The sequence below is a fragment of the Rossellomorea sp. FS2 genome (assembly GCF_047915635.1).
Lineage (GTDB): Bacteria > Bacillota > Bacilli > Bacillales > Bacillaceae_B > Rossellomorea > Rossellomorea marisflavi_A.
Genome location: NZ_JBLRVS010000001.1, coordinates 498,647 through 554,891, shown reverse-complemented (window position 1 = coordinate 554,891; position 56,245 = coordinate 498,647). Strand labels below are relative to the sequence as shown.

Here is a 56,245-nt window from a genome sequence, read left to right as displayed (position 1 = left end):
GGGGCCAAAACTAAAAAGGGACCATTTCATGACGAACACGATCAGTATAGGTTCTTTATGTCGCTCATGATTTCCGTGCAAGACTTTGCTTTCCGCAGATAGTCCGTTAGCCTCTCCGGCAAGTCTGCGGGGCCACACATCAGCTACTCTTCTGTCAAGAGTCTTCGTCTTGCACTTCAATCAACCGGTAGACACAATGAAATAGTCATGTTCATGAAACAAATTAAAAACCCGAATTAATTAGCTTATACTAGGCAAATTAATTCGGGTTTTACTATGACTGAAACACTTTTGTCCCAGCATTTTCTCTCTTCTTACATTATATTTCTTTAAACTTCTTTCTGGTAACGTAGGACGGGCTTTCGTGCCGCCAGGGTTTCATCCATGCGTTTCACAACCGTCGTGTGAGGAGCTTCCTGGACGATTTCCGGATTCTCTTCCGCTTCCTTCGCGATCTGGATCATGGCCTCGATGAAGGAATCAAGGGTTTCCTTCGACTCGGTTTCCGTCGGTTCGATCATCATGCACTCTTCTACATTCAATGGGAAGTAGATGGTTGGCGGATGATAGCCGAAGTCGAGAAGGCGCTTCGCGATATCAAGGGTACGCACCCCGAGTTTCTTCTGACGTTTCCCGGAAATCACAAACTCATGCTTGCAATGACGGTCATACGGAAGGTCGAAGTGAGGAGCAAGCCTTCTCATCATGTAGTTGGCATTCAGTACGGCATTCTCCGTCACGGCGCGCAGACCATCCGGCCCCATCGTCCTGATATACGTATAGGCACGGACGTTGATCCCGAAGTTCCCATAGTATGGTTTCACTCTTCCGATACTTTCAGGACGGTCATAATCGAACACAAAGTCTTCTCCCTTTTTGACGAGGATCGGCTTTGGAAGGTAAGGGATCAAATCTTCCTTCACCCCGACAGGGCCGCTTCCCGGTCCGCCTCCTCCATGAGGGCCTGTGAACGTTTTATGAAGATTAAGATGGACAACGTCAAAGCCCATATCCCCCGGTCTTGCTTTAGAGAGGACCGCATTGAGGTTCGCACCGTCGTAATAGAGCTTGCCGCCGGCACCATGGATGATGGAAGCCATCTCCAGGATATTCTCTTCAAAGAGCCCGAGGGTGTTCGGGTTCGTGAGCATCAACGCAGCCGTATCGTCCCCCACCACTCGCTTCAGATCTTCGAGGTCAACGAGGCCGTCTTCATTGGACTTGACCGTAACGGTCTCGAAACCTGCAACCGTCGCGCTCGCCGGGTTGGTGCCGTGGGCAGAGTCGGGAACGATGACCTTTGTACGCTGGGTATCGCCATTCGCTTCGTGGAAGGCGCGGATCATCATAAGCCCGGTCCATTCCCCATGAGCTCCCGCAGCCGGCTGGAGGGTCACTTCATCCATCCCGGTGATTTCTTTCAGATGTTCCTGGAGGTCATACATGAGACCGAGTGCCCCTTGTACACTTTCAGGTTCCTGAAGCGGATTGATATGGGCGAATCCATTGAGGCGCGCCACATATTCGTTCACCTTCGGATTGTATTTCATCGTGCATGACCCAAGCGGGTAGAAGCCGGAGTCGACTCCGTGGTTACGCTTTGAAAGAGCCGTGTAGTGACGCATGATATCAAGCTCGGACACTTCAGGAAGGTCGGCTTCCTCTGTGCGGATGAATTCTGCCGGAATCAGATCGGATAGATCTGCTGCCGGTACATCCAGTTCAGGCAGGCTGTATCCAACGCGTCCTTCTTTTGTTAGTTCGAAGATAAGAGGCTGATCCTTCTTATGCATGATAATCCCCCAATTCTTTAGCAAATGCATCGATTTCTTCTTTGCTGCGAAGTTCCGTGACGGCAACGAGCATATGGTTGGCGAGCGTTTCGTCCGTAAGACCGAGATCATATCCCCCGATCATCCCTTTTTGGATAAGATGGAGATTGAGGTCCCTGACCGGCGCCTTCAATTTGACGACGAATTCATTGAAGGAAGGTCCTTCGAATGCCAGTTCCAATCCGGCAGACTTAAGGGCATTTTTCGCATAATGGGCTTTTTGGATATTCTGGATCGCCATCTCTTTAACCCCCTGCTTCCCGAGTGCCGTCATGGCAACGGAAGCCGCCAGGGCATTCAGCGCCTGATTCGAACAAATATTGGAGGTCGCTTTATCACGGCGGATATGCTGTTCCCTTGCCTGAAGGGTCAGGACGAATCCGCGGACACCGTCTTCATCCACCGTTTGGCCGACAAGGCGGCCCGGTACCTTCCGCATAAGCTTCTTGCTGACGGCGAAATAGCCGCAGTGCGGTCCGCCGAATGCACTCGGAATTCCGAATGGCTGCGCATCCCCGATGACGATATCGGCACCGAATTTGCCCGGTGGTGTGAGTGCGCCGAGTGCAAGGGGGTTGGAAGAGACGACAAACATCGCTTTTGACCCATGGGTGATGGCTTCAATCGCCTGAAGATCCTCGATACGTCCGAAGAAGTTCGGATATTGAACAATCACAGCTGCCACGTCGTCACCGATGAGGTTCTCGAGCGCTTCAAGATCTGTCACCCCATCCTTATGGGGAACTTCTACAACGTCGATATACTGACCTTTCGCATAAGAGCGCAGGACATCTTTGGATTCAGGATGAACCGCCGCTGATACGAGTACCTTCTTACGACGTGTCTGACCGGCTGAAAGCATGGCGGCTTCAGCAAGGGATGTACCACCGTCATACATGGAAGAGTTCGCTACATCCATTCCAGTCAGCTCGCAGATCATCGTCTGGAACTCAAAAATCGCCTGGAGTTCGCCCTGTGAAATCTCCGGTTGGTACGGCGTATAGGCCGTATAGAATTCAGAACGTGATAAAACATGATCCACGATGATCGGCATGTAATGGTCATATACTCCCGCTCCCAGGAAGCTTGCATGACTTCTGAGGTCGGCATTTTTAGCTGCCAGAGCACTCAGTTCCTTGACGAGTTCCGTCTCGGATTTCGCTTTTTTAATGTTATAGTCGCCTTTAAAGCGGACTTCTTCCGGAATATCTTCAAAAAGGGCATCGACGCTGTCGACTCCAATGCTGTCCAACATTTCTCTTTGATCCTGATCTGTCATCGGTAAATAACGATGCTTCATGAACGTCAGTCCTCCCTATTTGCCAGTTCTCTTATAAAATGGTGTTTTCACTACAACGGCTTTCAATTGTTTATTACGGATTTCCACGATCACTTCAGTACCGGGCTCGGCAAATTCCTTCTTGATAAGTGCAAGACCGATATTCTTCTTCAGTGTCGGCGACTGGGTACCGGTTGTGACCTCCCCGATCAGCTCTTCCCCTGAAAATACACTATATCCATGACGAGGGATGCCGCGGTCGATCATTTCGATCCCGACCAGTTTACGAGGTGCCCCTTCTTCCTTTTGTTTGCGAAGGACTTCCTGGCCGATGAACGGGATGTCTTTATTCACCTTCACCGCAAAACCGATTCCCGCTTCGATGGGAGTGATCGTCTTCGACAACTCCTGTCCATAGAGTGCGAGATTCGCTTCGAATCGCAAAGTGTCACGGGCACCAAGGCCGCAAGGTACGATCCCTTCCTCTTCACCCGCCTGAAGGATTTCTTTCCACAGCGCCGGTGCGGAATCCGATGCACAGTAGATTTCAAACCCGTCTTCCCCTGTGTAACCCGTTCTTGATACGAGCGCTTCGTGACCGCTGATCATGACCTCATCCTGGAACTTGAAGAACCCGATGCTGCCAAGATCTGTATCGGTGAGCTTCTGGAGGATCGTCTCCGCCAGCGGCCCCTGAATGGCAAGCTGGGCGATTTCGCCTGAACGATTCGTCAGCTCGACCCCTTCGGTTGCATGATGGATGAGCCATTCGTAATCTTTCTCGATATTGGATGCGTTGACCACAAGGAGATAATCGTGATCTCTCCGTTTATAGACGAGAAGGTCATCGACCGTTCCTCCGTCTTCGTAGCACATGGCGGTGTACTGAGCGCCTCCGTCCTTCAATTTCGACAGATCATTGGTCATCATCCGTTGAAGATACTCAAGGGCACCCTCCCCTTTTACCGTGATCTCGCCCATATGGGAGACATCGAAAAGACCTGCACGGCTCCTTACGGCTTCATGCTCGTCTTTGATCCCGGAGAATTGTACAGGCAGGGCCCATCCTCCAAAATCGATCGTCTTTCCTCCATACTCGCGGTAAAGATCGTGTAAAGGCGTTTGCTTCAGTTCTGACATGGCGATTCCCCCTTTAGTGGTTACACTGCATTCTTTTGCATGAAAAAAGGACAGAGAAGCCCCTTTTCAATAAGTGGGCTTCTCTGTCCTGGCACCTGAAAGTTTACCGATTCATACGGCTTTCCCCTTTGGTGGTCCCCATCCGGGACGCTCTCCAGAGTTGCGTCCGACAAGAGTCTTTTTGCCTGAGAGATTCACATCGTGATGCTTGCTCCTTCGGCGCTGCAGACTGCAGTCTCTCCCCTTGTCATCATTCGCCAATATTCCTTGCAATAATTGGTCATACTAAAGATATAAAAGAAATGCAGCAGATGCTAATGTTCGGATTTAGATCATTTTTGTAAGATTGTAAATCTATTTTCATCCTACCATTAATCAATTGTTCCGGGCAATCAATTTTTGCAGAAAAAAAGGAGTTGTTTTCATATGAATGTAGATATCATATTCGATGAGGGATGGGGAGAAAATCTTGAAAGCCTTATCAACAATGACGGGCCCTGGGGAAGTTTCGACCTGTACAAACTCGCTGTCGAATTCGAGCACCATCTTGCAATTCCGAACTTTGAGGGGCTTCAGGCACCGAAACATTTGGCAAATGTCACCCCTCTTCCCCATCAGCTCGAAGCTGCGAGGCAGGTGGTGGAGACCATGAACGGGAAAGCGATCCTCGCAGATGAGGTCGGGCTCGGGAAAACAATCGAAGCGGGGCTTGTCCTGAAGGAATACATGATCCGTGGACTGGTGAAGAAGGTACTCATTCTCGTGCCGGCATCCCTTGTATCGCAGTGGTGCTATGAATTGAATACAAAATTCTTCATCCCTGCCGTCCCCCAGAGGAAAAGTTACGTCTGGGACCAGTGTGATATCGTCGTATCTTCCATGGATACGGCCAAAAGGAGCCCTCACCGGGAAAAAGTGTATGAACAGGATTATGATCTCGTCATCATCGATGAAGCTCACAAACTGAAGAATCACAAAACGAAAAACTATGAATTTGTGCAGAACCTGAAGAAAAAATTCTGCCTTCTTCTGACGGCCACTCCCATCCAGAACCGGATCGAGGAAATCTTTCATCTTGTTTCCCTCCTGAAGCCGGGGCACCTCGGAAGCGAATCGGGCTTTACCGACCGGTATAAAAATGGAGATCGGTCCCTTGAGGATGACGACCATCTGAAAAACTTGATCAACAAGGTGATGATCCGGAATCGCCGCCATGACACGGGTATCGAATGGACGAAGCGCCATGTGAAAACGGTCCTTATCGACTTTTCACATGGCGAGAGGGACCTGTACGACAGCTTTGACCTTCTGCGCGGCCGCTACGATGACTGGGCGGCATCCAGCTCCTTCTCCCTCCTCACCCTGCAGCGGGAAGCATGCTCCAGTCGGGAAGCCGTGTACTTTACGTTGAAGAATATGCTGGCCAAAAAGGAAGATCCTTCAGAAGGATTCAAGCAAGTCATCGGAACGCTCATGCAAAAGGTGGAGAATGTCTCCGTCAACTCCAAGGCAAAGAAAGCCCTGGAGCTGATCCAATCCATCGACGACAAAGTGATCATCTTCACTGAATACCGGGCCACCCAGATGTATCTTCAATGGTTCCTGAAGCAGCATGGCATCACATCGGTTCCTTTCAGGGGCGGGTTCAAGCGTGGGAAAAAGGACTGGATGAGACAATTGTTCCAAAATCACGCCCAGGTCCTTATCGCGACGGAAGCCGGCGGGGAAGGGATCAACCTTCAATTCTGTCATCACGTCATCAACTTTGACCTGCCGTGGAATCCCATGAGACTGGAGCAGCGGATCGGACGGGTCCACCGTCTCGGTCAGACCGAGGATGTTCATATTTATAATTTCGCCACAAAAGGAACCGTCGAAGAACATATCCTCACCCTACTTTATGAAAAAATCAACCTGTTCGAGCGGGTGATCGGCGAACTTGATGACATCCTGACCCGACTCGATTTCAAAGAGTTTGAAGATCACATGACGGATATCTTCGCTTCCTCAAGAACCGAGGGTGAAATGAAGATCAAAATGGAAAATTTGACGAGCATGATTCAATTTGCTGAGCAGATGAAGGAGGAAAAGGCCGATGCAGCAGCACGAAATACATCGATTTCTTGAGCGGTATTTTCACGCGAACGGATGTGAACTGAAGGCAAGCGGTGATGGCTATATGACCGTCCAGCTCACGATCGAGATGGATAAAGAGCTCATGAATCGCCCATTCTACTGGCATTACCTCGAAAAGACCGGCGGGGAACCGAATCCCATGGCACTAAATCTGATCACCGATCAGGAAAAGGCTCCTGAAGGTCTCAATGGGGAAGTCATCCATTTCGGTTCACCCCGACTGCACCAGATTTTCCGCTCCACCCGGAGTCTCGCAGGGTATACCCGGCTCTATGAGAACAGGGCGGGGTTCGGCCAGCAACAGATCCCACTTCATCCGTGGCTCGGTATGAACGTCAAGATCTCCTATCAATCGAATCGCAAGAAGGATACGTTCCGGAGCATCGGCCTCAATCTGATCAACGGTATGATGAAGGAAGGATTTCACGATGAACTCCTCACCCTCAAGCTGACGCCGAAGATACCGGATCTCTGCTTCACCCTGACCCCGATCATCCGCCCCAAAAGTGGGATCGGACGCATCCAACAGCAACTGCGGGATGAAATCAGCCGGGAGTCGACGGAATGGGCAGAATCAGCCCTTGCCTCATGGAAGGAAGACCGGGAGCTGTTGGACCACTTTTATAAAGAGGTCGAAGACAAGCCCGAATCCTACTTCCTCGAACAAGCTGCCCTAAAGGATCAATACGAACCGAAGATCGAGATCGAGATCATCAATGGGGGGATCTTTTACCTTCAGCAGTGACAACAAACAAAAAAGCGGGAGCTTGTGTAGCTCCCGCTTTTTTCAATGATTCCGCTTTTTTTTAAAAAACAGCCCGACCGCATAAGGGATGATGCCGAACCACCGATACAGGAATGGTTCCTTGCGGGTCTTGCGCTGCTTCTTGATCGTTTTCCGTTCCTGGGGTGATTTGTTATAATGCTGAACCACGGTTTGGGTCAAGAATTTGACGTAGTCATTCACAGACATCCTGTCACCACCTTCACCCATCCAGTATGCCCAGCTCCTCTAGTTTTAATTCTCCCCAAGGAGGGAGAGGATCTCTCGTGTGACTGCCTTTTCATCTTTCCCGCCGGTGTCCACCTCATGGGTCCTCGCTTCCTCATATAGAGGAATGCGACGACTGAACAGACTCTCCACTTCATGACGGGGATTCTGTGCAAGGGGTCTGTCGGGATCTCCTTCAAGCCGCTCCCACAGGCTCTCGAACGGAGCGGACAAATGGATCACACACCCGTTTTCGCCAAGCAGGGTGCGGTTCTCCTTCCTCTCGACGATCCCTCCTCCCGTCGTGATGATGCACGCTTCCTTCAAGAGCTTCGCCAGGACGGCCGTTTCGAGATCACGGAAATATCCTTCGCCGAAACGCTCGAAAATCTCGCGGACAGGCATCCCCTCCTGCTCGACAATGTATTCGTCCATGTCCACGACATGAAGGCCGACCTTCTCCGAGAGAATATGTCCGATTGTCGTTTTTCCTACTCCCATAAATCCGATTAGCACAATTGATTCCATAATCTAATCTACTTCCAATCCACTATCTTTTTTGTGTCCTTATTATACACGACTGCGACCGGAAGAAAAACCTCCAGGCTGATTCAATCTCACTTCGATTTGCTGGAGGTCACCAGACCCCTCCAGGTAGTCCACGCTCATCGTGCCGAAACTTCCCTTACGGAGTCCATCGACACCGCTGCCAGCTTCCATTTCATAAAGTACGGTCTGGTATAAGCTGATTTTTCTCTCGTACACGTTTTGCATATTGGTCAGGTAGCGGTATTTACTCACGTATAGATCTTTTGAAGCGACAGCCACGGTCAAGATGACAGACAGGAACATCAACGTGAAGGGCAGGATGAACCCTTTCTCATTCCCCATAGTAAAAAAACTCTCCTTCAAGCTTCTTCCCATCAAGGAATACCCCCTCTATCCTGACTCCACCGTCTATTGCGTGGAAACTGACCAAGGAAAGCTTCTGAAGGACCACTTCATGCCCCTTATCATTCACACGTCTCCTGATGGAATCCTGATATTTTTCATACGTGACCTTCTCCCCATTCAGGATAAATGAAAACCCCGAATTCGTTACGGTCATCCCTCTGGATTTCCACGTTTCTTGCCTGACACTCTCATTGAATAAGGTCCACTGGTAATACGGCGGTGGGATCATTTCCTCCCGAACGAGGGAGAATCCTTTAATCACCAACGGGATGGAAAATGAAATAAGGCAGACGATAAAGAAGGAAAACAGGGCTTCAAGGAGGGTGAATCCACGCTCATTCCACAGAGCTGCATATTTTCCTGATGTCACGGCCCCTCTGCATTTCCACGCAGATCGATGATGCCCCTCGGGTTTACTTGAGAGTTGCAATAAACCAAATCACAGCGCAATTCCCAACGAAAATCACAACATTTTCACATCAAAAAAGCTTAGAGTTTTTTCCTCTAAGCTTTTTTCTATATTTCAATGTTTCAATAAAGTCCCCCTGTAATAAATAAGCCTCACTCTTTTATTCAGTATTTTTTTACTATCTAAAAGAACTAATTAGTCAATAGTTATACATTTCCGAAAAAGGAGTAAAATACAATTATCTTACTCGCTTAGAGAAAAATCCTTTTTAATTTGTTCAATTCCTTTATTTGTTATTTCTTCAATGTATTTTATTAAATCAACAATTTCTTGTTTATTGTTTAGTTTCTTGAATGTTTCAACAACACCCTCAAAACCTTGAAAATATTCACTGTGATAGTTAGGGTTGTTATAAATTTTAATAAATTCAAGATAATCTTTTGTATCCATTTTATCTTTAATTTGAATAAGAATATCATTCCAATTTTTGATTCTCTTTTTATGTATAGGCTTTTTTACTCCGAGTTCCCTATTTTCTTCATTTTTTATCTGTTGAGTAAATTTTTCTACTTCAAGTATATATTGAAAGAGTTCGTTTCTGTTTTTACTATCCAATTCCATTAGAATTTTTTTATAATGATTATAACGCACTTTCCTATGATGAAATTTTTCTTCTGTTTTGCCCGTCTCTTTATTGCCGATATTTTCCTTTATAACCTTTCCTGCAGCACTCAAACCAGTTATCGCTCCAATAATTTCTTTGCGGTTTTTTATAATTAATTTTCCTGCTTTTTTCCCGTTTTCGATAATTGGTCCAATTCTCCCCATATGCCCCACCTTTTAGAAAAAATTAGTTATTGTGTAATTAAATTCGACGAGGGATAGAGAGTCTCCTTCTTACTTGAAAATTCTTTACATTCACCATAACAAGGAGTACAAAACCAAATTCACACACCTTCCAATAATTATTTCCACCGCTAGAACCGGTATGTAATTTATAGTAGTGTTTGATACATATGCTCACTTGGTAGTTGATATAACAATAAAAAACGCACTGTGAATTTCAATGTGAAATACAGTGCGTTTTGCATTGATATTTGTTTGTTTGTACCTCAAAACGGACACCGTTAAGAAACTAGTACTCCTTTTTAGGTGTGGTTATTTACTTGAACTTTATTAATGGAGGCGTTTTGACCCAATTGAACAACGAAGTGATTAATAAAATTTCCATCTATATATTTTTCGACAGCTACGATACCTAATAATTAGTATTACATTCTGCCCTTTTTAATGAGGAACTGATGCGCATTGGACAAAATACCGTTTTTCAGTAAATCAGAATGACTACTGTAAAAGTGACTTGCTTCTTTTATGATAAAATCATTTACATCTTTCAAAGCTTTGAAGGATGAGTTATTGAATCTAGTTCCATCAAACTCAGCTTCCACAAACCGATTTGATGTATGACCGTTGGACAAAAGCAAATCGAACACCACTTTCCCTTTGAAAAGTGGCTTCAGTTCTTCTTCAATGTCATCTATGTCCTCTATGGGATTCACATATGACGTTGAAAAAATGACATAGGAATATTCATGATAATCCATCTTTTGTATTTCATAATGTTTCATAATTTATCACCTTTTCTTTAAAAAAGGACTTTTACCTGGAAAGTGAAACTTTTGCAAGTTCATCGTGGGCTCTTTCCATTAAATCAATAATCCTTGTAATGATGCGGTCAGCTTCCTGTTTAGACTCGATAAGCCGAGTGAAAGCATCCATATCAGCCACATGGAAGAGGTTATGCCTTTGTTTTACATAATAATTATATAATGTCTCCATCCAGGTTTTGGTGACCTCATCCTTCAGTTCTTTCCCGTTTTTGGATAAATATACATGGTGGTCTTTAATACCGTTATACCCAAATAATTCCCCTAGAGTCTCTTTTTTCGATAGTCTGAGACCGTTGGATAGGAGAATTTGCTTCATAAACCCTTCAAGAGTCTTTAAAGCTGGAAAGACAAAGGAAGAATAATCTTCAAGAGAGATATCAATTTTTTGAAGCGCTAAAGAGCCCGAAAGTATTTTCCTTAGGTTCTCTCCAAGATAATTATACGCGGAAGGCAATAATTCCTGCATTTCTCCCCTAATTTCTTCCGGTTTAATTTCTATGCTGAAAAATTCCGATTGATTCTTAATTACTTCTTCAAAAGGAAAATGTCTAGCTAGCAAACAGGTAACCTCTTGATATAGGTACATGGGTTTCCCTTGAATCTGGAGTCTTCTGGTTGTTTTATAATACTTTAACGTAATTTTGTCTGCAATGCTACTTTGGAATTGATATAATACGTACTTTTGTGCTTCGTTATCGGACTCAGCAATCTTTTTTACATCCTCAAGTCCCTCTTGAAGATATTCTATAATAAAGTCAAATTCCTCCTCCTCCAATGGACACACAGAATAATCACCTGTTCTATCCGTTGCCGCAAACTGAATTTTCCCCTTTATATGCGCCGCTAGCTCTGTGCTGATATCCACATGTTGTCCTGAAGGACGAATGGTGGTCTTCCCATTCTCTAAATAATAGAAGTCAAGCAAGATAGTTTTAAAGTCTGCCTGAATGGTACATCTGTGAAGTGTTCCGTTTACATGCTCAATATCGGATATTTGAGAGGACGAGAATCGTTTTTGAACAAATTCTTGTATTATTTCAGGAAGTTTCTTTCTATCTAAGTTTAAAGACTTGAAGATATTTTTCTGTGACATTGCAATTCACCTCATTGTTTTGCTTTTACATTGTAGACTATCAATTTTTAATCAGAAGAAATGTTCACTGCTTTCCACGATTCCTTCTGCTTCTTTTTGTCATAAGATTGGATGGCATCAAATTTCACAGACATACCATTTGTAACAGGGACAGGCAAATCAGAAACTAAACAATAGAACGATTCTTTATTGCAATGGATAAAACAATAAGGAGCTCCCTCTTTAGCCAGTTTAACCACCCCAGATAAACTTGTTCTCTTATTCTTTTTTTCCACTCTTCTACTCGGCTCCGTTGAATTAGCCCTCCAGTAAGAGCGGCATTTTTTCAACGCTTCATGGAAGGTTACTGAAGAATTTGAATCATACTGAGTCGATAATTCCTGGAGTTCTTTTATGACTTCCTCTTGAATGCTCCAACCATTTTTTTCACGAATCAGCTTGAACAACTGGAAATGGTAAAAGGATTCTTCCATCCTCCTCAATTCCTTAGACAGTTTGGCAGTATCCAAAATAAGACCTAAGATGCCTTCTAGTCTTTTCTCTGAACTAGCGGCTTTGTACATATAGTCAAGAGCTATCGTCTTTTCACCTTTTTCATTCATCAGCATCGCATAGTCATACAAAAGCCACCACTCCACTCTTCTTGCCTTGCATAAAGATTGAAGGATAGCTTCTGCTTCGTTGATATTTCCTTGCTTCAATAGAGCAGTAGCTTTTAATCTCTTAAAATACTTTTCTTTTTTATTTAGGTTATGAAGGACAAAATCCACCTTATCAATCGCATCTTTTAATGAATTTTGATGAATGAGGCAACGAATTTTATGCAAATACCATATGGTTTGGTAGTTCCAACCTGTGTCGCCACGTTCAGTCTTTATAGGTGTACTGTCAATGTTTTCAGGAGTAATCTTATCAACCCAATTACACGCAATGTCCCTCTTCTTTAACTGCTTTGCCTTTTTCAAAACAGCAAAAACCACCTTCTGCAAGGCTAGTTCATCTGGTTGCAAGGTAAGGATATGATTCGCAATATTAAGCGTTTTACCCATTGTATCCTTTTCGGTCAATTGGTTCAGATACCCGCCAATGTAGGTCCAAATGATTTCCCTGCGACACCAGTCAAACCCAATATGTTGTTTCTCAAGTTCCTTAGCTAAAGGAAGGGCTTCTTCAAATCTTCTAAGCTTTCTTAAACAATGTAAAAGTCCAGCACCATTGAACTTGTCTTGGGCACTTTCCCACAATGTTTGATACAAAGGAAGGGCTTCTTCTAGACGACCGCTTTTTCTCAGCTCATTAGCCTGTTCCTTCTGTTGGTATAAAGAATTCATTACATCACCATTTATCCAAGGATTTGTTGAGTGGTCTTAAAGTGGAACTTTGCTACATTTGATAGTTCATCCTTGCCATATTGCTTTAGAAACTCTTTTGCGCTATTCTGTGTGGCTGTGGATGCCCCTTTCGGTAGTTTCACCTTATAATGCCTCTCCATTTGACTTAACCGAGTCACGTATTCATTCCTGGCTAATACACTTGCAGCAGCAACAGCAATATTCTGCTCGGCTTTTGGCATTTGGTAGAGCTTAATGTTATTACCTTTTTCTAATAATGCCTTCTGTATCAATGTTTCATCCCCAAATTGGTCGGATAACACCGTTTGGCAATCATGAGTTGAAAGAATGTTTTCGATTACCCTTGCATGTCCCCATGCTAATAGTCGATTAAGATTTTGAATTTTATTATAAAGTTCGTTGTATTTCTGATTACCGATAGGCACAATTGCATATGGACACAGTTCTTTTATTCTGGGGGCAATTTCAAAAATTGTCTTATCACTCATTTTCTTGCTATCTGTAATCCCTAACTCTTTTAGTATGGCAGCGGAAGACTTTGAAACCAAAACACCAGCTATCACAAGAGGTCCAAAGTAATCACCCTTACCTGATTCATCCGTACCGATGAGTTCATCAGGTAACCTGCTTAAAGTATTGTTCTGGGTTTTTGTTTTTTCATTTCTCTTCCCACCTACTTGGGGTGCGATATGTAAATGATGTTCAAGCATATTCAGCAATTCAGAATTTTTCACTTGCGAGAAATCATGCCTAACCCCTTTTTTGCTTTCATAGATTCTAACCAGCCCACTTAGTTGGTCCTTTTTAAGAGTAAATTGTATCCCGTAATTTATTTCCTTTATATCAGTAATAGTAAATCCTTTGGGTAAAAGTAACCCCTTAAAGTTCTCTAAATACTCATACTTCGTTTTGGCATTCATAATGTATCTCCTCAATTAACGAAGAATTCAAACTATCCTTATTCTAACATATATTTCTATCACCTGACATATTTATACAATGTATTTATCGATAAATCCATGTATTTGTTAATGCAATCAAACTTGGTTATGCTTCTTGAAGGTTTATGTGAACCAATCAAGCACAACCAATTTAAATGCAATGATGATTACAAATATCAAAAATAAAAACTTTCTTAGGTGTATTAACTAAAAGATTTGAGGGGAAATCTGTTAACCTTCAAGGTGGAGGGTTTTTAAGCAGTATTATCATTACCGGTTTTAATGGAAATCCAGAAGTGTTAATCTTTACAGCAAGACATCAAGGCTCCTTTTTTGAAAGGATATTACGTAGAACTCTACAGAAGATTCACGGTGTTCCGCTTTATGTAATGGAAACTATAGGAACAGTTTTAAATGCTTGATGCTAGAAATACCTTACTAAAAGCAGATAGCAGCGGAAAGCCCCTCGGAACAGCACGCATTCAGGACCGCGAGAAAAAAAGGAGGACTTTCGCTATCAAGATAAACCTCATTCTAATTGGTGCGGGACAAAAAGTATTCTCAATTGACGAAACACGAAAAGAAGATGTCATCAAAACTTTTGCACTTATTTAATTCTTTTATAATTTTTGGTTCTAGTAATCTGGTCACCATCTCTTTTAATACGTTTTTAGGCATCTGACTCTGGTGCGAATCTCTTTTTAAATCAGGAAAATAACCCCATACAGCATCTCTAATTAATTCTTCTAGTGACTTTGTCCGTTTTATAAAATCACTCAACTTCCATTCCTCATATCCAGCATAATTCTTTTTATAAAGAGTAACTAATTCCGAAAGAGTTTTCATTTCCGACCTCCACCAATTTAGAGTAATAGTAATATATTTCCCTTGGTTATTTTTATTACTTTACTACTAATATTTATGTTTATATTTTTGTGAAGGTAAACAAGGAGATAATTTTCTCTTATAAGTTCTTCTCCCTATATTGGTTCTGGAAAAACCTTTCCACTTCTTTTAACTTTCCACTTATTATCTACAATGAAAGCATATGCTAAGGGATTACTTAAGAAATCATTTTCGTTTTTGCCAATTTTCTTCATTGTATTATATAAAGTACCAACAATAGAAAGAGAAGCAGTCCCAATTGCTAAGTTTGTTCCATTTTGAAAAGCATTTGTAATAGTTCCAGCATTCACAGTTAATTGGATAAATGTAGCAGTATCAAACACATGCCACTTTTCTTTCATTTTACTAGCGATTGATTGTTTTTCCTCCTCGATATCTGTGATTAAATAATTTATTCTTTCTTGTCTCAAATGGTCTGGTGAAGAATCAATATATAGCAATTCTCGCTCGATGTATTTTCTGAAATCTTTAAGGTGGTCTCCATTTTTTTGCTTAAAATCATATAACTGTTTAACATTTTCAATCTCCATAGGAGTTGGAAATGCTTTGTTTAAAATAGTTCTTCTCCAATTTTCGCGATTGATAAAATTCTTTTGTTCTTGATTTGCAACAGAGATTTTTGTTTTTAATTGAACTGGGTTGTCAGTAATAGGCTGACTATTTCGTATACTGCCAATGAGACTTGCCAAATAAAACATAAAATCATTTGCCACTGACTGATGCATTAAAAACCATCTACCACTTTGATATGCCAATTCTCTTTCCACTAATTCATAACCTATCTCATCCATTTTTTCTAAATGAATTCTTGAAACGTTAACTAATTTCCCATCTTTTTTTTTGTATAAGTGCTTATTATGAAGATAGTTATTGTCTACATAACTTAAAAAGTCATCCTTAAAATTTGGAATTTCATAGATATAATTTGTAGGAATGACTGGTCTAACTAATTCTGATTCCAGAAGCTCACTCATATACGTTCCTTCAAAAAAACTAGGTCTTCTGAGAAATTGTATTGGTGTAATGGTGTCTATTTTATCCCAATACAATAATGACTTGTATAGCCACGGCGTCTTAGGTATTGAAATGTATGGAAAGTATAAAAGGTTGTCCATATTTTCACCTTCAATAATTTATTTAATTTTCACTTTTCTAGAATTACATAACTATGAAAAGAATAAGCCTTGAGTCTCCAAGCCTTTTAATCGAATCAGTTTCGGAACCTAACTATTAAATATTTTACTCGATATGTTCGGAGCTCTTTTTTGGTTCCGCTTCATCTATGATTTCTACCATTTTATCAATTGTTATAACTAACTCTTTTAAAAGCGAAACTTTTAATGTAATTTCTTTTTTGTGTATAAACGAATTAATTTTTGATTTCAGGTCTAATAGAGGCTGTTTTTCAAGGAATAACTTGTACGTCTTAATATCCTCTTTATAGGAGTACCTTTTTTCCAGGAGAAGAAAGAATGTATAAGTATTTGTGTTGGAAAGGGAAATGATTTTTTGCGCTAATTCATCTACACTGTATTGACTGAAAACAGGAACATAATAAAACCTCTCTCTAATTTCATGTGTGAATTTTTGAAAATCTGTTTCAAGATATGTCATAAGTTCCTGTATTTGTTCTTCCTCTAATTTCTCTTTTAGAGTTTTGTTAATAGAAATGATTTTATCTTTAAATTCCAACAAATCTGTGTCCGTCGGTTCTATGTTTGCCCCAATAAAGTAAGTGTCCATATTAGGGTAATGTTCGGATTTCTCTCCAGCAATGTTTAACCCTTGTAATAATACTGTTTTTACCTTTTTGATATCTTCTTGAAACAGTCCTTTTTCAACGAAAAAACGAAAATGATTAAATGCACTAAAATATAAAACAAAAGATACTTCACCTTTTGATAGTTTTTCATATGCATCTGAAACAGCTTTAGCAAACTCTTCATCCGTAAAGTAAAAATGTCCATCCCTAAGCAATCTCAGGTGAAGTGGAGTTTCTTGTCCCATTTTCTCTTGTATTGTCTGCATTTCCCCAGCAAATTGCTCCAAATCGAATATCCCTCTTCTTACCAATCGCTCCACAAATGGAAAGAAAACTATTCGTTGCACATTCGTCATCGGAGGAGTTGTAAGTGAATACTTTCTAATAAACCGTTCTAAGTATGATTCTTTGTGATTATGGTTCATTTTACTAAAACTAATAAGATAGAGCGAATTAGCAGTTGCCTTTTCGAGGGCAGTATTTCCTTCCTGACCTGTTTTGATTTCAAAGGACACAGCTAGAGTATAAATTAAGATAGATGTGAGAATGTCTTCTCCTAGCTCACGATAATCCTCGTTGTATTTCGTATAAATCATCTCAAAATCATCAAAAGCTTGCTTTAGAATACGAACATTATCAGTACGACTGTCCTTGAAAACACCTATTATTCCTTGGAGGTTTTTGTTTAAAAACTCATTTAATTCTTGATTGGTTATTTGGCTAACAATACTAGAAATTAGTGCAGAATCATCAGATTGCAAAGTTAATGTTTTACCAATCAATTTTTCCTTAATCCGCTTATATTCATTGCTTCTGTGAAACAAAGTATTCATTTTATTAGTAATTAATTCGCTAGAGGTGAAACTCTCCTCTGATGAGTTCGCCGTTTTTGTGGATTTGGTATATCCTTCTTCATTATTTAGCACTATTGAAGAAACTAGCATTTTCATTTCTATATTACGATGAATCATCTTATCAGCTATCTCATCTTCATATCCGATAATAATCACTTTTGCGCTGTCATGTTCAACAAAATTATTAATATAGCCAAGGATATCTGCAATATCTATATTTGCTCTTTCAAGGTCATCAAAACATAAAACTGTATCTGTAAAATCTAAAAGATTTTCATAATTTACACTTGTTTCCAACACTTCCTTTAAAACTGGTATATCAAGACTTTTCACCATTCCTATTCCCATTTTGGCTAACTCAGTAATTTTCCCTCCCCACTTACTGTCAGCCAAATCCTGAACTTTCTTGTTCTTTGTAATTAGTTTGTCCAGTACAATCCTTTTATTAATTTCATCGAGACTTGAAACACCGTAAAGAGAAACATAAATGGTTTTTTGTTGAACACCGTTTATCTCAATACTCTCTATTGCTGGTTTTATTTCATTTTCCCAGAAATATGTCTTACCACTTCCCCATTTTCCATTTATAAGGATGGCATAATTTGTTTGAACTTTATTTATGTAATTTAAAATACTATCAACTATATATTGCATTTTCCATTCACCTCTATTAGCACTAAACATCCCTCTTTACTCTTTCCCATAATTCATTTTCTTCTTTGGTTATCTGGTGATAATCTCTTTTATATATTTTAATATCTTACCTGCCTCTTTATATTTTTTGTCCTGCTGAAAAATCACTTCTATCCTTCTTCATAGTGATTTCTATATATTGCATATCGACTAGAGTTTCTTTACTTATGAATCACAATTCACAATATTCAATCTACCTGGATTTTTTCCCTTTGTCTATACAACCTATACAATCTTTTGTTAGCAGGAGTTCATTTTTTTCTCAATGTACTTTATTATAAGTTCTGCTGAGGTGAGTAATTTTTCTACCTCCGGAGGACTTAAGAAGTGGCTATGTGCGATTTTATTCCTTAATGGGTAAATAGTATGGAGAGATTGTAAAAATAGCGGTGGAAGGAATTTAAAAGCTTCTGGATAACTTTGCAAGTAATGCCGTTCAAGTTCATGCAAGTTTAGTTTATCAAAATCTTTTTTTGCCCCTCTTTTCAGCACTAACCTGGGAGCAAGATGAAACCAGTTCGGACCATAAACCAGTTCCATCTTTCTGATTATGTAGCTCCTTAATGTATTTTCCAATAAGTATAATTTGCCGTATGCACATTTCATTGTATCTACCTCAGATTTATTAACCTCTACCATACACTCTTTAACCCCTTCTCTAAAAATTTCATTTTATATTCAGAAAAAATAAATCGAGCCTTCTAATAAGACTTGTCAAAAGGAATGATAACCATAGCTAGTTAGGATAAATGTTTGCTGAAAAGGTTTCACGGCGTTTGTTGGTCTGAAGCTTTAATTGTTTGTCTTATCTCATTTATTCTAAAAAAGCACACCCTATCTCAACCTTTGTGAATATAGGGGTTGATTGTATCAAGGTTTTACCTTTGTTGTTTGTGTCTCAGCCTTTGTGGTGTCGTCTCAAACCTTATGGCAGTATCTCAACCTTGGTGAAGGATTACAAGCCGGTAGATGGCACCCTTCGCATCCCGCGTATGGACAGATGAGAGGACGAGATGTCCAGTGAGGGCTGCCCTGACGGCAATCTCAGCGGTTTCTTTATCCCGGATCTCCCCGACCATGATGATATCGGGATCATGGCGGAGAATAGCTTTAAGACCGGTCAAATACGTGATGCCTGCCTTTTCGTTCACCTGGATTTGGACCATTTCTTCGTGGGCCTTCTCAACAGGATCTTCCAGGGTGATGACGTTGCGGTTGAGGGAAACGGCACAATGGTGGACAAGGGAGTAAAGGGTGGTCGTCTTCCCGCTGCCTGTCGGTCCGGTAAATAGAATAAGAACATGGGAGTGCATGGGCAGGGCGACGAGTTTTTTAGCTGATGACGGGTAGAGGGACATGTGCTCGATGGGGATTTGTTTGGGTAGGATCCGGATGACGAGGCTTTCTTTGAGATGGGTGGTCGGAAGGGTGGATACCCGCAGTGCAAGGGGGATCCGTGAGATGAAATGGGTGTAGGAGCCGCTTTGGGGCTTTCGCTTCTCTGCGATATCCATGGAGGCCATGAACTTCAGATGGGCGATGAGGCGCTCGGCCTGATCTTCGTCGATCGTCTTGAAGGGGACGAGTGTTCCGAGCTTTCTGAACTGGATGAGGTAATCGTGCTTGCGAGGGACGAGATGGACATCTGTTGCATGACTGCGAAATGCTTCCGAAATCATCCGTTCGGAGAAGGTTTCGACAGAGTGGATGATGAATCACACCACCTTTCAGTAGTCTTGAAGATATATATACGACAAAAAACCTGAAAATCCTGCAACGCTCTCCCATTTTTTTTGTTTACTTTGATCAATTCGAAAGGCCCCGTCCAATTGGACGGGGCCGATGGGTCAGGCTGCTTTCTTCACTTCGTCGTTCTTTTTCTCTTTCTTCTTTTTCCCCTTCAGGGACTTCACTACACCCGCCAATCCTTTCGGGAAGCCCAAGAGGACGACGATATAGAGGAAGCCGAGGAAGATCGTCCAGCGCTCGAAGATCGGGTAGACCGATGCTAGTTCCGATAGGTAGTGACGCAGGAACTCGATGATGCCGGCCCCGATGATGGGACCGATCAGCGTCCCGAGACCGCCGATCATGGTCATGAGCAGGGCATCGAGGGTCACTTCGATGGAGAATACGCTCACATTGATGAACCGTAGCGAAACCGCATACAGGGCCCCGCTCAATGCGGCCACCATGCCGGACGTGACACTCGCCATGAGCTTGTAATGAAGCGTCTTGAACCCAAGCGCTTCCGTCCTGTACTCATTCTGGGAAATGGCCTTCAGGACCTTCCCCGTCGACGAGGAGGTGAATAACTTCAACAGTATGAAGATGGATGCCATGACGATCAAGGTTACATAATAGAAGCTCATGCGATCTTTGAATACATCCGGCACAGAGAATGTAAAGCCGTCCCCTCCCATGGTCAGCCCCCTCCACTTCTCGGCAAGAACCAAGAACAGCTGAGAAACGGCCAGGGTGAGCATGGCGTAGAAGTGACTCTTTAGGCGAAGGGACAGTAGTCCGATCACATAGCTCACCACGGCTGAAAGGGCGATGCCGATCAGGAGCCCGATGATGAAGTTCCCCAGTGTGGCCTCATGATTATTGAACATGAGGGCCACGCTGTAGGCACCCAGGCCGAAGAACATGCAGTGACCGAAGGAAACGATCCCTGTATACCCAAGAAGGATATCGAAACTCATGGCGAAGATGGCGAAAATGAAGATCTGCGTGAACATGATGAGCATGCTCCTTGAATCATTGACAAAAGGAAACAGCATCAAGGCCACCAAGCCTGCCATCCCCCCGTAAAGAGGGATGCGATTCGTCATGCTTTTCATACGGCTCCCCCCTTTTCCCCCATGAGTCCGGTCGGCTTCACCAATAAGACGAAGGCGAGGAGCAGCATATTAAGGGCAAGGGAAAGGTCTGGAATGTAATAGGCCATAAACGCGCCCAGGACCCCGACGATCAAGGAGGCGAGGGCCGACCCCTGAAGGCTTCCCATCCCGCCTATGATCACCACGATGAAAGCAAGGACCGCATACTGCATCCCCATCTCTGCAAATACGACACCAGAATACGGGGCAAGGAGGGCACCGCCCATTGCCGCCATGGCAGAACCGAGCAGGAACACAAACGTAAAGATGGCTTTGACGTTGATCCCCATGGCCTGCACCATTTCCTTATCGATGACCCCGGCCCTGATCATAAGTCCGATACGCGTCTTACTCAATAGAAGCCAGAGTGCGGCGTACATGATGACTCCCACTACGATCACAAACAACCTGTATTTGATGAGGATCACTCCCCCATCCAGCTGAAAACTGCCCTGCAGCCACTCCGGAAGATTGACCCTGATGGGATTCGGTCCCCATAAGATCTTGATGCTCTCTGTCAGGACGAGCATGCCTCCCAGTGTGATGAGGAGCTGCCTGACATGGTTTCCATAGACCGGTCGGATCAAAAATCGTTCCAATACGAGGCCGAGCACCATTCCGATCAGGATTGCTGCCGCTACCGACAGGAGAAAATTCCCTGTCTCATTGAATACCCATGCCCCCATGAATGCCCCCCATACAAAGAGCCCCCCATGGGCAAAATTCAAAACGTCCATCAAGCCGAAGATCAGCGTCAGACCCGCTGCGAGGAGGAAAATCAGCAGTCCCGTCGAGATGCCGTTCACCAATAGATTAATGATTACGTCCATACTTGATCCACTCCCTAAACACCTATGCTATCCCAAGATACTTCCGGCACATCTCACGGTCTTCCACCAGTTCGTTCATCCGGCCGTCGTGGACGATCTTCCCGTCATCCATGATATAAAAATAATCCCCGATCCTGCTTGCCATCATGAAGTTCTGTTCTACAAGGAGAATTGTTGTCCTTTCTTTCATCTTCAGGATCGATTCCATCAGCTTTTCCACCATGATCGGGGAAAGCCCCTTACTCGGTTCATCGATCAGCAGGAGGCCATCCCCATTGATGTATGCCCTGGAGATGGCGAGCATCTGCTTCTGTCCTCCTGATAGTAGACCGCTCTTCTTGTGCCAGTATGTCTTCAGGTCCGGAAACAGGTCCAGCATCCATTCTGCCTTTTCCTCAGCCGCTTGGTCCCCTTTCACTTTTGCAAGACTCAAGGTCTCTTCCACCGTCAAGCTGCCGAATATCCCCTGATTCTCAGGAACATAACCGATCCCTTTCTTCGAAATCTGATGGGTCGGGGCGCCTCTCAAGGATTCGTCCTTATAGCGGATCGACCCCGTGCTCTTCGGATTGAATCCCATGATCGAGCGGAGCGTGGTCGTTTTCCCTGCCCCGTTCCGACCGAACAGGACCGTGATGCTCCCTTCTTTGACCCCGAGGGACACACCCTGCAGAATATGGTACTGTCCGAGATAGGTTTGAAGATCATCCACTTTTAATAGATTCATTATGCATCCCTCCAAGATACGCCGTCTGTACGCGCTCATCCTTGATGATCGTCCGTGGATCCCCGCTTGCGAGCAGCTCTCCGTTGAAAAGGACGACAAGACGATCAGACAGATGCATCACCATGTCCATCTTGTGTTCGATGAGGACAATGGTATGATCACCGCCTGCCTTGATCCTGTTGATCACTTCGAGGATTGCCGGGATGTCTTCGATGGAGATCCCGGCAGTCGGCTCATCAAGGAGAAGCAGTTCCGTTTTGAGGGCGAGAAGCATGGCAAGCTCAAGCTTCCGTTTCTCACCGTGTGCCAGGTCGATGGCAAAGGCATCACCCTTTTCCTTCAGCATGCAAGTCTCCATCAGCTCTCTTGCTTCCTCTTCCTGCCGTCTTTTCAACCCTGGTTTCGGGAAGATGGAATAGTAATCCTTCCCTGCCGATTGAACACTGAGGCGGATATTTTCAAGTACGGTCAATTCAGGGAAGATGTTGGTGAGCTGAAAGGACCTGCCAATGCCGGCACGCGCTCTCATGGGGATTGATAATCCCGTAACATTCCGGTCTTTGAAGAAGATTTCCCCTTTCGTCGGGGTGATCTGCCCGCTGATCAGATTGAACAGGGTCGTCTTGCCGGCACCATTCGGACCGATGATCGATACAAGCTTCCCCCGCTCAATCTCCAAATCGACCTCTTTGATTACGTCATGTTCCCCGAACGAGACGGATAGACCGGCCGTGCGTAATATCGTGTTCATTCCGGTACCTCCTTTATGGATAGCATTCAGGGAGTTAAACTCCCTGAATATTCTGATTTCATTACTTATTACGTACCGGTGGCTCCGTTTCGTTCATATCCAATTCCCTGATGAAGACGGGTACCGGGTGGTCGACCCCTTCTTCTTCTTCAAGCGTGATGGCATAGAGGGATTGAAGCGCCTGGTGGTCTTCCGGACGGAACTTCATCGTTCCTTTTGGCGTTTCAAACTCCATTCCTTCCATGGCTTTGATCAATGTCTCTGCTTCGGTATCACCATCGGTTTTTTTGATGGCTTCCACAATGGAGATGGCCGCGCTCATTCCGCCTGCAGTGAACAGATCCGGCACCTCGCCATCATATTTTTCCTTGTGTTTCTCAACGAGCCAGTCATTGACTTCATTATCCGGCAGCGTGTAATAATAGATGGAATATCCGCTCATCCCCATGAGGGAGTCCATCGTCTTGAGGGAATTGATATCCTGAGCGGCCGTGGAGATCTTGATGCCCTGCTCTTCTACTTTCATATCCTTGAGCTGTTTCCAGGGCGCATTGGATCCGGCCCATACAATGAAGAGGTAGTCCGGCTTATCCTTGATGATGTTTTGGATATTGGCAGTGAAGTCAGTCGAATTCGGATCTGCATACTGTTCGTTGATAATGTCTGCACCGAGCTTCTCTGCACCTTCTTTAAAGGCTTCAATCCCTTCTCGTCCATAGGCATTATCCTGTGCAAGCGTGGCGATCTTCACGTCCTTTTCGGCGATGGATGCAGCACCTGCGACCGCATCCTGAGAGGAATTCCGTCCGGTACGGAAGATGTATTTATTCCAGTTTTCGCCCGTGATGCTATCAGCCACGGCAGGTTCCACCACCATGATTTTCTCGTATTCTTCAGCCAGTGGAAGGACAGCGAGGGTATCTCCCGAACTCGAAGACCCCACCAGGAAATCGACCTCATCTTCTTCAAGGAGCTTCGTCGCTTTTTTTACTGCAACGTCAGGCTTTGTTTCTGTATCTTCCACGATGAATTCAATTTTCTTCCCATCCACTTCATTCGTACCGTCCGTTGCATATTCAAGGCCGAGTTCAAAGCCTTGGATCGTTTGTTTTCCGTACGTTTCAAGCGCTCCGGTCTGGGAGGCGAGTACACCCACTTTGATTGTATCGTCACTGGAACCTGAACTTTTCCCGGAACAACCCGCCATCAACATGACCGAACACGCCGCTAGGAAGCTTGCTTTGACCCACTTAGATTTCTTCATCTTCTTATTCCCCCATTATTCATCTTTTTTAAAGAACTGAAGCTTGTGAAGAAGACCGTCTGCAATGGTGATTTTTCCTGTTGAATCGATATCGAGTCCTTGAGGTGAGAAAAAGTTCCCATCTTCTCCCCCGAATGAGCCGAACTGCTCGAGGAACGCACCCTTATCACTGTACACATTCATTCGATTGTTGGAGGTATCCGTCACATAGACCTTATCATTCTGGTCGATGGCGATACCCGTCGGCAGGAAGAGGTCACCAGGTTCCTCTCCCCAGTTTTCAAGGGGATCCAGATTCCCCGATCCTCCTGCCGTCCCCCATTTGGCGAGGAAGGTTCCATTATTGTCGAACTTCTGGACGCGGTTATTGATGCGATCGACCACATACACGTTATCCTTTGAGTCTATGGCAAGCTGCATGGGCTGTGAAAATTCACCGTTCCCCGTCCCTTTTCTCCCCCATTCCTTTTGGTATACAAAGAAGGAGTTGAACTTCTGGATCCGGTTATTCTCTGAATCTGAGACGAAGATATTCCCTTTGCTGTCAACGGCAATGCCACTCGGAAGTCGGAAGAATCCGCTCAGTGTGCCCAATGAGCCGTATGCCGCAAGGAATGTTCCATTGTTGGAGAACTTCTGGATGCGGTTGTTGACGGAATCGGCTACGTATACGTTATCGTATTTGTCGACGGCCATCTGCCTCGGCACGTAGAATTGGCCAGCCAGGCTTCCGTATGCAATCGGACCGCCCGTTCCCAGTAGACTCCCCCACTTACCTGTTACCTTACCGGTGGAGTCATACTTTAAGATTCTGTGATTGAAAGAATCGGAGACGAATGTATTGCCTTTTGAATCACTTTCGACATCGAACGGCCCTGCATACGTCTTATCCCCATAGCGGCCGTCACCGATTGCCATCTTGAATGAGACCGTCAGCCCGACTTCCTTGAAGACCATCAACCGGTTGTTTCCCGTATCGGTGACGTATAGATCCCCTGTCCCATCGGAAATGATCTGGTTCGGGAAGGCAAGCGTCGGAAACGCACCTGTCGTATAGAGGAAACGGTCACTGGAATCGAACTTCATGATGCGGTTATTGTACGTATCAGCCACATAGAGGGCACCGGACCTCGCATCGAAATTCAACCCCCTCGGGTGATAGAATTGGTAGGGTCCCACACCCTGTGTTCCACCGATCTTACGCTTGAAGGCCCCATCTTTAGAAAATACCTGGATCCGATTGTTATAGGTGTCGGCTACGTAAACTTCGTTTTGGTCATTGATGGCAATTCCCTGTGGAAGGGCGAGCTTGCCGTCCGTTCGTCCGTAGGAGCCGATCGTCTTTTCATACGTTCCTTCACTGCTGAATCTTTGGATCCGGTGATTGAATTCATCTGTGACATAGTAACGATTATCCTTGTCGACGGCAATTTCCCTCGGGAATCCGAACTCCTCAGGACCGTCTCCTTTTGTTCCCCAGCTCTTCAGGAAGTTGAAGTTCCGGTCGAATTTTTGGATCCGGTAGTTCCCTGTGTCCGCTACAAGGAAATTCCCTTCACGATCGACTGCAATACCGAAGGGCATATTGAATTTCCCAGGGGAGCTGCCAAGGGAGCCGATCGTCTTCACGACCTTTCCCCCGGCATCCATCTTGACGATGCGGCTGTTCCCCATATCCACCATGTAAATGAATCCGTTTTCATCTTTCGCCATTGCAACAGGAGTCCGGAATAGGTTACCGGGATCCACTCCGCTGCCGAACGCTCCCTTGAAGGAATAGACAGCCCCGGCTTGTGTTGGCGCCAAAAGGGTCAAGAGCAGCACAACCACCACGGCGGCTCTTTTAAGCATGAGATGGACCGTTCCAGCGAATGACGGTTGCCGCCCATGTATATCCTGTTCCTGCACTGACCGCAACAGCGATATCACCCGGCTCGAGGAGACCTCTTTCCTGGGCGAAATGGAGGCCGATGCAGGGATCAAGGGACGACATGTGACCATGATGATCTAGGTACACCGCATTTTCTTCCTTGATCTCCAGCGTATCGAGGAGCTCCCGAAACATGGAGCGCTTCGTATGAAGCGGAAGCAGTGCCTTGACGTCTTCCGTTTTATAGCCGCTTTTTGCAAGGGCATCCTTCACCACTTTGGCAAAGTTCGGAATCGAAACCGGATCCAATCGTTCTTTCATCGACATGGGGTCCTTGACGTCGATATAGTGTTGATTGGCATCTACCGATTCATGACTTGCATATTGCTTGGAGCCTCCCGCGGGGATCCTTACGTCATCATGGAAGGAACCGTCGGTGATGATCGCACTCTCGAGGATCTCACTCTGGGTGGCCTCACGGGAAACCAAGGCTGCCGCCCCACCGTCAGCGAAGTTGAACATGAAGCGCGCCCTCGGGTTTCCATGATCAAGGATCTGTGATTCCTTGCATCCTCCGACAAGCAGGATATGGTTGATCGATTCATCCGACCTGATCATATCCCTCGCCACTTTGAGGGCGATGGGAAAACATGAGCTCACATTCATGATTTCAAACGCATACGCATTCTTGGCCCCCAGCTCGTGCTGAATCTTCGGTGCACTGGACCAGACATGATAATCCTTGTGGGGACTGCCGAAGTAGATGACCACGTCGAGATCGGCAGGATCCATCGCCCCCAGCGCCTCTTTCCCGGCGGCAATCGCCAGGTCCGATGCATGCATGGTGTCATCCGACACATGCTTCTCATACAATCCGAATTTTTCGATGATGATGTTTTCCGGAATACCTGTCTTGATCGCCAGGTCTGCAGCAGTCTCTACCGCAGGGGAAAAGAAGGTTCCCGTCGATTGAATGCCGATTGCCATCACACCGTTCCTCCTTCACTTGGGACCATCATCTTGGCGGTCCCGGTCAACACCACTTTTTCATTTTGATTGAAGCACTCGGTCAGGAGGGTCAGGACATGTTTCTCTTCATTGAACTCCTGTACCGTTGCCTTTGCCGTGATGGTATCCCCGATATAGACTGGTGACTTGAATCGGATCGATTGCTCCATATAGATGGACCCTTTCCCAGGGAGATGGACACCGAGAAGCTGTGATAAGAGACTGCTCGTCAGCATGCCATGGGCGATCCGCTCCTTGAACCTTGTTGTCTGGGCATACTCCTTATCAATATGGACGGGGTTGAAATCACCGCTCAATCCGGCAAACATGACAATATCCGATTCCGTGATGGTTTTACTGCATGCGGCTTGCTGTCCGACTGTATACGTACTCATTTACGATCCGCTCCTTACCAGCTGAGTTTTTTGAATTTTTCCCGTTGCATTTTTCGGCAGTTCCTCGAGGAATGTGATCACCTTCGGCAGCTTGTATCGTGCAAGCTGACTGGTGCAGTGACCGAGGACCCCCTCTTCACTGAGGGAGCTTCCCTTCTTCTTCACGATGAAGGCAACAGGCACTTCCCCCCACCGTGGGTCGGCTGCACCGACGACGGCCACTTCCTCCACATCCTCGATCTGATTGATCACCTGCTCCACCTCGAGAGGATAAATGTTCTCCCCTCCGGAAATGATCATTTCCTTCTTGCGCCCGACGATATACACAAAGCCTTCTTCGTCCACACGGGCAAGGTCACCTGTATGAAGCCACCCATCCACGATCGTTTCCTTCGTGGCGTCCGGCCGGTTCCAATACTCTTTCATGACGTTTGCCCCTCGCACGGTGAGCTCACCCACTTCACCCGGACGGCACGTCTGCCCATCCGCTCCCATCAATTTAAAATCATTGAACATGACGGGTTTTCCGATCGAACCGATTTTCCTTCGGGCATCTTCTTTCATGAGCATGAAGACGGTCGGCGAGGTTTCCGTCATACCGAATCCTTGACCGAACAGGAATCCCCGCTCAATGAACGCAGTGATCAGCTCATGTGGACACGGAGCTCCTCCGTTGTAAAACCAGCGCACGGATGATAGGTCCGTCCCATCAAAGGATGGTGAATGGAGGAGCGCCTGGTGGATCGTCGGTACCCCCATGACGATGGTGACCCTGTGTTCCTCGATCATCTCAAGCGTCTTTTCCGGATCGAATTTCCCCGGAATCACAATCGTTCCACCGGCAAAGAGAGTCGGAAGGGCAAACAACCCGATGCCCCCGATGTGGAAAAGGGGCAGTAACACAACCGACCGATCATCAGACGTGAGCTCTACGGCAAGTGTATTATTCACTGCATTCCAGAACATATTTTCCTGGGTGAGGACCGCTCCTTTCGGCTTACCCGTCGTCCCAGATGTATAGCAGATAATAAAGGGAGCGCTTACATTTTTCTCTTCATGTAAAGATAATAGGGGGCCATCCAGCAACTCATCCAAAGGTAGGATCGTTTCTGCTTTCGTATCCCTCAGTAGCCCCTTGGCAAGCGGGACATGCTCTTCATCCGCTGCAATGACCTTCGTGCCACTATCCATGAGCTGAAACACCAGCTCACTCGCACTCAACCGGATATTAAGCGGAACTGCAACCGCCCCTATCTTCGCTGTGGCGAATAACAGGATGATATATTCCATCCGGTTCTGCGACAGGATGGCTACCCGTTCCCCTGTGCCGACCTTCAACTCCTGTTGAAGCTTACCGGCGGCGCGATTGATCCTCTCATTCAATTCTTTGTAGGTGATGGACTCCTGATCGGTTATGATGGCGGTCTTCTCACCACGCAGATACGCCCATTTCCCGATCCAATATGATATTCCTTCCATGATTCCTCCCCCTTTAATTTTTCAACCCTTCGAATATCAGGCTCATAGCTGATTCAAATGCCTCATCCGGGACGTCAGAGCGTTCCCAGTACACCCATCTCATTCCGAGGAACTGACCGATAGACATCAGACAATAGGCGACGGTTTCCTGGTCCAGCACCTTGAATTCACCGGACTCCATCCCTTCGGACAAACTTTTCAAGAACCCATTGGCAAGCTTCCCGTAATACCATTTGTATAAGTCGCGGTCCACCACGACCGCCTGCTGGACGATGCTGTACAAATTCGGATGATTCTTGACCCAGGTGAAGAAGGAGTAGAATCCCTTTCGCTGTGCTTCCTCGTATGTAGAAGCAGCAGTCATACCTTCCTTGATGGCCAACCTCAGATCACGGCTGTAATTCCGGATCAGCTCGTCATAGATATCCTTTTTAGAAGGGAAGTAGTTATAGAAGGTCCCCTGAGCCACTTTGGCTTCCTGAGAAATATTCACGATGGATGTTTCATAAAAGCCTTTCGTCCCGAATATCTCTTCTGCTGCCTTCAGCAGTTTTTCCCTAGTTTCAATCCCTTTCGGTGTCAGCTGTTTCTCTTCGATCATGATTTTTTCTGACATATGAATCACCTCTCAGTTTTTATTATATTTAATATTCTAAAAATTACAATACAAAATTAGGATTTTTTTACTTTCCTAGGAAACAGTAAAAAAGCTCCCTTTAAGAGGGAGCCTATTGAATCCTCATCTTGAAAAGGAGTCCATCAATTCTTTCAATTTATTCGACGTGGCGGTGAGACTCTCGATTTCTGTCATGAACTCCGTTACAAGTTTGGCTTCTTCACTGGTGGACTGCGCAATTTCCTTAAAGTCTTCCTGCATCCTGCTCATGGACATCTTGATGGAAGACAATGTCTCTTCGATGGACAGAGTGGCATTCTTGGCATCCAGCGCGAGTTTCCTTACTTCTGTCGCCACGACTCCGAACCCTGCCCCTGCACTTCCCACCCTAGCTGCTTCGATGGCGGCATTCAGTCCGAGTAAGTTTGTTTGATCACTGATTCCTTTTATCGTGGTGGCCACGTCGGTGATTTTCGTTGACTGCTCCACTGTATTCTTCGTATTCTCTGAAATCTGTTCCGTAGTGGCGGACAGCTCTTCTGAGTGGGCAGCGATATGTTGCACCTTACCGAGAATCGACTCAGAGATCATGTCAATATTCTCGACAATCTGGTGGAACATTTCTTGTCTCTTCCTTGAAACGGCTGCATTGACTGCACCCACCACTTGGCCCGCTCCGTCCTTGATTGGAAATGAGATGCTGTCAAACGGGATCCCGAACTCTTCCTCGGGAACCTTCACGACCGTCGTTCCGGTCCGATTGACCATCTTATAGTTCAGATAGGCTTCAGGTAAAGGATCACCCGGTTCGTGTCCGAAATTCAGCTCTGAACTCGGGGAATAAAAGAGGTATTTTTCATGATCGAAAACGGTGATCATCGTTTCTTCCCTCAGTATTTCTTTAATGTATTGTACGGAATGTATGAATGCTTGAACTGAATCCATGGCCTTGACTCCTTTATATTCTTTTTCATGAAAATATATCGACATAATTTCATCAATTTGAAGCATTATGATTTCTTTTTCCTAGGATAAAGGTCATAATAGAACAGAAAGGAGAGTTTTACCATGACAAATATTGAAAATAAAGTAGCAATCGTAACCGGTGCCGGAAGCGGCATTGGCCGGGAAACAAGCATCCAGCTCGCAGCAAAAGGTGTCCGTGTTGCAGTGGTGGACCTTTCCGTGGAAGGCGGGAACGAAACCGTGAGGCTGATCAAGGAGGCAGGCTTTGAAGCATTCTTCATCCAGGCGGATGTAGGGTCAAGAGAAGACGTGAAACATTATGTTGAAAAAACAGTAGATACATACGGAACAATTGATATGTTCTTCAACAATGCAGGGATCGAAGGGGCCGTTTCCCCACTGGCTGAATATCCAGAAGATATCTTCGAGAAAGTGATCGATATCAATCTGAAGGGGGCTTTCTACGGGATGAAATATGTCCTGCAGGTGATGCTCGAGAATGGTGGCGGCTCCATCGTGAATACAGCATCCAACGCGGGGCTCGTCGGTTCTCCGGGAGTCAGCCCTTATGCAGCTACAAAGCATGGTGTCATCGGTTTGACCAAAACAGCAACCGGTGAGTACGCGTCCCAGGGCATCCGTGTGAATGCCATTGCCCCAGGTCCTACAGCGACCGGAATGATGGATCGCTTCACTCAAGGATCAGAAGAAGCGAAAAAAGCCGTAGAATCTGGCATCCCTGCCGGAAGGTACGGTACCGCCAAGGAAGTGGCAAGCCTGGTCGTCTTCCTATTAGGCGACGAAGCAAACATCATTAACGGTGCCGTGTATCCGATCGATGGTGGCCTTACTTCGTTATAAGTGTTGCAGTATCGACCCGTTTCGACACACGAAGCGGGTTTTTTGTCATTTATGCCCATAAGAATGAAATTTGTCAAAAAACTATTAAAACCCCATATATTTACACCTTCCGCCCCAACCACCCCTAATTACCCATTTATTCTAAACTTTTACATAATTTGATTTTTATTTACACTAAACAAGCAAGAATCATGAATTGAGGAGAGATGTATATGAAAAAAATAGGTAAAGTCGTCGTTGCTTCCGCTCTTTCTCTCGGTCTGTTAACAGGTGTAGGAGGGTTCCATGCTCCATCAGCAGAAGCCGCAACCAATGGAACGACCAAATGTGAGTATGCCAAAATCTATCACTATGTAAAATCAGGTGACACCCTCTCCGGCATCGCAGCCAAGCACGGTGTATCTGTTAACACCATCATGAAGAACAACAACATTTCGAATCCAGACAAAATTTATGTCGGACAGAAGCTTTTCATTAAGTACAGCAACGTTCAAATATGTGACTCTTGATCAAAAGGAGCAGATCTTTTCAGATTTGCTCCCTTTTCATGTATAAATTCTCCCGTTCCCTCCATACTAATCTTTGTACAAGCAAACCTTGGGCTATAGCCAAGCGGTAAGGCATCGCACTTTGACTGCGACATGCGTTGGTTCGAATCCAGCTAGCCCAGTTAGAAAAGCGGAGGCGGGTTGCCCTGAGGCGACAAGCATAAGACGAAGACCCCGGAAAGGCGTTCTGTGCCTTTTGGGGGTCTTTGGCTTATGACCTCGAGCCTCAACCCGCCGGAGCTAGATGTCAAGAAAAGCTTCGACTGGACCCATGCCCTCCTCCCTCTTCATTCACACCTGTTTTTCAAAGCCAAATACAACATAAAAAAGCAGGCACTCCCTCGGGTGTCTGCTTGGCTATTCATATTGAATTTTCTTCATGCCATGTACCTCTAGCTGCTCTTTTTCAGTGCTCTCTTCTTTGACGCAAGTCCCTGGAGCCCCTCTGGATTGTAGCCGACAACCAATTTCTTACCATCTGTGAGAAGGGGTCTTCTTAGAAGCTTAGGCTCTTTGACAATCAATTGAATGACTTCGGAAAGTGGAAGGTCGTTGACGTCCTTGCCGAGGTCCTTGAAAGTCTGGCTTCTGGTTGCGAGAATCTCATCCAGTCCTTCTGTTGTGAGGGCAAGGAGATTCATGAGTTCTTCCGGGCTGGGGGTTTCCCTGAATAGGTGCCTTTCATTGAAATCGACGGCATTGGCGGTCAACCATTTTTTCGCTTTCCTGCATGATGTACAGCTTGGATACGTATAGAATGTTAAGTGATCCATTGTTTCATCCTCCTTGAAATCGTTTGTTCAAGCTTTGTTAAACATATTGTATATTACTTGTACAACATATGTACAGTATTATCCCTCGAAATTTGTGAACATTTTTTTAACAGGCTCACGATCTTCTTTGAACGGAAAAAGAAAGGGCTTGCGCATTTCCAATTCCAATACGTTTGAAATCCCTTTCAAAGTGGAACGATATGTACTATACTTCTTGTTGAGAGGCATGAATATCACTTTTCCGTCACAAAGTCCCAATAAACTGATATTTACTTTTATGGTAGATTTCATTTATAATTACTTACGACGGACAGAGGGTAAAGGAGGGTTTACATATGGATCGAATGTTCAGAGTTTTAGGATTTTGGACGGGTATCTTTGCAGTATTTTTTTACCTTGGCGACATGCCAAAGACATCATTACTATTCTTAGGGCAAACTGGGTTCTTCATTATGCTTAGTTATTTAAAGCTATCCGAACGTATGTATATTTATGTTTTCGGTGCCTACCTTACCGTGTTTTTCGCCGGCTTCACATATTGGACCACCTTTATGATGACCCCAGGCGCAGGAGGCCACTAAAAAAAAGCCTTTAGCTCAAATGCTAAAGGCTTTTTTTTAATATCCATTGAGAAAGGGATTCCCATCCATTTCATGACCGATGCTCGTTTCCGGTCCGTGGCCAGGCAGGACGATCGTTTCTTCAGGCAATGTCAGCAGATGGTCGTGGATGCTGGCTAGGAGCTGTTGAGGGTCCCCGCCGGGTAGATCTGACCTCCCGATGCTTCCCATGAAGAGAGTGTCACCTGCCACCACGATTTGCGCATCCCTCATATAGTAGGAGATGCTTCCCGGAGAATGTCCCGGCGTGTGGAACAGGTTCAAATGAAAGGAGCCGATCACCAAGCTCTGCTCATCAGTCAATATGTAATCCGCTGCTCTCGCGCTTATCTTGTCTTCCATCATGAACAGGACCGATCCATTCAAGGAAGGGTCGATCAACCACTGTGCTTCCTTTTCGTGTACATAGACCGGTATGCCGAAGCGATCACGCACATCATCCACTGCCCCGATATGATCGAAATGGGCATGAGTCAGTAAGATGGCCACCGGAGTGAGGCCCTCTTTTTCCAACCAGCGGATCAGGGTATCGGCGTTCCCTCCCGTATCGAAGATCAAGCAGTCTTTTTCATCGTTCCAAAAAACATAGCAGTTTGTTTGAAGCGGGCCGAGCGGAATTTGTTTCCATTCCATATGTCATCACCTCCTTCTACGTCGTATGCTTCATTGTATCAGAAGCACTCCCGTCATAGAAAGATTCTGTCGAATCAAAAAAGTCAATTTTTTGACCTCGACAAACGAAGCAAAAAAATATAAAATGTAAATGCGTGCATATTTGTACATATTTTGTGGTATTATGAAAGCGTTAAACCGAACGGAAAGGGGTAGGATTAATGGGTCTTGTCATCATCACAGCATTGGTTACACTTTTGGCATTATTCGCCGTCGTTAGTACGTTTAAGAATAAAAACGCCCTTGGGATCTTCTTTTCCCTTGCCACATTAGGGGTATTTGGGTGGTTCACGGTCATGACCGTCCTTCACTCCGGTTATCCTGGAGGACATTGATCTAAGGAAAAAGCCTCGTTCAGCTGAACGAGGCTTTTTTTGATCATGAGTCCAACTTTTTCTGGACGGCAGAAAGCTTGCCTTCCATGGTCGAGACCTTATCGCGCCGGTCATCAATGCGTATATTCGTTGCAACACGTTGAATCCCCTGTTGAAACGGTGATTCATGGATATCCTGGATCACTTGGAACAGGACAGGGAGCTCTCCCTCAATGATGGTATTCATCGGGGTCAGCTGATAACGGATTTTACCCTCCGCTTCATATTGCTTCAAGATTCTCTGAAGGTCTGCCACATAGGAACTGACGCTTGGCGATTCAGTACCGATGGGGATGACCGTGACGTCTACGATGGCCATTATAGTTGTGCTCCTTTCACACTGAGTAGATGGATGATATTGCGATTAACCAGGGAGATGACTTTCTCCAGCTGGTTCCCGTACAAGCAGGCATTCCCCTTCGGAGCGCAGGTCAGTGGCTCAAGAGGGAGATCGGTGAACAATACCTTCTCCTTACCACTGAAAACATCCCACTCCTTCAACGAGAAGCCGTCTGTATCTGTATCTGCGGCCCCCTTCCCGTTCGCAGCGAACGTAAGAAAGCGACCTTTCCCTTCTATCATATCATAGTATGGGACCAGCCAGTCGGAATAGCGACTCAGAAGCGATTGGGTAAAGGTCGATTGCTCGTCCCCTTCTGTAGAAAGGAAACGGTACTGAAAGATTCCTTTTTCATCTGTCGCCTTGATCGTCATGAGGGAATCGGAAAATTGATTGAAATGGATCAGATCCTCTGCAATCATCGTCCGCTTTCCATCGAGCAAGGATTTCTCCACCAGGGGAGCGGCGAGGGCGATGTCTTCTTTTGGCCAATCCTGGAAGATGACGGAATCATCCGATTTCCACTGCACGAAAGGTTGATCCGTATCAAGGGTGCTCACATTCTTACTGTTGATATCCACCAGGGAGACCTCGAAGCTCCAATCCTCGGCAAAGCTTGTGAGGAGCATTTCCCCAGGAGAGAATTCATTCCATGCGAAAGAGATATCATAGGATGGGATATCCTGCTCGAATATAGAGTGTCCATCAGGATCGATATAGGTGACCGTTGCTAGATAAGAACCAGGAGAGGTCTGGACATAAATGCTTTTTTTATCAGGAGAGATACTGGAAGTGACATACGATGAGCCGGTCTCGAAAATCGTCTTTTGAGAACCGGTATAGATGTTATATTTATATAAGCGGGTGGTTTCATCCTTCGTGGCCACCGTCAGGATTTCGGAATCCGTGAGCCATCCGACGTTTTCCACAAATCCTTCTTCTTCAAGGTTTTCTGCTATGATGCTTTTTTCAGGCTCCTTATGAGGGGCTTTCACCCCTTCGGAAGAAGTGCATGCCGATAGAATCGCCATGATCCCGATGATGCCACCTGCAATTGCGGCTTTATTCCACACTGACCCCTCTCCCTTCAACTGCTTTCTCTATTAGTACGTCCCACATTGGGAAACGTTTCAAAAAAATAAAAAAAAGATGGCTCAGGAGGCCATCTATAAAACGCCGATCAACGTTCCTATTCTTATCATACTCCATTTTTCTCCTATAGCGAAGGGGGTCACCACCATTTATATAGCATAATGAGATAGATCCCAAGCGTATCCCTGTATATGGTATCGAATTGAGAGAGAGGGAGTGGATTGATCCCCTTGCCAAGCTCCAATGTGATACCTGTTTGCTGGAATTCTTGGATGTACCAATCCTTGAAACCTGCATAGCTGTCTACATAGCGGATCGATGCATATCCACTTGCCCTATTTATTTCTCCAGCGAGTCGCTCGGACTCTTTTGACTCTAGCCCTTCATATCCCCAGTAGAACTCCTTACCCTGGGTATGGACGGAGATCAGCCTTTGAAACCGTTCCTTTCTGGCGAGCTGTTCCATGGCCTTGGACTCCGGCTCGGATATAGGCAGGTGTCCTGTAAAATCACGGGGACCCGGTACGTTCACTTCCATGCGCCGCTTCTCGAATTCCCAGCGCGCAGGAAACTGTTTATTCAAATCGATCCCCCGGATGTTCGCTTTCCATCCGGTAAATTCGACCCGACCTCCATTCAATTCGATCAATTCCTCAGCCATCCCATCAGGTGGACCATTCAGTACAAGATCAACCCCATCCGGATTGACCATCGGAACCAGGGAGAGGGACACCGTCCGATATAGGGGCAGGATGGGGATTCCCCTCAAATCTTTGGAATTCGTCAAGGAAAGGAGATAGTCGTTCAGGAAGGTCATTAGAACTGCACTTGTAATCCATTCGTTCCCGTGGAAAGAACCGTTCATGTGGACCTTCCTCGCACCGCGCCCGATCTTGCATTCCATCAGATCTTTTCCGAGTACACTTTTCCCGATTGCGGTCACCCTGATAAATGGATAAATCTCCTGTAAGATGGTCATATCTTTCTGAAAGCTCACGGAATCGTAAGGCTGCTTCCCATTCACAATGGGCGTGACCACGCGCCTCGGGAGGAATAGCTCTACACCAGGCACGACTTCATTGGGATCGCTGTTCTCATTGATCAGTAACAAGGCATCTACACCGATATTGCGGTCACCCGCCAGCCCCCAAAGGGTGTCCTCCTCCCGGACCATGCAGGCCTCCTTGATGAAACCAGGCACCTCCACCATCTCGTCTGAATCAAGATGATCGGGGGCGAGTTCGGGATTTGAATCAACGAGCAGTTCGATAGGAATATGAAACAGGCTTGCATAGTACGACAGGGAATCACCTTTCCTTGCCTTTACTTTCATGAGACTCCTCCCATTTTATGCCTTTCTATACTCATATGATGTGGAGGGAGGTTCTATTCACCTGGTTCAAGTACACCATTTATTTCTGTAAAAGGGAGGGTCTGATCTGTGATGATCTTTTCAAGAGAAAGGATTCTAGGTTCACACTTGGCACCGATACTAATAGTAGCGGTTAGCTCCTTAGGAGAGTACACTACAGAATGCAGAGTACCAAAGAAGTGGTTGTAATCTTTGAAAAACAAAGGTGAGGTTGGTTGATTGAAATGCTGAAACATTTCGCGAGGTTTAAGGAAAGGCTCCAAGAGTTGATTAGCATAATGCCACCGATTCATTGAGCCTATAATGTTTTGTCGGTTCCATCCTCGCATCACTTCTGATCTAAAATGATTTGTACACGCAAGGGGTGATTCCTTTATGGCATTGCACCCTTGAGGGCTAGTTTCGACTATGATGGATTTCCCTGAAGCATCTGTCATGGAATAGTTGTAACAGTATTTATGAGGCAGAACCTGAAGAAATTCGCATGCTTCATCCAGATTCGAACACAAATCCAATAACATCCGTACTATGATGGGTGCCACAAAACCTATTCCTCCACGCTCGCTGTTTACAAAATGAAGTCCCACCACTAAACCCTTTTCATTCATGCCATCCAATCTACCTAGCCGGTGCTGACTGAATCCAATCGATGTATAATGATCTTCAGAATGATTGATAAAAATCCTGCCATCATAAAGCTTATGGTGAAAATCGTAGTTCCTATAGTATTTTCCTGAATGGTCTACCAGGGCTGTACACCCCATTGGCGGCAGTTCAATATCAAAACCGCTGAATGATTTAAGTACCGATTCCAGTTCCCAATCCATTCCTTCCCCAAAGCCCGCCATTTCCTCCAAAAGGTGTGGAACAAATTCACTCAGTGCTGACCTAGCCTTTTCTGCATCAACACCGTTACCAAATGCCTTTATAGCTTCAATTTCGGTGCAAGTTGATGTCTTCTTAAACTCCCTCCCCATTTGCCTACCCTTTTGAAAATCAGTTCCGACTATGTTGAGGACACTTACTTTTAAAACCTCTTCACCCCTCATTTTCTCCCCTCCAATTAACGACTGGCAAAAGCAAATCATGCTGTGAAAAACTTGGTCCTCTATACCACTCTATGATTGGCCCTGCAGGATACCATTGGTTTTGCGATGCGTACTCCAAAAGTTGATTATAATGCTGTTTGATTTGCTCTTCAGCAATACTCACTGGTAACGCGATACATAGGCCCCCTTGCATGGTTTCCACATTTACATTATGTGGAATATCAATTCCTGTACATGCTTGTATACCGAATCCAATGTGGGCATGGACAAGGCTTTCTCCTGATATATATTTCAAGTACAGTGCATGAACAGGAACATCCAACTTTTGAAATTCTCTCAATCTTTCTCGAAATAGCGGGCCGAATTTACCAACATTTGCTGTTTCTTTATACCAAAGGATCGTATCTGGTGCCTTTTCAATTAATGAAACGTCTTGAAAATCCCCTTTAAGAAACCGAATACTATTTTCAAGGATTTTCACCCTTTTTTGTATAGTTTGAAGAAGGCTGTCGAGATAGTCCTCCCTTCTACTCGGCTCCTGGATTCCCTGCCACTGTTTGATATTTTCCAGTGGTACTTCAGCCAGCCTCAAGTTTGCGATCATACGAGCCTCTTTTACTTGTTCTTGACAATAAAAACGGTATCCCTTTGCATTTTTCTTCATTGGTGTGAGGAGCTCTTTTGTCTCATAAAAGCGAAGAGCACTCTTTGAGATACCCGTTCTTTGTGAAAATTCTTTTATCCCCATTAAAGACATCCCGTCACCCCTTCCAATTCATATGATACAGCTTCATGTAGGTTGAAGGTCAATTCTTTTTATTTACCTTTTTTCACAAAAGAATGAGATCCCCATGTAAGTGATCTGGTACTGTATTAAAAAAACATCCGACCAGACGGCCGGATGTTCAAGTTCTTAATGTAGGGCGTTTTTGACAAGCCAGGCGGCCCCGATCACCCCTGCATCATTTTCAAGTGTTGCAATATCGATGTCAGTAGACGTTCGCACCTTCGGGAAAGCAAACCGTTTGAAATAATTCATTACGGGATCCAGAAGGGTTTTTCCCGCTTTTGAAACGCCACCACCGATGACAATCTTCTCCGGATTGACGGCGTTTCCGAGATTCGCCAAACTCAAACCTAAATAATAGGCAAGCTGATCTACGATCTTCAGAGCAAGGCTGTCCCCTTCTCTTGCGGCATCGAAAATCTGCTTTGATCCTAGGGACTCCAGGTCACGTAGCACAGAGGATTCTGTGGATGACTGGAGTTTCTCATGGGCGACCCTGACGACACCTGTTGCGGATGCGACGGTTTCAAGACAACCGGTCTTGCCACAGTTACATGAATAGCCGTCTTTCGGAACAACGGTGATATGGCCGATTTCCCCGCCTGCACCCCTGACACCGTGAACAATCTCCCCGTTGGTGATGACACCTCCGCCGACTCCGGTACCGAGTGTGATACACACAAGATCTTTGGCTCCGTGTCCGGCACCTTTCCACATTTCGCCTAGTGCCGCGCAGTTGGCATCATTGTCGATGACCGCCGGCAGTCCTGTTTCCATTTCAATCAGGTCCTTGAGAGGTGTATGTTCACCCCATCCGAGATTGATGGCTTCATAGATGATTCCCCTTGTCTTTTCAACCGGCCCCGGTGCACCCATGCCGATCCCAACAAGCTTTTCCTTTGTGACATCGAGTTGTTTGAGCTTTACATCGATGCTTTTCGCGATATTGCCGATAATATGTTTACCGCTTTCCGATTTATCCGTGGGAATTTCCCACTTATGCTGGATCTCTCCGCATTCATTCAGGAACGCGATCTTCGTCGTCGTCCCTCCAAGGTCGACTCCTGCAAGCCATTTATCTACCATATTGAATCACCTGTCCTGTTTATCTTTTTCCCGTTCCATTTCACTGCGGAGCAGCAGCAGGGCCGTTTGGAATTCCTTCTGTTCGATGAGGTTGGAAACATAAAGCTCCCTTAGTTCCCCCTCCATCAGCTCGAGGTCTGAAAGACGATCCCCTACATAGATGATGGTACCGAACCGTTTCAATAATTGCTGGATATCATAGATTGTTTTCATGACCACACCCCGATTCAAATGTTCACTTTTAGAAGTATAAATGAAAATCTGCCTCTTCTCAATAAAATAGAAGGGGCTGGGCCAAAAGTGTTTTACTCATAGTAAAACCCGAATGGATTTGCCTACATCCAGACAAATTCATTCGGGTTTTTAGCGGTTGATTGGAGTACAAGACGAAGACTCCTGCGGGAAGAGCAGCTGATGTGAGACGGCTCACGGGCTACCCGCAGAAAGCGTAGTCTTGAACGGAAATCATGAGCGGTATTAAGAACCTACACTGATATTATTCGTCATGAAAGGGTCCCTTTTTAGTTTTGGCCCAGCCTCAACGGTCCGGGTCCTTAGGGTGAAGGAAACGCGGCCTCCGATTCTTAAGAGGCATGGGAGAACGGAGGAACACATCCCTGAAGGCCCTGAAGTTGAAGGGGATGAACGGCCACATATAGGGAATGTCGAAGGACTTCATCCTGGACAGCATCATCAGCCATAGGAAGACCCCGATGATGAAGCCGTAGACTCCCCACAGGGAGGTCATGATCAGCAGGAAGATCCTCACCAGGCGATTGGCAAGACTCATCTCATAACTTGGAGTCGAGAACGTGCCGATGGCTGCAATGGCAAGATAAAGGATGACTTCATTCACCAACAGACCGACTTCCACGGCTACCTGACCGATCATCAGTGCAGCAACGAGACCAAGTGCCGTCGCAAGGGAAGAAGGCGTATGGATCGCTGCCATCCTCAGGATGTCGATTCCTACCTCGATCATGAGGAACTGAAGGAATAACGGGACTTCCCCGGACTCATTCACCCCTATATACGAGAGAGAATCGGGCAGGAGAGCAGGATTGATCGTGAACAGGTAATACAGCGGCAATAAGAAAATGGAACACCAAACTGCAATGAACCTGACGAATCGTAAATATGCCCCCACGGACGGTTTATTGCGGTATTCTTCCGCGTGCTGGAGATGATGCCAGAACGTTGTGGGAGTGATCATGACGCTCGGTGATCCATCCACCATGATGATGATATGGCCTTCATATAAATGAGCGGCCGCCGTATCGGGACGCTCTGTATAGCGCACCATGGGATACGGATTCCAGTGACGGCCGGATATGAATTCTTCCAGTGTCTTCTCACCCATGGGCAGCCCGTCAGTGTCGATCTTGGAGAGGGCATCCTTGATGCGATGGACAAGTTCAGGATCTGCTATGTCTTCGATGTAACTGACCACGATGTCGGTTTTGCTCCTTCTCCCTACCTGCATGTACTCCATCCTCAGGGATGGGTCCCTGACCCTTCTCCTGGTCAATGCCGTATTGAAGACGATCGTTTCCACGTACCCGTCGCGTGAACCACGGACCACCCGTTCAATATCAGGTTCCTGCGGTCCCCTTACAGGGTAGGTCCTGGCATCGATCATAATGACTTTATCGACCCCATCCACCACGAGTGCCGTCGGTCCGGCCAGTACAAGATCCACCACTTGATTCAAATCATCGACCTGTTCGATTTCGATATAGGGGATATAGGTCTTCAAAAGCTTCTGGAGGGCATCTTCCTGGAGCTGTTCCGGGTCCAGGCCCGAAAGGAGCTTCATCAGATAGTGCATGATGTCATCTTTTACAAAGCCGTCCACCATGAACAGGCCCATTTTCCTTTCGGCGTACTCCACATCGAGCTGGATGACATCGAAACTCTTATCGACAGCAAGGACTTCCCTTAAATAACTTGTATTTTCTTCAATTACAGATGAAACAGGTTTCTTTTCCTGCATGGCCATAGCGTTCACTTCCCATTTTTCACATTATCCTCACCATCTTTGACACATTCCCCTTCCGTCATACCTCTCATAATCCAGACTCCCTCTTCATAGATTGGATGGAAGGGACAAACTTATGGAGTGGATGATCATGAAAAACCGGATAAAAGACGTTTGGCCGTTCCTCATCATCTTGGCATCTGCCATTCTATTGATTCAATTGCTATACAAGCCCGAGACAAGGGAGAGCATCATCTTCTTCCCTATTGACCAGAACGCCTCCTTCCTCTCAGCCTCGACCTCCCTTAGCCTCACTCAACAGAAAGATCAGGTGGTGGACTGGACTGTAGCCTCTGAACTTGACACCCCGGCCTATCTCAGGCAGGATGTGGGACTTCTGTTCAGCAACGGGAAGCTGAAAGGCGTATTGAACAAATGGAAGCCGAACACCACCAGCCTGTACCAGAAAATGAAAGTAGAGGATGATGAGAGCAACCTCCTTCAGGCAGTGGCTTATCACTATGCTGAGATCCATGAAGGGGAAGACACCTTCAAAAGTGCACAAACCATGTCCAGTGAGCAGCTTTATATCATCGATTCCTCTTTCAGTCCCTTGGGCTCATTCAAAACGCCGACGACGGATGTGCAGGCCGAATGGAAGAAAAGCCTCGACCGATTGGTCACAAAGACCGTTGACACTTCATGGGCCAAGGGAATGAAAGAGCTGCAGATCAATGCGGGGGACTATAACGCCCTTCCCTTGACAGAACTCCCCGCTTATTCAAGCCGCCCCTATCCCGGATTCACCCCTGCCCAGTGGGCAAAAGTAACGGGAAATCTATGGGAGGGCCTCTATAAGAATTATGCAATAGGCATAAAAAAAGAGGATGGAGCCATCCTGAATCCAGTGGACAGCACCATCCCCCTCATCCTTCTAAAAAAAGACCGCAAGGAAGTCCTTGTATTGATCATCGACAAGAAAGGTGAGGCTTCGCTCCTTCGCCAGGCGATTTCCTATTAATATTCTTGTTTCAGGTAGTCGTAAAGCTCTTTAAATTTCTCATTGGAATCCGACAGTTCGTAGGCCCTCTCGGCATGTTTGAGGGCTTCTTCCCTTTTCCCCTCTTCACTTTGTAAGATGTAGGCAAGATTATAATGGGCTTCCGGAAGGGATTCATCTTCCTGGATGGCCTTTTTGAGGTGTTCCTCTGCCTGATCCATTTTGTTCAGTTGGATTTCTGCGTAGGAAAGTTGAAAATACACAATGGCATCGGGATCGCCTTTTTCTGCCACCGGTCTCAAAAGCGCTTCCGCTTCCTCCCATTTCTCTAAGGCAAGCTTTTCCGCAGCCATGGCATTGACATGGTCCACACTCATTTTAAGTGGATCGTCGTTCCATCCCCTATTGATGGACAGGGAAAGGATGATGATCATGACGGCAAGGAACAGCAGCTGCCTGATCTTCTTACCAGACTTCGGCACACCTACAATACCTGCCATGATGAAGCCTCCCACCACACCACCGAGGTGCCCGGCGTTATCGATTCCCGGGAGAATGAATCCGATGACGAGATTGAGAGCGAATACGACGATGATATTATTGCCCATCGTACGGAAAAAGATCGTTGGATGAACGGTGCCGAAATACAATAGGGCTCCGAAACATCCGAAGATCGCCCCGCTCGCACCTGCCGAAACCGTATCGGTGAACAGGAAGCTCCCGAGTGATCCCATGATACCTGCGACGACGTAGACCAGGATAAACCTGAATCTCCCGTAAATCCGCTCGACTGCTCCCCCCAGATAGAACAGGGCGACGCTGTTGAAAAGGAGATGAATCATGCCGATATGCAGAAAGACCGGGGTGATCAGACGCCACCATTCCCCTTCAAGCATGAGCGGTTTGTACTTGGCTCCGAAGCGGATGAGGGTTTCAGTATTGTGACTTCCCCCGTTCAGTTCCAAAATCCCGAACATAACCACCTGGATAGCGATGAATAGGTATGTAAAAAAGGGTTTCCCCGATTGGAAAAGACTTTGCTCTTCCTGGATCCGCCTCCTGGCAGAGGTGAGGGCAAGCCCTCTCATCCATTCCACATCACGGTCCCCGATATCCTGAGGCAGATCCCAGTCCCCCCCGCCGAGCACAGGATCGTTTCTCAGCGTTTCCTTATAGCGGGCGGACTCGACAATCAAGGGGGTGACCGTCACATTCCCCCTGCTAACAGTGTCCATTCCATCATCCACAGGAGGATAAGTGGATACATAAATCGTTTGGATGTTGAGCTTACGCTTACGGAGTGATTTACGCAGGTTCTCTCCGTTCTGAAGGACTAGTTCCATATCCCGCTCCATCCAACGGAAGAAATCCAGATCCTTCAACCGGACGCGGACGATGCCGGCTTGTTTCATCCCCGTATTTTCAAGCCACACTTCCCCGTGTTCATCGGATTGATGGATAAGTCTGTACTGTTTCCTTTCCACCAGATGATGAACGATTTTCCAAAACAGATAGTGATTCGTCAGATCCACTCGTCTTCACTACTTTCATTGAGTATAGATGTTACCCATACTATACCGGACAGTCGAAAATAAAGAAATGAAAAAGCCCGTATCCATTGGATACGGGCCATGCATTACCGGAATGTACTCTGTATGAACTTTGAGCGTATTGCCGGAATCCCCATCGTCCACCTGACCGCCCATTTCCTCAGGAAGCTGCTTCCGAGGATGAGGTTAAGCAATCTGTAGCGATTGGGAACGAGCATGAATAAGACGAGTCCTGCTATCAACCATTTCATCCATCCGTTCATCTTGATCCCTCCTGATGATAGTTTGGATGAATACGGTGGAACTTATGCCAGAACTTTTCTTTTTCACCAGAAAAATAAAACCGGTAAAATGCCGGCAAGGAGACAGGAAAGGAAATTCACCAATTCATTGGTCATCCAGGGGATTCCCCCTGTGTGCACCGTAGCCATGCCGCAGTGCGCATGGGATTCCGTTTCCAGTCCGCATTCAGGGCACACCGAGCGGGATTGGATCGTCCCTCCGATCACCGTATCGAAAACACTCCCCAAAAATCCAGCTGCTGCAATCACTCCCGCTCCCCCCAGGGAGGTGCCTGGAAGAAGGAGAAGAGAAGCTCCAGCGATCAGTAAGGCTCCCCCGGCTGATGCACCGGTTCCGAGGATGGAAACCCCGCCTGAGGTTCCCCGTTCCACCTTCCTGAAGGTGAGGAAGTGACGGGGTGCCTCTTTCCACAGGGGGCCGATTTCAGAAGCCCATGTATCGGAATTGGCCGAGGCGATGGCAGCAGCGAATCCCATGGTCCACACATCGTCACCGGTCCAAAGGGCCAGGATGGCAAAGATTGCCGGGACCCCACCGTTTGCCGCTACCTGCTCCCAATCCCTGGTTGACGACTTGGCCAGCTTTTCTTCCACTCCCGCCTTCTCCTCTTTCCTGAATGCAGAAAACAAGGAAGAAGTGATGAAGAAGAGGAATAGGAGCATCAGGCCTTGAATCCCGCTTCCGAGCACAATCAAAGAACCAACCAAGAAGGCCATTCTAGCACCCGAAGCAGTGAGGAATTTCAACTTCCATCCCGCCGCTGCTCCCCCCACGATTCCTATGAATGAGAAGATGAATTCAATCCCCACAGTGGATGATCCCGGATTCTGTGACGATCTTTTGGACAGGGAGATCAAATGACTCAACCGGGACTTCCGCAACCAGCTGTTCGTCTGCAGCCAGTGAGATGGTCGTCCCTTTGTATCCCGTCAGGATCCGGTCGTAATAGCCCCCGCCAAAACCGAGGCGATATCCATCGGTAGTGAAGGCAAGTCCCGGAACGATCATCAGGTCGATCTCATCCAAAGCAATCGGTTCAGCCTCTTTCGTCCTCGGTTCGTAGAGTCCGTAATAGACTTGTTCAAGTTCTCCGAAGTCGTTCAGGGCATAGAAATCCATCCCCCTCGTCTTAGGCAGGCACCTTGGCACGACCATGATCTTTCCTTCTTCCCATCCCCGTTTCACGATCCCCCATGTATCGATCTCCGGTGGTTTGGATACGGTGACGGCAATCACCCTGCTGCCGGTCCAATCGCCGGAAGTAAACAGGTTCTGTTCGATCCTATACCCTTTTTGTTTCCCCGTGGCGAATGGGATGTTCGCAAGCTTCTCAAGCTGCCTTTCCCTCATGATTTGCTTCATGGTCCCACTCCTTCCTGTATGTTGTACCTTCATTATATAGAATCTTGTTGTGAAGAACACCCGTCTCATGCAAGGTACCCATTGGTTCAGGTAAAAAAAGAGACCGCATCCTTTTGGGATCCGGTCTCTTTCCTTACATTATTTTGTTTCACGGTGCAATGTAACACGCTTCAATTTCGGGCAGTATTTTTTTAGCTCAAGACGGTCTGGATTGTTACGCTTGTTCTTCGTTGTAATATAGTTACGCTCACCAGTTTCTGTGCAAGCTAAAGTAATGTTTACACGCATTATAATTTCCCTCCAAACATTAACATGTTCTTCTCATCATACGACTTTTCTATAATATCACTTTTCTGAGGGAAATGCTAGTCTGTTTTTCATTCTCTCATCCAAATTTATTACCTCTTCCTTCAATGCTCCTTCGATGCCGTAAACGCTCCCGCTCTTCCGTTCGAATGGCTCCAGTGAAAAGTCCAGCATGTAGACCATCATATTCTGGCCATTGGTGATGGGATAGTAGTACAAACTGCCCTCCTTCAAGGATTTCCTCCATAATTGAAGGCCCTTCAGGTTCAATGGATAAATCGTCTTTTTAACTGAATCTGCTGTCGATACGATATTCGTTGCAGCGAGATTCCTTCCTCCATAATTCCAGAAGATGTCTTTCCCGAAGGATACGATACCAATAGTATCTTCTTTGCAGGAGAGCCATTCCACCAAGAAAAACACCTTCAGCTTCCTGGACTTATCCGTTGTATTCTGAAGGCGGAACGAAAGGGATTCTCCCCATTCCTCGCCATTCCCTTCCACCGACACACTGATCCCATTCACGACACATTCCTTTCCCCTGTCAAGGGTACGGTTCTTTCCGGAGTCCCATGCGATCCCCTGTATATGAAATGTCCGATTATACTCATTCATATGCTTCGACACCTTTAGCCATATTTTTTATTTTCTCTCCATAGTATTCGGCCAGTTTCTTCGATTGTTGTTTTCGCTGGGCTTTCGAGTAAATGATGAACCCTCGTTCCGGGTCATTTATGATTTTAGTCCTGCCCCCGCCTTGATCCCTGAATACCATTTCCCCGCTGCTCCAAAAGGCAGGGACCGTTTCCATCAATTTCGCAAACACGATCGGTTTTTTCCGTTTCGGGCAGGAAACGCGGATTCTGGTCATGTACGGCTCTCCCTTCATGGACAGGTCACTGAGAAAAGGGGCGGCAATCGTACCTGCCATGACGTCTTCCCTGGCATGCTTATATTGATCGGGACTTCCGATATCCCTCCAATATGCGTTGGTCCTGTAAGCAAACACCCGCTCATTGGAAGAAAGGAGATCCGGAATCAAGTCACTGCTGAAATCGACTTTCCCTTCCCGGTGATACTCATCCAGGAGGATCGGATCCAAGACATAGATGCCGGTATTGACTTCATCACCGATCCAGTTTTCAGGTTTTTCCCTGAATTCAATCAGTCTTCCCATGCTGTCCGTGTGGCACACCCCGTAACCGGCTGGATTGCTGACCTCCTTGGTGACCAGGGTCATGCGGGCCTTTTTCCGGAAATGATACGAGATGACATCCTGAAGCTTGAGGTCAGTGAAAGCATCACCGCTCATGACCAGGATGGGTTCCTTGAACCGCACCCGGGCACGGAAGAGACCTCCCGCAGTCCCAAGGGGGAACGGTTCCTCCAGGTACGATATGCTTACACCATGTCTGCTCCCATCTTTGAAGTGGGAGCGGATCGTATCCGCTTTGTAGCAGGTTGTGATCACGATATCCCTGATCCCTTGGGACTTCAGGAGATCGATCGTGTACTCCAGCAGCGGCTTATTCAAGATAGGGACCATCGGTTTTGGTACGGTAAGGGTATAGGGGCGCAGCCTGCGCCCTTCCCCGCCTGCAAGAATGACAGCCTTCATTGGGCACCACCCGCCACTTTCGCTTCCAATCTCACGTCCTCATAGATCTGCCAGGTCAATTCGGCGATGCGCTCCCAGCTGAACAAGCTCTCTGCCAGCTTGTGGCCGTTTCGTCCCCACTCTGCTGCCTGTTGACGATTTTCCATCACCCTCCGGATTTGACCATACAGATCATCGGCATCCTCCGGCTGGAATAAAAGTCCCGTCTGTTCATGCTTCACGATTGTTTTCAATCCCCCGGTATTCGAGGCGATGACCGTTTTTTTATACGCCATGGCCTCAAGGGCTACGATTCCAAAAGGTTCATAGAGACTTGGAAAGAGAACGGCCTGGCACCCTCTCAAGTAGCGGTTTCGCTCTTCGTCCGAGATGAATCCGACGAAGTTGATCATGCCCGACAGTCCGCCTTCCCTTACACGCATTCTGTAGTCATCTAGCAACGGGCCTTTGCCCGCAATCACCACGGAGAAGTCACGCTCTTCCTTCTTCATCCGCTCGGCTGTTTGGATGATCGTTTCAAACCCCTTCTCGCTGACCATTCTCCCGATGGCGAAGAAGTAGCCGCCATCATTGGATGGTTCTATTTCCGTCCCCTTACCGAGCTCTACTCCGTTCGGTATGACCGTGCATGCTTTCGCTGCCGGAAAGAGGGTCCTTACTTCATCCTTCATATGATCGCTGCAGACAATGACATGATCTGAATCCCTGGTCAGCCTCTCTTCTTCCTCATGGATTTTCCGTTGAAGATCCGTATGGATGCCGTGATTCCTCCCGTGTTCCGTCGCATGGATCGTTGTGATCAATGGGAGTGATCGGGTCGCTTTCAGGTGGCGTGCGGAGGTTCCGACGATCCAATCATGTGCATGGAGGAGGGTGATATTCTCATGGATCATCAACTCCCCGGCATAGCGGATGAATGCCTGATTCAGGTCAAGCACCCATTTGAAGAAGTCGTCTTCATAAGGATGGAGAGGATGGACCCGGTGGACTTCCACCCCTTCGACCTTCTCATAAGGAGCCACTCCCGGAGTGCGGGCAGTCAATACGTGCACGCTCCTCCCCTTTTTGGCAAATGCGGTGGCAAGATCATGCACATGCCTTGAAAGCCCACCTACCACATTGGGCGGGTATTCCCAGGAAAGGATCAGGACCGAGCCCTGCTTCTCCTCATTGACACGACCGACTGGCAGTGTACCTGCGATATCTTCTGCGCGTGGATAGGGGATGAGGATCTCTCTTTGCTTGAAGAATGGGTGTCTTTCCACTTGCGTTTCGATCAATCGACGGCACATCTCAAACTGGTCAGATTCGGCATTCCCTCCCTGCATCACCCTGTCGATGGCAGCCATCCACTCTCTCACAAGATGAATGAGATGAAGATCTTCCCCATACCCGCTCACATGGGATTCAATGGCAGCTTCCATTCGATGTAAGGACGGCAGTTGCCTGATGGCCTCGTCAGGTAGAATCAGCTCGTTCAGCTCCGCCCCCCTGTAGCCGAATTCCACCCTCGCAAGGACGGATTCCGAGGACTCATAAAAGGATGGCGTTTGTCTCATTTGCAGAGCATCATCCCTTTCTTCCACGGGGATGAGGTTCAATCCACGCGGGGTCCGGATCTTATCTCCCGATCCTTCTTTTTCACTATGATCGAATGATCGTCCTGATATGAACGAGGTGTGGATATGGTTTTGGACCAAGTACGCATCGATTCCGGGAATATACGCTGCCTGAGGCATCCAGAACCAGGTTGCTTGATGGTCGAGGTATCGCTTCATCAGATTCACACTCAATCGGATCTGAAACTCGATCGCCGTGGAGGTCCTGTAATGTGTAAGGGGCAGGGAATTGACCGTGGTGGGAACAACAGTCAGTCCGTCCTCCATGACGAGTTCTCTCCATACTTTGACAAGATCCCCATCATACATGCTCCACATCGTGAAGATCTGCTGCCATTTTCCATTTTCCCCTTGTCCGAGAAGCTTTTTCTGGATCAGGCTATGGGCTTCTGCCTGGAAATCATCGCTTGAACAGATCGGGAAGACCATGGGGTTCACGACGACAAGGCTGTGATCTCTTGATGACACGAGTGATCCCGTTTCCATCAGGATGGAGGTCAGGCATGCCTCCCTGCCTTGAGGAGTGTTCCAGTCTGATAGGATGGATTCATTGAATGCTGGATAGGTGATCTGCTTCATGCCTTGACCTCCTTCACATAGTATGAATAGGTGCTCACATGTTCAACCCAGTTGGGGGTATGGATCCTGCCTGCTTCAAAATCGTGCAGGTCCTGCAAGCGATGCTGTTCCTGTGTTTCTTCCGTCCTTGGCGCATGGATCACATTGGATCTTGTGAATGCCAGAAACGTCCCGTCTTCCAGCTTCCAGCCGATATCCATACAATAGCTTCTATTTTCCTTCAGGCCCGACACGAACCACCCATTTTCTTTGGCCGGTACATATGTATCCATATGAGAATGGTGGTTATGACCGTCAAAGGCAATGGAAGTGACATCATATAGCCTCAAGATGAAAGGACGGCCCTCTCCAAGCAATGATAATTGTTCCCTGGTACGCTGTAGCCAGGTGTCCGGTATATCCCAATAACAATAAATCCGAGTGAAGCTAGAGAAAGTGAGGATCAATTCTACGGGAGGATGGGCCTTCAATGCAGGGCGCTGCTTCGTCGCCCTTACTCTCCCCACCCTTTTGGCCGGTCCACTGCTTTGATCCAATCCTGTATCAGGCTGTCCAACTGTGAGGGTCTTTTGATATTTGACCCACTGATATTGTACTTTGCCTACTGTCATATCAAGTTCCTTGGCGATTTTCCTGAATGAAACTCCCTGCTCTCTCAATTTGATGATTTCTTCCAGCATATAATTCCCTCCTCAAGAAAGACGATCTACATCTGTATGAACGTATCGAAATATTATGACAATTGTATAGAAATATCGTACCACTCAACTCAAATTCCTACAATAAACGCATTTTGTCGTATCCTAGCCGTTTCAGTCACAGTAGTGCTTCCCCTACGAAAATTTATTGAAAAATCACCAAGTCGTTTGGTTTCCACACTGGATCTCTTCTCCCTGAATCGTTTTCTTGACATAATATTGGAGATTTCTACAAATAGAACCAAATGATGATAGAGTTAGGAAGAAAACTATGCTATAACTAGAGAGAGTTACGCATAAGAGGTGATGAATATGTTGTATGTTTTACTTGGTATATGGGGTGTATCCCTTCTACTCTTCCTCGCTTCCTTCCTACAAAAGGATCCTTTGAACGCTGTCGAAAAGAGTGTCGAAGAACTCTCGATCAATATGTATCAGGAACAATTAAAATTAAAAAAGAGAATCAAAGTGCTGGAAGAAGAGTTGATGATGGGAAGCCCGGTACCACGTCCTAAAAAAGCCATTAATGAAATTATTCGCAACCAGGTCATATCCCTTTATAAACAGGGGGTGCCCCCTGAGAAGATCGGCTCTCTTTCCGACCTGTCAAAAGAAGATGTCCGTTCCATCATACAAGGGATTTCCTGATTAAAAAGGGGAGACCGGGCCTAATGTCCCGTCTCCCCTTTCGATTCACACCTGAAAACGGTCCACAAGCCTCTGGAGGAACACCGCCTCCTCGTTCACCCGGTCCGATTGATCATACATGGTATCGATCAGATTATGCTGCACCTGTATGGAAGAGTGGGTGTCTCTCGCACCTTCATCGAATGTATGGCAGAGTTCTGAAAGCATGGACACAGATATGGCCATCTCATCCCTGTATTCATTCAACAGTTTCATCCCCGCAGAGATTTCCCCAATTCCCGCCCCCATTTCGGTTACAAGTGCCGTGACCCTCTCAGCATCCTGACCCACTTGCTCGGTCAGGTTTTTTGCAATGCCCACTTCTTCAAAGCCTCCATCTAAACTTGCCGATACATGATGCGTGATGTGACGGACGCCCTTGATATCCCTATCCATCTCTGACAACGATTCATGTATGTGATGAGAGAGCTGACGTATTTCTACCGCTACTACTTGGAACCCCCGTCCTGACTCACCCACCCTCGCTGCTTCTATGGACGCGTTTAAAGAAAGGATGTCCGTCTGGGTGGCTATTTCCTTTATAAAGTGAGTGAGACGGCTGATCGAGTCCATCCGTAACTGCAGTTCTTTCATCAGGTCCGTTGTCTCGCCTATTTTCACATACACTTTTTCCATCTGTTCAGCATTTTTCATCATGGAGTGGCCAGACTTGCCCGTTATCGTTTGAATCGTCAAGGATTTAGTCTTCAACGAGTTGAATTCTTCTGCCACCTGTACCATTCTGCTGCTGAATGTCCGGTAATGACTGGAAAGATCGGATGTCGAAGCGGCTTGTTGGGTTGATCCGGCCGTCAGTCCTTTCATGTGGACAGACACCCCCATGCTAGATTCCTTGAGGCTATCAGCCAGGCCCACCATCTTTTGACTATTTTTCTGGACATTCCCCGCTCCCCGTTCGATTCCTTGCACAAGCCCCTTCAATTCCTGTACCATCTTGCTGATTGAATCACCGAGAAGGTGGATTTCATCCCTGCCTTTAGAAGAGGACAGGTTTTTCGTAAGATTTCCTGCTGCCACCGATCGGGTGATATCCAATAGTTCATCGATGTCACGCTTCATTCTCGATCCGGTTCTATGTATGATCCAATAGCTCAATACGGTTGTGAGGATGATCATTCCCACCGTCAGTGTCTGGCTAAGGGCAATGGAGCGCTCTGCCTTTTTCACGATCACTTCCTGTTCACTGGAAGTCTGATTTCTTAACGTTTCAAGGATCAGGTTGTTTTCTTGCCTCAGCCCCGATATCCTTTCTCTCGCGTCGGTATAAATACCCTCATCCAGCCGGACGACGGCCGGGGCAATTTCTTTTGAAAACGTCTCATCGATCGCCTTATTATTTTCAATGAACGTTTCCATGGCTTTTTTTGTCTCTTCATCAACCGATGCCAGGTTCCATTCCGTAGTCTGCGTTTGAAGTTGATTCCGTAACCTGCGATACTCCTTGAGGTCTTCCTCCTTCATGAAGGTGATATAATCCGCAATCCGAATATCTTTCTCGTTCACCATTCTGGAGAGATCCGTCACTTCGACAGAACGCTGTCCCTTCTCTTTTACAAAAAGGAGGTCTCCATGGATTTTATGGATGGTCACGAGACTGCCTCCCACACACAGCAGGAATAATAGGGTGTTTGCCAACAAGGCGATGAAAAGCTTGCGCATGATTGAATGTTTCGGTTTCATAACGGTCATCTGGTTATCTGGTCCTCCTTCTTTTCTGGTCCCCCCCCTTCCACTATGGGTCAAATATCCCATTAATGCCATAGCTTTGAAGCAAAGTTAACTTTATCTTTACGCTTGCTTTACAAAAAAAAATCCAGACCTTTCAGTCCGGATTTCTCATCAATTATTGAGGTCAAAACGCTCCCCGGTTACGAGGAAAATGACATTTTCACAAATATTCGTCACATGGTCCCCCACCCGTTCAATATAACGGCAGGTGAAGGCCAGCTGAGTGATCTGGCTGATCTCATTTGGGTAATTTGGAATATACGTCATGAGCTCGGCTACAAGCTTTCCATACATCTCATCCACCTGATCATCTCGGTCAGCCACTTTTTTCGCCAATGCTGCATCTTCTTCACGGAACGCTTCGAGCGCCCCTTCCAGCATTTCTTCCGCGATTCCAAGCATTTTCGGGATTTCCTCTATAGGTTTGATCAATTTTTGATCACCGATATGGAGGGTCGATTTGGCAATATTCGTAGCCAAGTCACCGATGCGTTCAATCTCAGATGAAATCCTCAGTGCAGAGATGATTTTCCTCAGATCAGTTGCCACCGGTGACTCTTTGGCAATCAGGAGGATGGCTTGCTGATTGATGCTGTTATCCATGCGGTTGATTTCTTTATCGTGCGCGATGATTTCCTTGGCCTTTTCGATATCCTGCGTTTTCAATGCTTCGATTGACGCATGAAGGGACTGGCTTGCCTCAGCAGCCATGGCGAATAATTTATCCTTTAATTCCTTAAGATTCAAATCGAAATTGCTTCTGCTTACCATCTACGGAACACCTCTTTAGTCAGATTGATATCACGCTTATCCAAATCGCCCTGAAACATAATCCTCGGTACGTTTATCTTCGGGATTGGAGAATATCTTATCCGTCTCATCGAGTTCAATGAGGTCTCCAAGAAGGAAGAACGCTGTCTTATCAGACACCCTGGCAGCCTGTTGCATGTTGTGGGTGACGATGACAATGGTGTATTTCTTCTTGAGTTCGGATATGAGCTCCTCGATCTTGACAGTGGAAATGGGATCGAGGGCCGACGTCGGTTCATCCATGAGCAGGATCTCAGGTTTTGTCGCAAGCGCCCTTGCGATGCAGAGCCTTTGCTGTTGACCACCCGATAGCCCCATGGCCGGAGCATCCAACCGATCCTTTACTTCATCCCAGAGTGCGACACTTTTCAACGTCGTTTCCACAATTTCATCAAGCTCCGCTTTCTTTTTCACACCGTGGACCTTAGGGCCGAAGGTGATGTTGTTATAGATGCTTTGAGGAAATGGATTCCCTTTCTGGAAGACCATCCCCACCTTTTTGCGAAGGTCGACAAGGTCGACTTTGTCTGACAGGATGTTCACACCGTCGTAATTGATCTCCCCAGACATCTTAATGCCCGGGACCGACTGATTCATCAGATTCAACGTTTTAATGAACGTCGATTTCCCACACCCCGACGGTCCGATGATCGCTGTTACATCATTATCATAAATCGGGAAGGTGATATTTTTCAGTGCGTGATTCTTCCCGTACCACAGGTTCAGATCGTTGATGTCAAATGCCGTCTTGGCAGCTGTTGCTAAAGCCATATGAAACCCCTCCATCCAGTTTAATTCTTTTGGATCTCTCGTCCCTTAACTGAAACGACCGGAAATGTATTCTTCCGTCCTTTTCTCTGAAGGATTGGTGAAAATCTTCTCGGTTTGATCGAATTCGATCAGGTCTCCATTGTAGAAGAATGCTGTTTTGTCCGACACACGTGACGCCTGCCCCATGTTATGGGTGACGATTACGATGGAATAATCCTTCTTCAAGTCGGCAATCAATTCTTCGATCTTGGCGTTTGAGATCGGATCAAGGGCCGAGCATGGTTCATCTAAAAGCATGACAGTCGGTTTCATGGCGATGGTCCTCGCGATACAGAGACGTTGTTGCTGTCCTCCCGAAAGAGCGTGTGCCGATGTATGAAGGCGGTCCTTTACTTCATCCCAGAGAGCGGCTTTGGTCAAGCTTTCCTCTACGATTTCCTCCAGTACAGCTTTTTTCTTGATGCCTGAGAAAGTCAGGCCGTGGGTAATGTTTTCATAAATCGATTTATTGAATGGATTCGGCTTCTGGAATACCATACCGATTTCTTTGCGAAGGGCTACGACATCAATATTCTTATCAAGCAGGTTGACATCTTCATACATGATTTTGCCTTCCGCCCTTGCAATCGGGACAAGATCGTTCATTCTGTTGATGGTGCGCAAAAATGTCGATTTCCCGCATCCAGAAGGTCCAATCAGTGCCGTGACAGCGTTTTTCTCGATTTTCATGTTGATGTCCTTGACGGCATGGTTGTCACCGTAGAAAAAGTCAAGATTTTGCACGTCCAGGATCGTATCATTTCCAGGGTTGAAGGTTTTTTCAACGGGTCTAGTTTGCATT

General features: G+C 46.2%; 58 protein-coding genes, 1 tRNA gene, 1 pseudogene and 1 riboswitch (1 of these 61 only partly in view). Of the genes and pseudogenes, 9 read left to right on the top strand and 51 right to left on the bottom strand.

The window, feature by feature from the left end:
* Nucleotides 1-329: 329 nt before the first annotated feature.
* From gcvPB to gcvT, 3 genes are read right to left on the bottom strand one after another with little or no spacing between them, the layout of a single operon-like run.
* Nucleotides 330-1,793 (bottom strand): aminomethyl-transferring glycine dehydrogenase subunit GcvPB, encoded by a 1,464-nt coding sequence (gcvPB, locus tag ACNA6I_RS02955; protein ID WP_048006054.1) that lies wholly within the window; start codon nt 1,791-1,793, stop codon nt 330-332.
* Entirely contained in the window at nt 1,786-3,132 is a 1,347-nt protein-coding gene (gene gcvPA, locus ACNA6I_RS02950) for an aminomethyl-transferring glycine dehydrogenase subunit GcvPA (RefSeq protein WP_048006055.1), read from the bottom strand. The genes gcvPB and gcvPA overlap by 8 nt, the downstream gene beginning before the upstream one ends.
* A 15-nt stretch (nt 3,133-3,147) precedes the next feature.
* On the bottom strand, nt 3,148-4,251 hold the full coding sequence (gene gcvT, locus ACNA6I_RS02945) for a glycine cleavage system aminomethyltransferase GcvT (protein ID WP_367257726.1): 1,104 nt from the start codon (nt 4,249-4,251) through the stop codon (nt 3,148-3,150).
* Nucleotides 4,252-4,414: 163 nt separating this feature from the next.
* Nucleotides 4,415-4,505, bottom strand: a riboswitch (glycine riboswitch).
* Nucleotides 4,506-4,677: 172 nt separating this feature from the next.
* Between gcvT and ACNA6I_RS02940 the strand changes: the two genes are divergently transcribed.
* Both ACNA6I_RS02940 and ACNA6I_RS02935 read left to right on the top strand, forming a co-directional pair.
* Complete coding sequence (locus ACNA6I_RS02940) at nt 4,678-6,378, top strand: DEAD/DEAH box helicase (RefSeq protein ID WP_416312943.1); 1,701 nt, start codon at nt 4,678-4,680, stop codon at nt 6,376-6,378.
* On the top strand, nt 6,347-7,132 hold the full coding sequence (locus ACNA6I_RS02935) for a YqhG family protein (RefSeq protein ID WP_416312942.1): 786 nt from the start codon (nt 6,347-6,349) through the stop codon (nt 7,130-7,132). The genes ACNA6I_RS02940 and ACNA6I_RS02935 overlap by 32 nt, the downstream gene beginning before the upstream one ends.
* A 42-nt stretch (nt 7,133-7,174) precedes the next feature.
* Here ACNA6I_RS02935 and ACNA6I_RS02930 read toward each other — a convergent pair whose 3' ends face one another.
* The 25 genes and pseudogenes from ACNA6I_RS02930 to ACNA6I_RS02810 all read right to left on the bottom strand — a co-directional run bounded on the left by ACNA6I_RS02930 (nt 7,175) and on the right by ACNA6I_RS02810 (nt 30,779).
* A complete protein-coding gene (locus ACNA6I_RS02930) occupies nt 7,175-7,360 on the bottom strand; it encodes a YqzE family protein (protein ID WP_142128664.1) in 186 nt (61 codons plus the stop codon).
* A 45-nt stretch (nt 7,361-7,405) separates the two neighbouring features.
* The gene (locus ACNA6I_RS02925; protein ID WP_416312941.1) at nt 7,406-7,906 is read right to left on the bottom strand and encodes a shikimate kinase; all 501 of its coding nucleotides are present in this window, start codon (nt 7,904-7,906) and stop codon (nt 7,406-7,408) included.
* A gap of 42 nt (nt 7,907-7,948) precedes the next feature.
* Nucleotides 7,949-8,269 carry a hypothetical protein gene (locus ACNA6I_RS02920; protein ID WP_416312940.1) on the bottom strand — a complete coding sequence of 107 codons (321 nt, stop codon included), beginning with the start codon at nt 8,267-8,269 and terminating at the stop codon, nt 7,949-7,951.
* Nucleotides 8,259-8,702, bottom strand: a complete 444-nt coding sequence (gene comGF / locus ACNA6I_RS02915; RefSeq protein WP_179125833.1) for a competence type IV pilus minor pilin ComGF — start codon at nt 8,700-8,702, stop codon at nt 8,259-8,261. Before comGF ends, ACNA6I_RS02920 begins: the two co-directional genes overlap by 11 nt.
* A gap of 282 nt (nt 8,703-8,984) precedes the next feature.
* Complete coding sequence (locus ACNA6I_RS02910) at nt 8,985-9,569, bottom strand: hypothetical protein (protein ID WP_416312939.1); 585 nt, start codon at nt 9,567-9,569, stop codon at nt 8,985-8,987.
* A 443-nt stretch (nt 9,570-10,012) separates the two neighbouring features.
* On the bottom strand, nt 10,013-10,345 hold the full coding sequence (locus ACNA6I_RS02905) for a type II toxin-antitoxin system RnlB family antitoxin (protein WP_416312938.1): 333 nt from the start codon (nt 10,343-10,345) through the stop codon (nt 10,013-10,015).
* Nucleotides 10,346-10,400: 55 nt separating this feature from the next.
* The gene (locus ACNA6I_RS02900) at nt 10,401-11,504 is read right to left on the bottom strand and encodes a type II toxin-antitoxin system RnlA family toxin (protein ID WP_416312937.1); all 1,104 of its coding nucleotides are present in this window, start codon (nt 11,502-11,504) and stop codon (nt 10,401-10,403) included.
* A gap of 47 nt (nt 11,505-11,551) precedes the next feature.
* Nucleotides 11,552-12,835 carry a hypothetical protein gene (locus tag ACNA6I_RS02895; protein ID WP_416312936.1) on the bottom strand — a complete coding sequence of 428 codons (1,284 nt, stop codon included), beginning with the start codon at nt 12,833-12,835 and terminating at the stop codon, nt 11,552-11,554.
* Between the two features lie 11 nt (nt 12,836-12,846).
* On the bottom strand, nt 12,847-13,776 hold the full coding sequence (rnhC, locus tag ACNA6I_RS02890) for a ribonuclease HIII (RefSeq protein WP_416312935.1): 930 nt from the start codon (nt 13,774-13,776) through the stop codon (nt 12,847-12,849).
* A gap of 582 nt (nt 13,777-14,358) precedes the next feature.
* Nucleotides 14,359-14,643, bottom strand: a complete 285-nt coding sequence (locus ACNA6I_RS02885) for a hypothetical protein (protein ID WP_416312934.1) — start codon at nt 14,641-14,643, stop codon at nt 14,359-14,361.
* A 134-nt stretch (nt 14,644-14,777) separates the two neighbouring features.
* Nucleotides 14,778-15,677: a hypothetical protein gene (locus ACNA6I_RS02880; protein WP_416312933.1), complete on the bottom strand. Its 900-nt coding sequence runs from the start codon at nt 15,675-15,677 to the stop codon at nt 14,778-14,780.
* A 265-nt stretch (nt 15,678-15,942) separates the two neighbouring features.
* Complete coding sequence (locus ACNA6I_RS02875; protein ID WP_416312932.1) at nt 15,943-18,003, bottom strand: P-loop NTPase fold protein; 2,061 nt, start codon at nt 18,001-18,003, stop codon at nt 15,943-15,945.
* A gap of 249 nt (nt 18,004-18,252) precedes the next feature.
* Nucleotides 18,253-18,651 carry a Swt1 family HEPN domain-containing protein gene (locus ACNA6I_RS02870; protein WP_416312931.1) on the bottom strand — a complete coding sequence of 133 codons (399 nt, stop codon included), beginning with the start codon at nt 18,649-18,651 and terminating at the stop codon, nt 18,253-18,255.
* Between the two features lie 317 nt (nt 18,652-18,968).
* Nucleotides 18,969-19,691, bottom strand: a pseudogene (gene comGA, locus ACNA6I_RS02865) (competence type IV pilus ATPase ComGA); the annotation flags it as partial.
* Nucleotides 19,692-19,859: 168 nt separating this feature from the next.
* Nucleotides 19,860-20,855, bottom strand: coding sequence for a branched-chain amino acid ABC transporter permease (locus tag ACNA6I_RS02860; protein ID WP_048012599.1), 996 nt, complete (start codon nt 20,853-20,855; stop codon nt 19,860-19,862).
* On the bottom strand, nt 20,852-21,724 hold the full coding sequence (locus ACNA6I_RS02855; protein ID WP_048012600.1) for a branched-chain amino acid ABC transporter permease: 873 nt from the start codon (nt 21,722-21,724) through the stop codon (nt 20,852-20,854). Before ACNA6I_RS02855 ends, ACNA6I_RS02860 begins: the two co-directional genes overlap by 4 nt.
* A 22-nt stretch (nt 21,725-21,746) precedes the next feature.
* Nucleotides 21,747-22,451 carry an ABC transporter ATP-binding protein gene (locus ACNA6I_RS02850; protein ID WP_048006069.1) on the bottom strand — a complete coding sequence of 235 codons (705 nt, stop codon included), beginning with the start codon at nt 22,449-22,451 and terminating at the stop codon, nt 21,747-21,749.
* Nucleotides 22,429-23,202 carry an ABC transporter ATP-binding protein gene (locus ACNA6I_RS02845; RefSeq protein WP_063191682.1) on the bottom strand — a complete coding sequence of 258 codons (774 nt, stop codon included), beginning with the start codon at nt 23,200-23,202 and terminating at the stop codon, nt 22,429-22,431. Before ACNA6I_RS02845 ends, ACNA6I_RS02850 begins: the two co-directional genes overlap by 23 nt.
* 61 nt (nt 23,203-23,263) lie before the next feature.
* Complete coding sequence (locus tag ACNA6I_RS02840; protein WP_048006071.1) at nt 23,264-24,466, bottom strand: substrate-binding domain-containing protein; 1,203 nt, start codon at nt 24,464-24,466, stop codon at nt 23,264-23,266.
* A 15-nt stretch (nt 24,467-24,481) separates the two neighbouring features.
* Nucleotides 24,482-26,317 (bottom strand): 6-bladed beta-propeller, encoded by a 1,836-nt coding sequence (locus ACNA6I_RS02835; protein ID WP_082139666.1) that lies wholly within the window; start codon nt 26,315-26,317, stop codon nt 24,482-24,484.
* A complete protein-coding gene (locus ACNA6I_RS02830; protein ID WP_367257719.1) occupies nt 26,310-27,323 on the bottom strand; it encodes a 3-oxoacyl-ACP synthase in 1,014 nt (337 codons plus the stop codon). Before ACNA6I_RS02830 ends, ACNA6I_RS02835 begins: the two co-directional genes overlap by 8 nt.
* Entirely contained in the window at nt 27,323-27,739 is a 417-nt protein-coding gene (locus ACNA6I_RS02825; RefSeq protein ID WP_048012604.1) for a MaoC family dehydratase, read from the bottom strand. The genes ACNA6I_RS02830 and ACNA6I_RS02825 overlap by 1 nt, the downstream gene beginning before the upstream one ends.
* On the bottom strand, nt 27,740-29,218 hold the full coding sequence (locus ACNA6I_RS02820) for an o-succinylbenzoate--CoA ligase (RefSeq protein WP_048006074.1): 1,479 nt from the start codon (nt 29,216-29,218) through the stop codon (nt 27,740-27,742). It lies immediately after the preceding gene.
* A 13-nt stretch (nt 29,219-29,231) separates the two neighbouring features.
* A complete protein-coding gene (locus ACNA6I_RS02815) occupies nt 29,232-29,834 on the bottom strand; it encodes a TetR/AcrR family transcriptional regulator (protein WP_048006075.1) in 603 nt (200 codons plus the stop codon).
* A 123-nt stretch (nt 29,835-29,957) separates the two neighbouring features.
* Nucleotides 29,958-30,779: a methyl-accepting chemotaxis protein gene (locus ACNA6I_RS02810; protein ID WP_048012706.1), complete on the bottom strand. Its 822-nt coding sequence runs from the start codon at nt 30,777-30,779 to the stop codon at nt 29,958-29,960.
* 123 nt (nt 30,780-30,902) lie between these two features.
* Between ACNA6I_RS02810 and ACNA6I_RS02805 the strand changes: the two genes are divergently transcribed.
* From ACNA6I_RS02805 to ACNA6I_RS02795, 3 genes are all read left to right on the top strand, one after another.
* Nucleotides 30,903-31,661: an SDR family NAD(P)-dependent oxidoreductase gene (locus ACNA6I_RS02805; protein WP_048006076.1), complete on the top strand. Its 759-nt coding sequence runs from the start codon at nt 30,903-30,905 to the stop codon at nt 31,659-31,661.
* A 212-nt stretch (nt 31,662-31,873) separates the two neighbouring features.
* Complete coding sequence (locus ACNA6I_RS02800) at nt 31,874-32,170, top strand: LysM peptidoglycan-binding domain-containing protein (protein ID WP_048006077.1); 297 nt, start codon at nt 31,874-31,876, stop codon at nt 32,168-32,170.
* Nucleotides 32,171-32,259: 89 nt separating this feature from the next.
* Nucleotides 32,260-32,331, top strand: a tRNA-Gln gene (locus ACNA6I_RS02795).
* 270 nt (nt 32,332-32,601) lie between these two features.
* Here the strand turns inward: ACNA6I_RS02795 and ACNA6I_RS02790 are convergent.
* On the bottom strand, nt 32,602-32,982 hold the full coding sequence (locus ACNA6I_RS02790; RefSeq protein WP_048006079.1) for a Spx/MgsR family RNA polymerase-binding regulatory protein: 381 nt from the start codon (nt 32,980-32,982) through the stop codon (nt 32,602-32,604).
* Between the two features lie 335 nt (nt 32,983-33,317).
* On the opposite strand from ACNA6I_RS02790, the gene ACNA6I_RS02785 reads away from it, so the two are divergent.
* On the top strand, nt 33,318-33,563 hold the full coding sequence (locus ACNA6I_RS02785) for a DUF2626 domain-containing protein (protein WP_048006080.1): 246 nt from the start codon (nt 33,318-33,320) through the stop codon (nt 33,561-33,563).
* Between the two features lie 36 nt (nt 33,564-33,599).
* Here ACNA6I_RS02785 and ACNA6I_RS02780 read toward each other — a convergent pair whose 3' ends face one another.
* Nucleotides 33,600-34,235 carry an MBL fold metallo-hydrolase gene (locus ACNA6I_RS02780; protein ID WP_416312930.1) on the bottom strand — a complete coding sequence of 212 codons (636 nt, stop codon included), beginning with the start codon at nt 34,233-34,235 and terminating at the stop codon, nt 33,600-33,602.
* A 200-nt stretch (nt 34,236-34,435) separates the two neighbouring features.
* On the opposite strand from ACNA6I_RS02780, the gene ACNA6I_RS02775 reads away from it, so the two are divergent.
* Nucleotides 34,436-34,609 carry a DUF2759 domain-containing protein gene (locus ACNA6I_RS02775; protein WP_048006082.1) on the top strand — a complete coding sequence of 58 codons (174 nt, stop codon included), beginning with the start codon at nt 34,436-34,438 and terminating at the stop codon, nt 34,607-34,609.
* 43 nt (nt 34,610-34,652) lie between these two features.
* Here ACNA6I_RS02775 and ACNA6I_RS02770 read toward each other — a convergent pair whose 3' ends face one another.
* From ACNA6I_RS02770 to ACNA6I_RS02735, 8 genes are all read right to left on the bottom strand, one after another.
* Nucleotides 34,653-34,967 carry an MTH1187 family thiamine-binding protein gene (locus ACNA6I_RS02770; protein ID WP_048006083.1) on the bottom strand — a complete coding sequence of 105 codons (315 nt, stop codon included), beginning with the start codon at nt 34,965-34,967 and terminating at the stop codon, nt 34,653-34,655.
* A complete protein-coding gene (locus ACNA6I_RS02765) occupies nt 34,967-36,061 on the bottom strand; it encodes a hypothetical protein (protein ID WP_416312929.1) in 1,095 nt (364 codons plus the stop codon). The genes ACNA6I_RS02770 and ACNA6I_RS02765 overlap by 1 nt, the downstream gene beginning before the upstream one ends.
* A 158-nt stretch (nt 36,062-36,219) precedes the next feature.
* A complete protein-coding gene (locus ACNA6I_RS02760) occupies nt 36,220-37,413 on the bottom strand; it encodes a M14 family zinc carboxypeptidase (RefSeq protein ID WP_416312928.1) in 1,194 nt (397 codons plus the stop codon).
* Between the two features lie 53 nt (nt 37,414-37,466).
* On the bottom strand, nt 37,467-38,501 hold the full coding sequence (locus ACNA6I_RS02755; protein ID WP_416312927.1) for a C45 family autoproteolytic acyltransferase/hydolase: 1,035 nt from the start codon (nt 38,499-38,501) through the stop codon (nt 37,467-37,469).
* Nucleotides 38,491-39,258 (bottom strand): MerR family transcriptional regulator, encoded by a 768-nt coding sequence (locus ACNA6I_RS02750; RefSeq protein ID WP_416312926.1) that lies wholly within the window; start codon nt 39,256-39,258, stop codon nt 38,491-38,493. Before ACNA6I_RS02750 ends, ACNA6I_RS02755 begins: the two co-directional genes overlap by 11 nt.
* A 156-nt stretch (nt 39,259-39,414) precedes the next feature.
* A complete protein-coding gene (locus ACNA6I_RS02745; protein WP_367257714.1) occupies nt 39,415-40,374 on the bottom strand; it encodes an ROK family glucokinase in 960 nt (319 codons plus the stop codon).
* Nucleotides 40,375-40,380: 6 nt separating this feature from the next.
* A complete protein-coding gene (locus tag ACNA6I_RS02740; RefSeq protein ID WP_048006405.1) occupies nt 40,381-40,587 on the bottom strand; it encodes a YqgQ family protein in 207 nt (68 codons plus the stop codon).
* Nucleotides 40,588-40,912: 325 nt separating this feature from the next.
* Nucleotides 40,913-42,367, bottom strand: coding sequence for a spore germination protein (locus ACNA6I_RS02735; protein WP_370295454.1), 1,455 nt, complete (start codon nt 42,365-42,367; stop codon nt 40,913-40,915).
* 136 nt (nt 42,368-42,503) lie between these two features.
* Here ACNA6I_RS02735 and ACNA6I_RS02730 point away from each other — a divergent pair, with 136 nt between their 5' ends.
* Complete coding sequence (locus ACNA6I_RS02730) at nt 42,504-43,373, top strand: hypothetical protein (RefSeq protein WP_156489354.1); 870 nt, start codon at nt 42,504-42,506, stop codon at nt 43,371-43,373.
* On the opposite strand, the gene ACNA6I_RS02725 is transcribed toward ACNA6I_RS02730, so the two are convergent.
* From ACNA6I_RS02725 to ACNA6I_RS02685, 9 genes are all read right to left on the bottom strand, one after another.
* Nucleotides 43,370-44,884, bottom strand: coding sequence for a rhomboid family intramembrane serine protease (locus ACNA6I_RS02725; RefSeq protein WP_416312925.1), 1,515 nt, complete (start codon nt 44,882-44,884; stop codon nt 43,370-43,372). The two genes, ACNA6I_RS02730 and ACNA6I_RS02725, sit on opposite strands and share 4 nt — an antisense overlap.
* A 104-nt stretch (nt 44,885-44,988) precedes the next feature.
* Entirely contained in the window at nt 44,989-45,165 is a 177-nt protein-coding gene (locus tag ACNA6I_RS02720) for a hypothetical protein (protein WP_162838943.1), read from the bottom strand.
* Between the two features lie 63 nt (nt 45,166-45,228).
* A complete protein-coding gene (locus ACNA6I_RS02715) occupies nt 45,229-46,014 on the bottom strand; it encodes a DUF92 domain-containing protein (RefSeq protein WP_416312924.1) in 786 nt (261 codons plus the stop codon).
* Nucleotides 46,004-46,567, bottom strand: a complete 564-nt coding sequence (locus tag ACNA6I_RS02710) for a 5-formyltetrahydrofolate cyclo-ligase (protein WP_048006092.1) — start codon at nt 46,565-46,567, stop codon at nt 46,004-46,006. The genes ACNA6I_RS02715 and ACNA6I_RS02710 overlap by 11 nt, the downstream gene beginning before the upstream one ends.
* Before the next feature lie 138 nt (nt 46,568-46,705).
* Nucleotides 46,706-46,855, bottom strand: coding sequence for a 50S ribosomal protein L33 (gene rpmG, locus ACNA6I_RS02705; protein ID WP_064091498.1), 150 nt, complete (start codon nt 46,853-46,855; stop codon nt 46,706-46,708).
* Between the two features lie 57 nt (nt 46,856-46,912).
* Nucleotides 46,913-47,488, bottom strand: a complete 576-nt coding sequence (locus tag ACNA6I_RS02700) for a hypothetical protein (protein ID WP_416312923.1) — start codon at nt 47,486-47,488, stop codon at nt 46,913-46,915.
* Entirely contained in the window at nt 47,481-48,491 is a 1,011-nt protein-coding gene (locus ACNA6I_RS02695) for a nucleotidyltransferase family protein (RefSeq protein ID WP_416312922.1), read from the bottom strand. Before ACNA6I_RS02695 ends, ACNA6I_RS02700 begins: the two co-directional genes overlap by 8 nt.
* Nucleotides 48,488-50,689 (bottom strand): glycosyltransferase, encoded by a 2,202-nt coding sequence (locus tag ACNA6I_RS02690; protein WP_416312921.1) that lies wholly within the window; start codon nt 50,687-50,689, stop codon nt 48,488-48,490. Before ACNA6I_RS02690 ends, ACNA6I_RS02695 begins: the two co-directional genes overlap by 4 nt.
* Nucleotides 50,686-51,369, bottom strand: coding sequence for a DUF4912 domain-containing protein (locus ACNA6I_RS02685; protein ID WP_416312920.1), 684 nt, complete (start codon nt 51,367-51,369; stop codon nt 50,686-50,688). The genes ACNA6I_RS02690 and ACNA6I_RS02685 overlap by 4 nt, the downstream gene beginning before the upstream one ends.
* A gap of 330 nt (nt 51,370-51,699) precedes the next feature.
* Here ACNA6I_RS02685 and ACNA6I_RS02680 point away from each other — a divergent pair, with 330 nt between their 5' ends.
* Nucleotides 51,700-52,035, top strand: a complete 336-nt coding sequence (locus ACNA6I_RS02680; protein WP_048006096.1) for a hypothetical protein — start codon at nt 51,700-51,702, stop codon at nt 52,033-52,035.
* Nucleotides 52,036-52,080: 45 nt separating this feature from the next.
* Here ACNA6I_RS02680 and ACNA6I_RS02675 read toward each other — a convergent pair whose 3' ends face one another.
* The 4 genes from ACNA6I_RS02675 to pstB (ACNA6I_RS02660) form a co-directional block, all read right to left on the bottom strand.
* Complete coding sequence (locus ACNA6I_RS02675) at nt 52,081-53,784, bottom strand: methyl-accepting chemotaxis protein (protein ID WP_416312919.1); 1,704 nt, start codon at nt 53,782-53,784, stop codon at nt 52,081-52,083.
* 150 nt (nt 53,785-53,934) lie between these two features.
* Nucleotides 53,935-54,594 (bottom strand): phosphate signaling complex protein PhoU, encoded by a 660-nt coding sequence (gene phoU, locus ACNA6I_RS02670; RefSeq protein ID WP_048006098.1) that lies wholly within the window; start codon nt 54,592-54,594, stop codon nt 53,935-53,937.
* Between the two features lie 36 nt (nt 54,595-54,630).
* Nucleotides 54,631-55,404, bottom strand: coding sequence for a phosphate ABC transporter ATP-binding protein PstB (gene pstB, locus ACNA6I_RS02665; RefSeq protein ID WP_048006099.1), 774 nt, complete (start codon nt 55,402-55,404; stop codon nt 54,631-54,633).
* A gap of 45 nt (nt 55,405-55,449) precedes the next feature.
* Nucleotides 55,450-56,245: the 3' portion of a phosphate ABC transporter ATP-binding protein PstB gene (gene pstB, locus ACNA6I_RS02660; RefSeq protein ID WP_048006100.1), read on the bottom strand. It continues 11 nt past the right edge of the window; 796 of the gene's 807 nt are visible here — the last part of the coding sequence; the start codon falls outside the window, past its right edge; the stop codon is at nt 55,450-55,452.

Bases quoted from the DNA above. Each gene is read 5' to 3' on its own strand.
- gcvPB (WP_048006054.1), bottom strand. From the start codon at position 1,793: ATGCATAAGAAGGATCAGCCTCTTATCTTCGAACTAACAAAAGAAGGA.
- gcvPA (WP_048006055.1), bottom strand. From the start codon at position 3,132: ATGAAGCATCGTTATTTACCGATGACAGATCAGGATCAAAGAGAAATG.
- gcvT (WP_367257726.1), bottom strand. From the start codon at position 4,251: ATGTCAGAACTGAAGCAAACGCCTTTACACGATCTTTACCGCGAGTAT.
- ACNA6I_RS02940 (WP_416312943.1), top strand. From the start codon at position 4,678: ATGAATGTAGATATCATATTCGATGAGGGATGGGGAGAAAATCTTGAA.
- ACNA6I_RS02935 (WP_416312942.1), top strand. From the start codon at position 6,347: ATGCAGCAGCACGAAATACATCGATTTCTTGAGCGGTATTTTCACGCG.
- ACNA6I_RS02930 (WP_142128664.1), bottom strand. From the start codon at position 7,360: ATGTCTGTGAATGACTACGTCAAATTCTTGACCCAAACCGTGGTTCAG.
- ACNA6I_RS02925 (WP_416312941.1), bottom strand. From the start codon at position 7,906: ATGGAATCAATTGTGCTAATCGGATTTATGGGAGTAGGAAAAACGACA.
- ACNA6I_RS02920 (WP_416312940.1), bottom strand. From the start codon at position 8,269: ATGGGGAATGAGAAAGGGTTCATCCTGCCCTTCACGTTGATGTTCCTG.
- ACNA6I_RS02910 (WP_416312939.1), bottom strand. From the start codon at position 9,569: ATGGGGAGAATTGGACCAATTATCGAAAACGGGAAAAAAGCAGGAAAA.
- ACNA6I_RS02905 (WP_416312938.1), bottom strand. From the start codon at position 10,345: ATGGATTATCATGAATATTCCTATGTCATTTTTTCAACGTCATATGTG.
- ACNA6I_RS02900 (WP_416312937.1), bottom strand. From the start codon at position 11,504: ATGTCACAGAAAAATATCTTCAAGTCTTTAAACTTAGATAGAAAGAAA.
- ACNA6I_RS02895 (WP_416312936.1), bottom strand. From the start codon at position 12,835: ATGAATTCTTTATACCAACAGAAGGAACAGGCTAATGAGCTGAGAAAA.
- rnhC (WP_416312935.1), bottom strand. From the start codon at position 13,776: ATGAATGCCAAAACGAAGTATGAGTATTTAGAGAACTTTAAGGGGTTA.
- ACNA6I_RS02885 (WP_416312934.1), bottom strand. From the start codon at position 14,643: ATGAAAACTCTTTCGGAATTAGTTACTCTTTATAAAAAGAATTATGCT.
- ACNA6I_RS02880 (WP_416312933.1), bottom strand. From the start codon at position 15,677: ATGAGTGAGCTTCTGGAATCAGAATTAGTTAGACCAGTCATTCCTACA.
- ACNA6I_RS02875 (WP_416312932.1), bottom strand. From the start codon at position 18,003: ATGTTTAGTGCTAATAGAGGTGAATGGAAAATGCAATATATAGTTGAT.
- ACNA6I_RS02870 (WP_416312931.1), bottom strand. From the start codon at position 18,651: ATGGTAGAGGTTAATAAATCTGAGGTAGATACAATGAAATGTGCATAC.
- ACNA6I_RS02860 (WP_048012599.1), bottom strand. From the start codon at position 20,855: ATGAAAAGCATGACGAATCGCATCCCTCTTTACGGGGGGATGGCAGGC.
- ACNA6I_RS02855 (WP_048012600.1), bottom strand. From the start codon at position 21,724: ATGGACGTAATCATTAATCTATTGGTGAACGGCATCTCGACGGGACTG.
- ACNA6I_RS02850 (WP_048006069.1), bottom strand. From the start codon at position 22,451: ATGAATCTATTAAAAGTGGATGATCTTCAAACCTATCTCGGACAGTAC.
- ACNA6I_RS02845 (WP_063191682.1), bottom strand. From the start codon at position 23,202: ATGAACACGATATTACGCACGGCCGGTCTATCCGTCTCGTTCGGGGAA.
- ACNA6I_RS02840 (WP_048006071.1), bottom strand. From the start codon at position 24,466: ATGAAGAAATCTAAGTGGGTCAAAGCAAGCTTCCTAGCGGCGTGTTCG.
- ACNA6I_RS02835 (WP_082139666.1), bottom strand. From the start codon at position 26,317: ATGCTTAAAAGAGCCGCCGTGGTGGTTGTGCTGCTCTTGACCCTTTTG.
- ACNA6I_RS02830 (WP_367257719.1), bottom strand. From the start codon at position 27,323: ATGGCAATCGGCATTCAATCGACGGGAACCTTCTTTTCCCCTGCGGTA.
- ACNA6I_RS02825 (WP_048012604.1), bottom strand. From the start codon at position 27,739: ATGAGTACGTATACAGTCGGACAGCAAGCCGCATGCAGTAAAACCATC.
- ACNA6I_RS02820 (WP_048006074.1), bottom strand. From the start codon at position 29,218: ATGGAAGGAATATCATATTGGATCGGGAAATGGGCGTATCTGCGTGGT.
- ACNA6I_RS02815 (WP_048006075.1), bottom strand. From the start codon at position 29,834: ATGTCAGAAAAAATCATGATCGAAGAGAAACAGCTGACACCGAAAGGG.
- ACNA6I_RS02810 (WP_048012706.1), bottom strand. From the start codon at position 30,779: ATGGATTCAGTTCAAGCATTCATACATTCCGTACAATACATTAAAGAA.
- ACNA6I_RS02805 (WP_048006076.1), top strand. From the start codon at position 30,903: ATGACAAATATTGAAAATAAAGTAGCAATCGTAACCGGTGCCGGAAGC.
- ACNA6I_RS02800 (WP_048006077.1), top strand. From the start codon at position 31,874: ATGAAAAAAATAGGTAAAGTCGTCGTTGCTTCCGCTCTTTCTCTCGGT.
- ACNA6I_RS02790 (WP_048006079.1), bottom strand. From the start codon at position 32,982: ATGGATCACTTAACATTCTATACGTATCCAAGCTGTACATCATGCAGG.
- ACNA6I_RS02785 (WP_048006080.1), top strand. From the start codon at position 33,318: ATGGATCGAATGTTCAGAGTTTTAGGATTTTGGACGGGTATCTTTGCA.
- ACNA6I_RS02780 (WP_416312930.1), bottom strand. From the start codon at position 34,235: ATGGAATGGAAACAAATTCCGCTCGGCCCGCTTCAAACAAACTGCTAT.
- ACNA6I_RS02775 (WP_048006082.1), top strand. From the start codon at position 34,436: ATGGGTCTTGTCATCATCACAGCATTGGTTACACTTTTGGCATTATTC.
- ACNA6I_RS02770 (WP_048006083.1), bottom strand. From the start codon at position 34,967: ATGGCCATCGTAGACGTCACGGTCATCCCCATCGGTACTGAATCGCCA.
- ACNA6I_RS02760 (WP_416312928.1), bottom strand. From the start codon at position 37,413: ATGAAAGTAAAGGCAAGGAAAGGTGATTCCCTGTCGTACTATGCAAGC.
- ACNA6I_RS02755 (WP_416312927.1), bottom strand. From the start codon at position 38,501: ATGAGGGGTGAAGAGGTTTTAAAAGTAAGTGTCCTCAACATAGTCGGA.
- ACNA6I_RS02750 (WP_416312926.1), bottom strand. From the start codon at position 39,258: ATGTCTTTAATGGGGATAAAAGAATTTTCACAAAGAACGGGTATCTCA.
- ACNA6I_RS02745 (WP_367257714.1), bottom strand. From the start codon at position 40,374: ATGGTAGATAAATGGCTTGCAGGAGTCGACCTTGGAGGGACGACGACG.
- ACNA6I_RS02740 (WP_048006405.1), bottom strand. From the start codon at position 40,587: ATGAAAACAATCTATGATATCCAGCAATTATTGAAACGGTTCGGTACC.
- ACNA6I_RS02735 (WP_370295454.1), bottom strand. From the start codon at position 42,367: ATGCAGGAAAAGAAACCTGTTTCATCTGTAATTGAAGAAAATACAAGT.
- ACNA6I_RS02730 (WP_156489354.1), top strand. From the start codon at position 42,504: ATGAAAAACCGGATAAAAGACGTTTGGCCGTTCCTCATCATCTTGGCA.
- ACNA6I_RS02720 (WP_162838943.1), bottom strand. From the start codon at position 45,165: ATGAACGGATGGATGAAATGGTTGATAGCAGGACTCGTCTTATTCATG.
- ACNA6I_RS02710 (WP_048006092.1), bottom strand. From the start codon at position 46,567: ATGAAGCAAATCATGAGGGAAAGGCAGCTTGAGAAGCTTGCGAACATC.
- rpmG (WP_064091498.1), bottom strand. From the start codon at position 46,855: ATGCGTGTAAACATTACTTTAGCTTGCACAGAAACTGGTGAGCGTAAC.
- ACNA6I_RS02700 (WP_416312923.1), bottom strand. From the start codon at position 47,488: ATGAATGAGTATAATCGGACATTTCATATACAGGGGATCGCATGGGAC.
- ACNA6I_RS02695 (WP_416312922.1), bottom strand. From the start codon at position 48,491: ATGAAGGCTGTCATTCTTGCAGGCGGGGAAGGGCGCAGGCTGCGCCCC.
- ACNA6I_RS02690 (WP_416312921.1), bottom strand. From the start codon at position 50,689: ATGAAGCAGATCACCTATCCAGCATTCAATGAATCCATCCTATCAGAC.
- ACNA6I_RS02685 (WP_416312920.1), bottom strand. From the start codon at position 51,369: ATGCTGGAAGAAATCATCAAATTGAGAGAGCAGGGAGTTTCATTCAGG.
- ACNA6I_RS02680 (WP_048006096.1), top strand. From the start codon at position 51,700: ATGTTGTATGTTTTACTTGGTATATGGGGTGTATCCCTTCTACTCTTC.
- ACNA6I_RS02675 (WP_416312919.1), bottom strand. From the start codon at position 53,784: ATGACCGTTATGAAACCGAAACATTCAATCATGCGCAAGCTTTTCATC.
- phoU (WP_048006098.1), bottom strand. From the start codon at position 54,594: ATGGTAAGCAGAAGCAATTTCGATTTGAATCTTAAGGAATTAAAGGAT.
- pstB (WP_048006099.1), bottom strand. From the start codon at position 55,404: ATGGCTTTAGCAACAGCTGCCAAGACGGCATTTGACATCAACGATCTG.